The organism is Brevibacterium sp. p3-SID960 (genome assembly GCF_025144725.1).
In the GTDB taxonomy this organism is placed as follows: domain Bacteria; phylum Actinomycetota; class Actinomycetes; order Actinomycetales; family Brevibacteriaceae; genus Brevibacterium.
In genome coordinates this window covers 1-40388 of sequence record NZ_JALXKS010000031.1, presented here as the reverse complement: position 1 = coordinate 40388, position 40388 = coordinate 1, and the positions used below count along the sequence as shown (strand labels likewise).

39 protein-coding genes are annotated in these 40388 nt (G+C 66.8%); 25 read left to right on the top strand and 14 right to left on the bottom strand.

Annotation, left to right across the window (positions count from 1 at the left end; all coding sequences use genetic code 11):
* Positions 1-77 precede the first annotated feature (77 nt).
* The 4 genes from lepB (M3B11_RS09890) (at position 78) to M3B11_RS09875 (ending at position 2468) form a co-directional block, all read left to right on the top strand.
* Positions 78-668, top strand: a complete 591-nt coding sequence (lepB, locus tag M3B11_RS09890) for a signal peptidase I (protein WP_259877317.1) — start codon at positions 78-80, stop codon at positions 666-668.
* Between the two features lie 13 nt (positions 669-681).
* Positions 682-1353, top strand: a complete 672-nt coding sequence (gene lepB / locus M3B11_RS09885; RefSeq protein WP_259877313.1) for a signal peptidase I — start codon at positions 682-684, stop codon at positions 1351-1353.
* Positions 1337-2062 carry a ribonuclease HII gene (locus M3B11_RS09880; protein WP_259877312.1) on the top strand — a complete coding sequence of 242 codons (726 nt, stop codon included), beginning with the start codon at positions 1337-1339 and terminating at the stop codon, positions 2060-2062. The genes lepB (M3B11_RS09885) and M3B11_RS09880 overlap by 17 nt, the downstream gene beginning before the upstream one ends.
* Positions 2063-2147: 85 nt before the next feature.
* Positions 2148-2468, top strand: a complete 321-nt coding sequence (locus tag M3B11_RS09875; protein WP_102162575.1) for a DUF2469 domain-containing protein — start codon at positions 2148-2150, stop codon at positions 2466-2468.
* A gap of 62 nt (positions 2469-2530) precedes the next feature.
* Here the strand turns inward: M3B11_RS09875 and M3B11_RS09870 are convergent, their stop codons facing one another.
* Complete coding sequence (locus M3B11_RS09870; RefSeq protein WP_259877311.1) at positions 2531-3613, bottom strand: Glu/Leu/Phe/Val dehydrogenase dimerization domain-containing protein; 1083 nt, start codon at positions 3611-3613, stop codon at positions 2531-2533.
* Between the two features lie 375 nt (positions 3614-3988).
* Between M3B11_RS09870 and M3B11_RS09865 the strand changes: the two genes are divergently transcribed.
* From M3B11_RS09865 to M3B11_RS09850, 4 genes are all read left to right on the top strand, one after another.
* Positions 3989-4339 (top strand): YraN family protein, encoded by a 351-nt coding sequence (locus M3B11_RS09865; RefSeq protein ID WP_259877310.1) that lies wholly within the window; start codon positions 3989-3991, stop codon positions 4337-4339.
* The gene (locus tag M3B11_RS09860; protein ID WP_259877309.1) at positions 4336-5916 is read left to right on the top strand and encodes a YifB family Mg chelatase-like AAA ATPase; all 1581 of its coding nucleotides are present in this window, start codon (positions 4336-4338) and stop codon (positions 5914-5916) included. Before M3B11_RS09865 ends, M3B11_RS09860 begins: the two co-directional genes overlap by 4 nt.
* On the top strand, positions 5913-7106 hold the full coding sequence (gene dprA / locus M3B11_RS09855) for a DNA-processing protein DprA (RefSeq protein WP_259877308.1): 1194 nt from the start codon (positions 5913-5915) through the stop codon (positions 7104-7106). Before M3B11_RS09860 ends, dprA begins: the two co-directional genes overlap by 4 nt.
* Before the next feature lie 195 nt (positions 7107-7301).
* On the top strand, positions 7302-8309 hold the full coding sequence (locus M3B11_RS09850; RefSeq protein ID WP_259877307.1) for a tyrosine recombinase XerC: 1008 nt from the start codon (positions 7302-7304) through the stop codon (positions 8307-8309).
* A gap of 14 nt (positions 8310-8323) precedes the next feature.
* On the opposite strand, the gene M3B11_RS09845 is transcribed toward M3B11_RS09850, so the two are convergent.
* Both M3B11_RS09845 and M3B11_RS09840 read right to left on the bottom strand, forming a co-directional pair.
* Complete coding sequence (locus M3B11_RS09845) at positions 8324-8992, bottom strand: NAD(P)H-binding protein (RefSeq protein WP_259877306.1); 669 nt, start codon at positions 8990-8992, stop codon at positions 8324-8326.
* Positions 8993-9064: 72 nt separating this feature from the next.
* Entirely contained in the window at positions 9065-10135 is a 1071-nt protein-coding gene (locus M3B11_RS09840; protein WP_259877305.1) for a D-alanyl-D-alanine carboxypeptidase family protein, read from the bottom strand.
* 395 nt (positions 10136-10530) lie between these two features.
* Here M3B11_RS09840 and rpsB point away from each other — a divergent pair, with 395 nt between their 5' ends.
* The 6 genes from rpsB (at position 10531) to M3B11_RS09810 (ending at position 16525) form a co-directional block, all read left to right on the top strand.
* Positions 10531-11445 (top strand): 30S ribosomal protein S2, encoded by a 915-nt coding sequence (gene rpsB, locus M3B11_RS09835; RefSeq protein ID WP_259877304.1) that lies wholly within the window; start codon positions 10531-10533, stop codon positions 11443-11445.
* A 51-nt stretch (positions 11446-11496) separates the two neighbouring features.
* Complete coding sequence (gene tsf, locus M3B11_RS09830) at positions 11497-12324, top strand: translation elongation factor Ts (RefSeq protein ID WP_259877303.1); 828 nt, start codon at positions 11497-11499, stop codon at positions 12322-12324.
* A gap of 198 nt (positions 12325-12522) precedes the next feature.
* The gene (gene pyrH, locus M3B11_RS09825) at positions 12523-13284 is read left to right on the top strand and encodes a UMP kinase (RefSeq protein WP_259877302.1); all 762 of its coding nucleotides are present in this window, start codon (positions 12523-12525) and stop codon (positions 13282-13284) included.
* 117 nt (positions 13285-13401) lie between these two features.
* The gene (frr, locus tag M3B11_RS09820) at positions 13402-13956 is read left to right on the top strand and encodes a ribosome recycling factor (protein WP_259877301.1); all 555 of its coding nucleotides are present in this window, start codon (positions 13402-13404) and stop codon (positions 13954-13956) included.
* 8 nt (positions 13957-13964) lie between these two features.
* The gene (locus M3B11_RS09815; RefSeq protein WP_259877300.1) at positions 13965-15149 is read left to right on the top strand and encodes a phosphatidate cytidylyltransferase; all 1185 of its coding nucleotides are present in this window, start codon (positions 13965-13967) and stop codon (positions 15147-15149) included.
* The gene (locus tag M3B11_RS09810) at positions 15146-16525 is read left to right on the top strand and encodes an FAD-binding oxidoreductase (RefSeq protein WP_259877299.1); all 1380 of its coding nucleotides are present in this window, start codon (positions 15146-15148) and stop codon (positions 16523-16525) included. The genes M3B11_RS09815 and M3B11_RS09810 overlap by 4 nt, the downstream gene beginning before the upstream one ends.
* Before the next feature lie 287 nt (positions 16526-16812).
* Here the strand turns inward: M3B11_RS09810 and M3B11_RS09805 are convergent, their stop codons facing one another.
* On the bottom strand, positions 16813-17058 hold the full coding sequence (locus M3B11_RS09805; RefSeq protein ID WP_259877298.1) for a hypothetical protein: 246 nt from the start codon (positions 17056-17058) through the stop codon (positions 16813-16815).
* A gap of 161 nt (positions 17059-17219) precedes the next feature.
* On the opposite strand from M3B11_RS09805, the gene rlmN reads away from it, so the two are divergent.
* The 4 genes from rlmN to M3B11_RS09785 all read left to right on the top strand — a co-directional run bounded on the left by rlmN (position 17220) and on the right by M3B11_RS09785 (position 21155).
* Positions 17220-18587 carry a 23S rRNA (adenine(2503)-C(2))-methyltransferase RlmN gene (gene rlmN, locus M3B11_RS09800; protein ID WP_259877297.1) on the top strand — a complete coding sequence of 456 codons (1368 nt, stop codon included), beginning with the start codon at positions 17220-17222 and terminating at the stop codon, positions 18585-18587.
* A gap of 44 nt (positions 18588-18631) precedes the next feature.
* The gene (locus M3B11_RS09795; protein ID WP_175292852.1) at positions 18632-19189 is read left to right on the top strand and encodes a DivIVA domain-containing protein; all 558 of its coding nucleotides are present in this window, start codon (positions 18632-18634) and stop codon (positions 19187-19189) included.
* A complete protein-coding gene (locus M3B11_RS09790; protein WP_259877296.1) occupies positions 19179-19868 on the top strand; it encodes a hypothetical protein in 690 nt (229 codons plus the stop codon). Before M3B11_RS09795 ends, M3B11_RS09790 begins: the two co-directional genes overlap by 11 nt.
* Positions 19869-20465: 597 nt before the next feature.
* Positions 20466-21155: a hypothetical protein gene (locus M3B11_RS09785; protein ID WP_259877295.1), complete on the top strand. Its 690-nt coding sequence runs from the start codon at positions 20466-20468 to the stop codon at positions 21153-21155.
* A 531-nt stretch (positions 21156-21686) separates the two neighbouring features.
* Here M3B11_RS09785 and M3B11_RS09780 read toward each other — a convergent pair.
* The gene (locus M3B11_RS09780; protein WP_259877294.1) at positions 21687-22892 is read right to left on the bottom strand and encodes an acyl-CoA dehydrogenase family protein; all 1206 of its coding nucleotides are present in this window, start codon (positions 22890-22892) and stop codon (positions 21687-21689) included.
* Between the two features lie 81 nt (positions 22893-22973).
* Here M3B11_RS09780 and dxr point away from each other — a divergent pair, with 81 nt between their 5' ends.
* The 4 genes from dxr to M3B11_RS09760 all read left to right on the top strand — a co-directional run bounded on the left by dxr (position 22974) and on the right by M3B11_RS09760 (position 28306).
* The gene (dxr, locus tag M3B11_RS09775; RefSeq protein WP_259877293.1) at positions 22974-24212 is read left to right on the top strand and encodes a 1-deoxy-D-xylulose-5-phosphate reductoisomerase; all 1239 of its coding nucleotides are present in this window, start codon (positions 22974-22976) and stop codon (positions 24210-24212) included.
* Positions 24209-25690, top strand: coding sequence for an RIP metalloprotease (locus M3B11_RS09770; RefSeq protein ID WP_259877292.1), 1482 nt, complete (start codon positions 24209-24211; stop codon positions 25688-25690). Before dxr ends, M3B11_RS09770 begins: the two co-directional genes overlap by 4 nt.
* A gap of 159 nt (positions 25691-25849) precedes the next feature.
* Positions 25850-27154, top strand: coding sequence for a diaminopimelate decarboxylase (locus tag M3B11_RS09765; protein WP_259877291.1), 1305 nt, complete (start codon positions 25850-25852; stop codon positions 27152-27154).
* A gap of 138 nt (positions 27155-27292) precedes the next feature.
* Complete coding sequence (locus M3B11_RS09760; RefSeq protein ID WP_170273435.1) at positions 27293-28306, top strand: TAXI family TRAP transporter solute-binding subunit; 1014 nt, start codon at positions 27293-27295, stop codon at positions 28304-28306.
* A 38-nt stretch (positions 28307-28344) separates the two neighbouring features.
* Here M3B11_RS09760 and M3B11_RS09755 read toward each other — a convergent pair whose 3' ends face one another.
* Positions 28345-29856 (bottom strand): ABC transporter substrate-binding protein, encoded by a 1512-nt coding sequence (locus M3B11_RS09755; protein ID WP_259877290.1) that lies wholly within the window; start codon positions 29854-29856, stop codon positions 28345-28347.
* A 501-nt stretch (positions 29857-30357) separates the two neighbouring features.
* On the opposite strand from M3B11_RS09755, the gene M3B11_RS09750 reads away from it, so the two are divergent.
* Entirely contained in the window at positions 30358-30978 is a 621-nt protein-coding gene (locus tag M3B11_RS09750; protein ID WP_259877289.1) for a CPBP family intramembrane glutamic endopeptidase, read from the top strand.
* Here the strand turns inward: M3B11_RS09750 and rdgB are convergent.
* The 5 genes from rdgB to clpS form a co-directional block, all read right to left on the bottom strand.
* Entirely contained in the window at positions 30945-31568 is a 624-nt protein-coding gene (rdgB, locus tag M3B11_RS09745; RefSeq protein ID WP_259877288.1) for an RdgB/HAM1 family non-canonical purine NTP pyrophosphatase, read from the bottom strand. The genes M3B11_RS09750 and rdgB overlap by 34 nt on opposite strands.
* A 72-nt stretch (positions 31569-31640) precedes the next feature.
* Entirely contained in the window at positions 31641-32375 is a 735-nt protein-coding gene (rph, locus tag M3B11_RS09740; protein WP_165883399.1) for a ribonuclease PH, read from the bottom strand.
* Between the two features lie 67 nt (positions 32376-32442).
* On the bottom strand, positions 32443-33276 hold the full coding sequence (locus M3B11_RS09735; RefSeq protein ID WP_311197796.1) for an MBL fold metallo-hydrolase: 834 nt from the start codon (positions 33274-33276) through the stop codon (positions 32443-32445).
* A gap of 19 nt (positions 33277-33295) precedes the next feature.
* Entirely contained in the window at positions 33296-34003 is a 708-nt protein-coding gene (locus M3B11_RS09730) for a DUF2017 family protein (protein ID WP_259877287.1), read from the bottom strand.
* Positions 34004-34019: 16 nt separating this feature from the next.
* Complete coding sequence (gene clpS, locus M3B11_RS09725) at positions 34020-34337, bottom strand: ATP-dependent Clp protease adapter ClpS (protein ID WP_259877315.1); 318 nt, start codon at positions 34335-34337, stop codon at positions 34020-34022.
* 67 nt (positions 34338-34404) lie between these two features.
* Between clpS and M3B11_RS09720 the strand changes: the two genes are divergently transcribed.
* Positions 34405-35754: a nicotinate phosphoribosyltransferase gene (locus M3B11_RS09720; RefSeq protein ID WP_259877286.1), complete on the top strand. Its 1350-nt coding sequence runs from the start codon at positions 34405-34407 to the stop codon at positions 35752-35754.
* Positions 35755-35838: 84 nt separating this feature from the next.
* On the opposite strand, the gene M3B11_RS09715 is transcribed toward M3B11_RS09720, so the two are convergent.
* Positions 35839-37638: a DEAD/DEAH box helicase gene (locus M3B11_RS09715; RefSeq protein ID WP_259877285.1), complete on the bottom strand. Its 1800-nt coding sequence runs from the start codon at positions 37636-37638 to the stop codon at positions 35839-35841.
* The gene (locus tag M3B11_RS09710) at positions 37639-37899 is read right to left on the bottom strand and encodes a DUF3039 domain-containing protein (RefSeq protein WP_165883404.1); all 261 of its coding nucleotides are present in this window, start codon (positions 37897-37899) and stop codon (positions 37639-37641) included.
* Positions 37900-37940: 41 nt separating this feature from the next.
* On the opposite strand from M3B11_RS09710, the gene M3B11_RS09705 reads away from it, so the two are divergent.
* The gene (locus M3B11_RS09705) at positions 37941-38483 is read left to right on the top strand and encodes a flavin reductase family protein (protein ID WP_259877284.1); all 543 of its coding nucleotides are present in this window, start codon (positions 37941-37943) and stop codon (positions 38481-38483) included.
* Positions 38484-38537: 54 nt separating this feature from the next.
* On the opposite strand, the gene gdhA is transcribed toward M3B11_RS09705, so the two are convergent.
* Positions 38538-39875, bottom strand: coding sequence for an NADP-specific glutamate dehydrogenase (gene gdhA / locus M3B11_RS09700; protein WP_259877314.1), 1338 nt, complete (start codon positions 39873-39875; stop codon positions 38538-38540).
* Positions 39876-40388: the final 513 nt, after the last annotated feature.

Below are 40388 nucleotides of genomic sequence, written 5' to 3'. Positions count from 1 at the left end.
GCCCCCCGCCCCTCGTCAGGAGCAGGGGGGGCGCGGACCGCCCCCGCCCCCCCCCCCCCCCGCGCCCGAGGCGGTGGCTGCGAGTCATCGCAATCCTCGCGATCGTCGCCGTGCTCACCGCCGCCGGCATCCGAGCAGTCGGCGTCCAGTCGTTCTCCATCCCCTCGGAGTCGATGGAGCCGACATTCCGGCCCGGCAACCAGGTCACGGTGCTGCGCGCCGACGCGCTGGCCGGCGGCATCGACACCGGTGATGTCGTCGTCATCGACGGCCGCGGCTCTTTCCTGCCGACCAGCCCGCCGAACGCCGCCCAGCAGGTCGGCTCCTGGTTCGGCGTCGGACCCGGCGACGTATTCTTCATCAAACGCGTCATCGCCGGACCCGGTGACACCCTCGAATGCTGCTCGGATGACGGCAGGCTCATCCGCAACGGCGAAGAGCTCGACGAGCCCTATCTCGCCTCTCCGCCGAATGCCGACCACCCGGCCTCGGCCACCCCGTTCGCCGTCGACGTGCCCGACGACCGGTTGTGGCTCATGGGCGACAACCGCGACAACTCGACCGACTCGCGTGCGCTGCTCGGAAGGCCTGGCGGCGGGATGATCCCCACTCGCCGGGTCATCGGCGTCGTCATCGGCCATGGCTCCTCGGTTGACCGGGGCAAGTAGGTAGACTGCCTGGGTGGCCCGAAATAAGTCAGAGAAGAAGAGCTGGCGTTCCTTCCTCGTGGAGGTCGCCGTCATCCTCGTCATCGCACTGGTCGTCTCGACTGCTGTGAAGACGTGGGTGGTGCGCTCCTTCTACATCCCCTCCAGCTCGATGGAGCCGACCCTGCTCGTCAACGACCGGGTGCTGGCCAACCAGCTGCCGGGCAATACGGTCAACCGTGGGGACATCGTCGTCTTCACCGATCCCGGCGGGTGGCTCTCGCCCGGGCTCGTCGCCGACTACAAGCCCAACCCGATCCTCGAGTTCCTCGGCCTCGTTCCCTCCGATGCCGGCACCCAGCTCGTCAAGCGGGCGATCGCCGTCGGCGGCGACCACGTCGAATGCTGCGATGCCGACGGCCGCATCTCCGTCAATGGGCAGTCGCTGGATGAGACCTACCTCGGTGAGGGGACCGAGCCCTCGGAGATCGAGTTCTCCGAAGACGTCCCGGCCGGGCACTACTGGATGATGGGTGACAACCGCACCAACTCACTTGACTCCCGTTACAACGGAGACGCGCCCGGCGGCGCCTTCGTACCTGAGGACAAGGTGGTGGGCACCGTGTTCGTGCGCAACTGGCCGTTTGATCGGATCGGCCGGCTGAAGACTCCGGAGGCGGTCTACGCCGATGTCCCGCAGCCCTGACACCGCCACCTTCGAACGCGCCCCCCGCACCGGCAGCACGGCTCCTGGTCTGCGCGACCTGAGCGTCGAGCGCGAACTCGCCGCCAGCGGTGTCGAGACGATCATCGGCATGGATGAGGTCGGCCGCGGCTGCGTGGCCGGGCCGATCGGCGTCGGCGCCGTCCGCTACCGGCTGGTCGACCTGCTCGCTGGCGACATCCCCGCAGGCATCCACGACTCCAAGCAGCTGAACATCACCGCCAGGCAGTCGATTGCTGCGAGTGTGACCGCCTGGCAGCAGCACACTGCTGTTGCCTTTGCCGAACCGGCCGAGATCGATGCTCTCGGCGTCACCCTGGCCCTGTGCCTGGCTGGCAGGCGGGCCCTGGCCGCGCTGCCGCCGGCCAGCCTCGTGCTGCTGGACGGCAGCCACGACTGGCTGTCCTCCCCGCTCACCCTCGACTGCTTCGACACCTTCGGCTCCGCCGCCGAGGTCGAGCTCCCGGAAGTGCGCACGATCATCAAAGGCGACGGCACCCGCGTGACGATCGCTGCCGCCAGCGTGCTGGCCAAGGTCGCCCGCGATGAGCTCATGCACGCCCTGGCCGCCGAATACCCCGGTTACGCCTGGGACTCCAACGTCGGCTACCTCACCCAGGCCCACCGCGCCGGAGTCGCCGCCCACGGGCTGAGCCCGCATCACCGGCGCAGCTTCCGCATCGACGTCTGAACCCCAGCCGGGCAGACGCTCACTGTCCACACCCTGCCGCCGGTTGAAGATTCTGCAACCGCTGTCAGTGGCATAGGATGACGCCATGAGTGCCGAGGACCTGGAAAACTACGAAGCCGACTTGGAACTGCAGCTGTACCGCGAGTACCGCGATGTCGTCGGACTGTTCTCATACGTCGTCGACACCAACCAGCGGTTCTACCTGGCCAATTCGGTCGATCTCAAGGCCCACCACGAGGGCTCGGACGTCTACTTCGAAGTCACCCTCAAAGATGCCTGGGTGTGGGACACCTACCGCACCGCCCGCTTCGTCAAGCACGTGTCGATCCTGACCTTCAAGGACGTCAACATCGAAGAGATCGCCAAGAACGAGGATTTCGACCCGCCGCAGTCGCTGCGCCCGTGAAAGACGAAGAGCCGTGACCGCACGTCGTTGTGCGGTCACAGCTCTGCGCTGCTGCCTGTAGATCAGCGAGCGTCGGCGATGCGCTGACCGGCCATCTCCTCAGCGACCTCGGCAGCCGGACGGCCCTCCGCCTCGGCCTGTTCGAGGACCTGCGTGGCCCGGTCGTACAGCGAGAGCACGCTGGCACGCGAACCCTCCAGTGACGGCTCGGAGTAGATCATCGTCGCTGCGGCCATGACACCGCCGGCGTTGGCGAGGAAGTCAGGCACGTAGGTGATGCCGCGCTCACGCAGCTGCTGGCCGTGCGCCGGGGTGGCGAGCTGGTTGTTGGCGATGCCGCTAATGAGGCGGGCTCTGATGTCGCCGATCGTGTCATCGTTGATGATGCCGCCGAGAGCACAGGGTGCGAACACGTCGACATCCTGGGCATGGATCTCATCGGCAGGAACAGCGGTGGCGCCGAATGCCTCTACGGCGGAGTCGACAGCCGGCTGGTAGACATCGGAGACGACGAGTTCGGCACCGGCTTCATGCAGCATCCGGCACAGTTCGCGCCCGGTGCCGCCGAGTCCCTGCACGGCCACGCGCAGACCCGACAGGTCAGTCCGGTCTGCTGGGTCCGCGGAGTCGGTCTTGGCGCGTTCCTTCCACACGTGTGCGACACCGGCCTGCAGCGACGTGAATGCGCCGAGGGCGGTGAACTGGGAAGTGCTGACACCTGCGGGGAACTGGCTTGCGCGGGCGAAGATGTAATCGCAGTTCTCTGCCAGCACGTCGGCATCCTCGGGTCCGACGCCGACGTCGATGGCGGTCCAGTAGCGGCCGCCGAGTGTCTGCACGTGCTTGGAGAAGGTGCGCAGCACCTCTGCCTTGTCGGGGCGGTGCGGATCGGCGATGATGACGCACTTGCCGCCGCCCAGCGGCAGGCCGGCGATCGAGTTCTTGTACGTCATGCCGCGAGAGAGGCGCAGCACGTCAGTCAGCGCATCGGTTTCGGACTCGTACGGATACATGCGGCAGCCGCCGGCAGCCGGTCCGAGAGTGGTGTCGTGCACGGCGATGATGGCGCGCAGGTCGAGGTCGCGGTCATGGCAGAAGATGACCTGCTCGTGGTGATCGAATTCGGGGTGCGAGAAGAGGTCCACGGTGACTCCTTCGGTCTCAGGTGCGAGCAGCAGGCGCGGGATGTGCGCCCGTGCAAAAACCGCACGCGGTTCGCGCGAGCGGCCTTTGACCTCACCGTACATCGGTTCTGCCGGACAGAGGTAGCTGGGCCGGATGGCCCGTGGCTGCAATCCTTGCGCTCCGGCTGTCCTTCTCGCCGCGCTTGCGGTCTTGATCAGCCATGACCCGGGATTTCGGCACGAATCCCCTGCGCTTCTGTGCCCTGGAGGCAGCGAATCTGGCTGGCTGTGGACCGGCACGGAGGAGTGAGCCCGGTCGGGTGTGCACGATCAGTCTCCGTCCACACCAGGAGGCCAGGTGTTCGCACCAGCCGCATGGGCCGGTGGGGTGGAGCCATGAAAGCACAGACACTCGGCCGCACCGGTGAGGACTACGCCACCCGCTATCTCGAATGCCTCGGCTGGACGATTCTGCACCGCAATTGGCGCTGCTCCGACGGCGAGATCGACATCATCGCCCGCGACGGTGACACGCTCGTCTTCGTCGAGGTCAAAACCCGTATCGCCTCCTGGGCAGGGCACCCGCTGGAGGCGATCACCCCGATCAAGCTCAGAACTCTGCGGACGCTCGGACTGCGGTTCCTGGCCGAGGGCGATGAGTGGTATCCGCAGTTCAGGTTCGATGCGATCGGCATTCTGTGGAGTGCCCGCCAGCCGGACCTCCAGCACGTCAGGGACGTGCGATGAGCGCAGTCGAAGAGGAGCAGAAGGTTCGCGTCGTCGGTGGGGTGCGCAACCGCCTCGGCCGGGCCCAGGCTGTCGCCCTCTGGGGTACCAGCGGCACAGTGATCAGCATCGAGACAAGCCTGAACCAGGGCATCCCCGGCATCGACATCATCGGCCTGCCCGATGCCTCGGTCAGCGAATCGCGCAAACGGATCCGGGCAGCGCTGTCGAATCTGGGGATCTCGCTCAGTGCTGCGAAGGTGACAGTCAACCTTCAGCCGGGTGCGGTCAGGAAGGTCGGAACATCCTTCGACCTCGGCATCGCGGTGACGATCCTCGCCTGTGAGGAGCTCATCCCGGAGCACTCAGCAGATGGGGTCGTCCACTGCGGTGAGCTCGGTCTCGACGGGCGCATTCTGCCTGTGCGCGGGGTGCTGCCGACGATCCTCGCTGGGCTGGAGGCGGGTTTCACTCGCTTCATCGTGCCCCACGGCAATCGCGCCGAAGCAGCTCTTGTCCCGCAGGCTGAGGTCGTTGCCGCCGGGCACCTGGCTGATGTCGTCCACGCCCACGGCGGGCGAGCCGCACCGTCCAATACCGAACCGGTGCCGGCTGCAACCAGCAGCCGCGAGAACATCATCGAACCCACCGACCTCGCCGACGTCCACGGCCAGCACGACGCCCGGCATGCGCTCGAGCTGGCAGCAGCCGGCGGCCATCACCTGCTCATGAGCGGCGTCCCCGGCGCTGGCAAATCCATGCTCGCCGCCTGCCTCAGCGGCATCGTGCCGCCGCTGAACCACGACGAGCGCATCGAGGTGCTGGCTCTGCAGTCATTGGCCGGCTGCGTTGAAGCCGACGAAATCGATGCCGTCGCCCCACCGTTCGAAGCGCCCCACCACCGGACAACGGCCGCTGCGATGGTCGGAGGATCCCGGCCAGGGGTGATCGGCGTGTTCTCTCGCGCCCATCGCGGGGTGCTCTTCTTGGACGAAGCCCCGGAATTCGACCGCGACGTGCTCGAAGCCCTGCGCCAGCCGCTGGAGAGCGGCTACTGTGACATCCACCGCGCCTGGGGTTCGGTGGTGCTGCCGGCCAAGTTCCAGCTCGTGCTCGCCGCCAATCCGTGTCCCTGCGGTGTCGCCGGCAGCAGCACTCAGACCTGTTCGTGCACCCCGCACCTGCGCCGCCGCTACCGTCAGAAGCTCTCCGGTCCGCTGCTCGACCGCGTCGACATACAGCTCGACGTCCTGCCTGTCACCGCAGCCGATCTGCGCCGGGACGCTCCCGCCGAATCATCCGCCATCGTGGCCGAGCGAGTGGCAGCCGCCCGGGAGAGACAGACCCACCGCTATGCCGACATGCCCTGGAACACGAATGCCCGCGCACCTGGAGCCTATCTGCGAGAAGCGTTCTCATTCCGCGCCAGCGAAACCCACATCCTCGACCAGGCTCTCGAGCGCGGACTGCTGTCGATGCGCGGATACGACCGCGTGCTGAGGATCGCAGCGACCATCGCCGACCTCGCCGGCAGAACTCGGCCCGATGGTGACGATGTGCTTGCCGCGGCACTTATGCGGATGAGGGAGACACAATGACCACCGACACTCAGCGACTGGCCTGCGTCGACCTGCTGCGCCTGGCCGAACCCGGCGACGAGGTCCTCAAGGCCGGCGTGCTCGCCTTCGGAGCGGAGCAGATGCTCGCACTTGTGCGCTCCCGGCAATCCGAGGCCGTGCCGCAGCTGCACGAGGCCTGCGAAGCCGCCGGACTGCAGGTCCCGGGAGACAAGCTGTCGACGGCGCACGAGCGGTGGCGGATGCGCCTGCCCAGCCTCGATGCCGTCCAAGAGCAGCGGATCATGGCCCGGCTCGGTGCCCGCCTCATCCATCCGGAAGACGATGAGTGGCCGACTCAGCTGACTGAGCTCGGCATCCACGAGCCCCTCGCGCTGTGGGTACGCGGACCCGGGGACCTGCAGGAGCTGCTCACCGGTTCGATCGCACTCGTCGGAGCACGTGCCTCAACGCACTACGGTGAGCACGTCGCCGGCAGCATCGCCTACGAACTGGCCATGCGCGGACACACCATCGTCTCCGGCGGCGCCTACGGCATCGACGCAGCCTCCCACCAGGCGGCGCTCGCCGCCGCCGAGACACCCGAGGTTGGGACGGTCGCCTTCATGGCCGGGGGAGTGGATCGCTACTATCCGCGCGGCAACGCCGACATGCTCACCCGCATCGGCACACGGTATGCCGTCGTCTCCGAAACGGCAGCCGGACAGACCGCTATGAGGCACCGGTTCCTGCTGCGCAATCGCCTGATTGCCGCCGCTGCCCAAGCCACCATCGTGGTGGAAGCCGGCTGGCGGTCCGGTGCACTGAATACTGCCAACCGGGCAGCTGAATTGCTGCGCACAGTCGGAGCGGTGCCCGGGCCGATCACCAGCCAGGCATCCGCCGGCTGCCACCGTCTCATTCGCGAGGGCCAGGCTGTGTGCGTCACGTCAGCCGATGACATCGCCGAACTCGTCGAGCCGATCGACACCACCCGCAGCGAGACCGAGCATCAGCCAGCGCTGCGGATCACCGACGATATGACCGCAGAACAGAGCAGAACTTACAACGTCCTGCCGACCTCTCGCGGGATCGAAGCAGCGACCGCCGCCGTCCGCTCAGGTCTCGACAACCCCACCGTCATGGCGGCACTTGCCGCACTCGAACTGTCCGGGCACGTCGAGCGCGAAGCGCACGGCTGGGTGAAGAAGCGCGCAACCGTCACCCGATGAGCGACCGGCTGACGCGGCTCGAATCCGCTGGCACCCGGCAGCAGCCTGCCCGCAGATCAATCGTCGACGCGCAATACCGCTCATACGACGTCATTTGGCCAGCCACTCCACGCTCGACGCTCGCAGCTGAACCAGCTGCTCGTCGCCGGCGAGCCACCGGCTGGCCCAACAGGTGGGCTGGCTACACTGGGATGCATGTCGACTTCCCCCGACACCGCGGCACAGCTGCCCGGAGAGTACGCTGAAGCGCTCGCCGCCTTCGACGAAGAGCTGCGTGTGCACCGCAACGCGTCTGAGCACACCGTGCGCAATTACCTCTCCGACGTGCGCACCCTGCTGACCTTCCTCACCGACGACGATGGGCACCTGCCGCTGGACGCCATCGAGCTGGGCAACCTGCGCCAATGGCTGCTAGCCCAGTCGCGCACGGGAGCCGCACCGGCCACCACCGCCCGGCGGATCGCAGCGGTGCGGGCCTTCTGTGCGTTCTGCACTCGCCACCAGCTCATGCGATCCAACCCCGCGCTGCGCCTGGCAAGCCCCCGCAAAGCCTCACGGCTGCCAGCGGTGCTCCAGCAGCGCCACGTCGATGCCGTCATGCAGCACACGGGAACCGAACCCGGCGATGCGACATCGCAGCCCGATCCAACGGAGCCCAACGAGACCCAACGCTGCCCGAAAGACGATGCGCTGCGGCTGCGTGATGCCGCACTGCTCGAACTGCTCTACGCCACTGGCGCACGCGTCTCAGAGATCGCAGCCCTGGACACCACAAGCATCGACACCGAGCGCAGGCTCGTCACCGTCATGGGCAAGGGCGGCAGGGAACGACGCGTGCCCTTCGGGCTGCCCGCCCAGCGCGCACTGCAGGCCTGGCTGCGAAACGGCCGACCGGTGCTGGAGAACGAGACGACAGCCCGAGATGCCACAGCACTGTTCCTCGGAGCCCGCGGCGGGCGCATCGACGTCCGCCAGATCCGCTCAGTCGTCCACACAGCCACTGCGGGACTGCCGGACTCACCGGAGCTCTCACCGCACGGTCTGCGGCACTCAGCTGCCACCCACATGATCGAAAACGGCGCTGACCTGCGTGAGGTGCAGGAGTTTCTCGGCCACGCGTCGCTGAGTTCGACGCAGATCTACACCCACGTCTCCCTTGGACGGCTGGCCGAAAGCTACCGGCAGGCGCATCCACGCGCCTAACCGGCAGCCGCTCGTCACGAGCCCAGCGTTGCCTTGAGGCTGTCGTGCATCGGAGTCTCACCATCGATGATGTCGAACTCCCGGCCGATCGTGCGACCGTCGTCGAGGATCATCGCGATGAACTCCGCAACATCCTCACGCCGAGACGTAGCACCGCGCTCAGTGCCGGTGGCGATGTCGAGGCAGCCGGTGCCGGGCTCATCGAGCAGCTGGCCCGGCTTGACGATCGTCCAGTCCAGACCGCTGGCACGCAGCGCATTGTCAGCCTCGCGCTTAGCATCCCAGTAGGCGGCGAAGACCTCGTCGGTGCCCTCCGGGGTCGGCCCGCCGGCGCCGATGAACGAGATCTGCACGAAACGCTCGATGCCTGCTGCGGTCGCTGCCTGCATCGCTGCGATCGCGGCCGCAAGGTCGACGGTGTACTTGCGGAAGATGCCGGACCCACCGCCAGCACCGGCGGCGAAGATGACGGCATCGGCATTGCCGAAGGCTTCCACCAGTTCAGTCTGCGACGCCTTCTCCACATCGCAGACGACCGGCAGCGCACCGAGCGCCTCAAGTGCAGCAGCATGCTCCGGATTGCGGATGATCGAGCGGACCTCCATATCCGGGGTGACGATCTCAGTGAGGTGACGGGCGATCTTTCCGTGGCCGCCGACGACGGCGATGCTGTGAATACTCATGCCAGGCTCAACAACACACAGAAGGCAGCTATTCCCGCCGCTCACCGATGGCGCAGTTGCTGCAGCGGCCTGCTATCGGCCCTTGTACTCCCAATGCCATGCCTCCGGCAGTGACCCGGACTGCCGGGCCCAGCCCGGGTGCACCCAGCCGTAGCGCGGGGCGTTGGTGCGCATCCACTGATGCTGCGCGGTGCCGAACCGGTTGATCCCGCCACCGAGGTCGACTGCCAGGCCCCAGCCGTGGTTCGACCTACCGGGAGTGGCAGCCATCCGGCCCTTGCGCCTTTTGAGGATCACCTGCGTCTGGTAGTCCCGATACGAGTCCGTCACCGAGATCGGCTGGCCGAAGCGCTGCCGGTAGGCATCACTGAGCTCATCGAACGCTCTCGCCGCATCACAGCGCAGCCGGTGCCCGGCTGCGCGATCAAGCGGGCACAGTGCGACCGCTGGGATCCGGCCGTTGGAATGCCCGCCCCACGCGCCGGCACCGGAGGATCCGTCATCGCCGGAGGCCTCCGGCATTTCCGCAGGTGCCTGCGCTTCAGGCAGCAGAATCGAGAAGTCCTGGGAGAAGAACGCAGCCGGATTGAGATAGTCCTTCGGCTTGCCGGTCGCCCACACTCCGATGTGCACACACCCGGCATCGCAGTGACTCGGATCAGCAACCGTGCCGACGGGATGACCAGCCCACACCTCGTCACCGGCTCTGAGACCCGTTTCGACCGGCTCGAAGGACACGATGTGCCCGCCGACGTCGAGACTGAGCACCGGACGCCCGGCCACGCTGCCGGCGAAGTGCACATGCCCGGACTGCGGAGCGCGGATCGACTCTCCCGGCAGCACCGCGACATCGATACCGCGGTGGCCTGTCTGCCAGTTCTGCTTCGGCTTGTCGAAGGCGCGCATGACCTCGAACCCGGGCACCGGGGTCACCCAGTCACCGGAGTCAGCTGCAGATTCCGCCGCCTGCGCAACCGCCGGGGCGATGATGACAACGGACCGGCCGAGCCTGCCGGAATCACCGATCTGCCCGGCCGGCAGCCCGGCCGGCACCGCGACGAGACCGGCAAGGATCCCGCACACGGCGATCCATCCCAGCTGCTGCAGCCTGGCCCTGAACCTGGTGCGATCACGTCCACTCATGGACTCCACACTCAGGACACGCATACACGCAGCCCACGCCTCGGCAACGGCTGTGGAGGAAGGCCCGCCATCCCCAGCATTCCCGGCGCAGACGCCGGGACCATCCACACACCTCGGGTCAGGAGGGGTCAGCCACTGCAGGTTTGGTCGCTGGCGGGGAAGATCGTAGACTACACACAGCAGAACTGTGCGCTCTTCAGCCCGCCTGCGTGCGAGGCTGAGCGGCTGCAGATCTGACTACGCGCATCCGAGTACCCGCATCGGGCCACCGGTGCAGATCCCACCTTCCGCAACGACGCACACGTGTGCTGTGCCGCGCGGCTGAGCTGGGACTGTCGGCCCGAGACGGCGGATGCCAGGCATCAACCGAATGACAATGAAAGGAGTGCGCCGGCATGGCCGTCGTCACTATTCGCCAGCTGCTTGACAGCGGCGTCCACTTTGGACACCAGACCCGCCGTTGGAACCCGAAGATGAAACGCTTCATCTTCACCGAGCGCAACGGCATCTACATCATCGACCTGCAGCAGACGCTGGGCTACATCGACACCGCCTTCGAGTTCATCAAGGAGACGGTCGCTCACGGTGGCTCGATCATGTTCGTCGGCACCAAGAAGCAGGCCCAGGAAGCCATCGAAGAGCAGGCCAAGCGTGTCGGCCAGCCGTATGTCAACCAGCGTTGGCTCGGCGGTATGCTGACGAACTTCCAGACCATCTCCGGTCGTCTGCGCCGCCTCAAGGAGCTTGAGGAGATCGACTTCGACGACGTCGCAGGCTCGATGTACACCAAGAAGGAACTCCTCATCCTGCGCCGCGAGAAGGACAAGCTCGAGAAGACCCTCGGTGGCATCCGCGACATGCAGCGCACCCCGTCGGCTGTCTGGATCGTCGACACCAAGAAGGAGCACCTGGCCGTCGACGAGGCGAAGAAGCTGGGCATCCCAGTCATCGGCATCCTCGACACCAACTGCGATCCCGACGAAGTCGACTACCCGATCCCGGGCAACGACGACTCGATCCGCTCGGTCGCCCTGCTCACCCGCGTCGTCGCCGACGCTGTGGCAGAGGGCCTCATCAAGCGCCACTCCTCCGACGAGGGCGGCGAGAAGAACGTCTCGGCCGTCTCCGTCGAACCGATGCCCGAGTGGGAGCGCGAGCTCCTCGAAGGCAAGGGCGAGGCCAAGGCTGAGGACACCGAGGCCAAGGCTGAGGACACCGATGCCAAGGCTGACGAGACTGCTGAGGCTCCAGCTGAGCAGCAGACCGAAGAGACCGCTGAGTCCGGCTCCACCGAGTCGACCGAAGCCTGAGCCGCACCCGCACGTCTGACCCAGACCACCACGTCTCAACAAGGAGATCGCATGGCAAATTACACTGCCGCTGACATCAAGGCACTGCGCGACCGCACCGGTGCCGGCATGATGGCTGTCAAGAAGGCTCTCGACGAAGCACAGGGAGATCAGGCCAAGGCCATTGAGATCCTGCGCCTCAAGGGACTGAAGTCCGCTTCGAAGCGCGAGGACCGCTCGACCTCTGACGGTCTCGTTGCCACCCACGTCGAGAACGGCGTCGGCACGATGATCGAGCTGAACTCGGAGACCGACTTCGTCGCCAAGTCCGACAAGTTCCGTGAGCTCGCCGATGAGGTTCTCCGCCTTGCCGTCGAAGCCCAGGTCGACAATGCCGAGGCGCTGCTGGACTACGAGGCCAACGGCAAGAAGGTCTCGGAGTTCATCGCCGAGCAGGGCGCGGTCCTCGGTGAAAAGGTCGTCCTGCGTCGCGTCGGCCTCATCAAGGGCCAGAAGGTCGACTCGTACCTGCACCGCACCAACCCGGACCTGCCCCCGCAGGTGGGTGTGCTCTTCGCCTACGAAGGCGATGACGATGCAGCTGCGCACGATGTCGCCGTGCACATCGCCGCGATGACCCCGACCTACTTCTCCCGCGAGGACGTCCCCTCCGACGTCGTCGCCAAGGAGGAGAGCATCGCGCTGGAGACCTCGAAGAACGAGGGCAAGCCCGAGCAGGCGATCCCGAAGATCGTCGAGGGCCGCGTCAACGCCTTCTTCAAGGACACCTGCCTGCTCGATCAGCCCTTCGCCAAGGAGCCGAAGAAGAGCGTGCAGACCGTCCTCGACGAGGCCAAGGTCACCCCGCTGGGCTACCTGCGCTTCCGTGTCGGCAGCTGAGCGACGCTCTGATCGCTGACTGAAGGCGGCAGTCCCCGCGCGGGGACTGCCGCCTTCGGCGTATCCGCATCCCGTGCCCGAGGCGGTGGTCGCCTGCCGTGCCGCAGGTGGAACCAGGGGCAGGCGGACACGTTAGACTGATCGGTGGTGTGCCCCCAGAAGGTGCCGCCGGCCTGCCGCCTGACAAGGAAGAGAGCGATGTCGGAATCTCCAGTCCATTCCTCCAAGCACGACCAGATCTCCCCGGTGCGCACCGAGCGCCGGCGCATCCTGCTCAAGCTCTCCGGTGAGGTGTTCGGCGGCGGCACCGTCGGCGTCGATCCCGACGTCGTGGCAGCGGTGGCGAAGGAGATCGCCACGTGTGTGCCGGAGGTCGAGATCAGCATCGTCGTCGGCGGCGGCAACTTCTTCCGCGGTGCCGAGCTCTCCCAGCGCGGCATGGACCGCACGCGTGCCGACTACATGGGCATGCTCGGCACCGTCATGAACTGCCTGGCGCTGCAGGACTTCCTCGAGCAGCAGGCGGTCGACACCCGTGTGCAGTCAGCGATCCCGATGACTCAGGTCGCTGAGACCTACATTCCGCGCCGGGCGATGCGGCACATGGAGAAGGGCCGGGTCGTGATCTTCGGCGCCGGTGCCGGACTGCCGTTCTTCTCCACTGACACGGTCGCCGCCCAGCGCGCTCTGGAGATCCGCGCCGACGAGGTGCTCATCGCCAAGAAGGGCGTCGACGGCGTCTACACCGCCGACCCGAAGACCGATCCGACCGCTGAGCGGATCGACTCGATCACCTATCAGGAGGCGCTGCAGCGCGGACTCAAGGTCGTCGACGCCACCGCATTCAGCCTGTGCATGGACAACGCCCTGCCGATGCGCGTGTTCGGCATGCAGGGCGAACACAACCTGCGCCGGGCGATCGCCGGGGAGCCGATCGGCACGACTGTGCGCGGCGCCTGAGCCGCCACGCCCCTGTCACCCTGCCCGCCTGCCGTGCTGGTGGAGGCGGAGACAATAGAATAGATCTGAGGGACGACCAGCAGTTCCGCAACCGACCGAAGAAAAGAGTGCACCGCGATGCAAGCAACTCTCGCCGAAGCCGCAGAGAAGATGGACAAGACGATCGAGGCGACGAAGGATGACTTCGCCTCGGTGCGCACCGGACGGGCGAACCCCGCACTGTTCGCCCACATCGAAGTCGAGTACTACGGCACCCCGACCCCGCTGCAGCAGCTGGCGTCCTTCCAGGTGCCTGAGGCCCGCACTCTGCTCATCACCCCCTATGACCGCACCGCGCTCGGCAACATCGAGACCGCGCTGCGCAACTCCGACATCGGCGCCAATCCGGCCAACGACGGTAACGTCATCCGCGTGGTGCTCCCGGAGCTGACCGAGGAGCGCCGCAAGGAGTACGTCAAGATCGTCAAGGGATACGCCGAACAGGGCCGTGTGTCGATCCGCAACATCCGCCGCACCGCCAAGGACGCCATCGAGAAGATGCAGAAGGACGGCGACGTCGGTGAGGACGAGGCCAAGCGCGCCACCGGTGAGCTCGACGAGCTGACGAAGAAGAAGGTCGACTCCATCGACCGCCTCCTGACCGCCAAGGAAGAAGAGCTGCTCGAAGTCTGAGCCCAGGGATGGCGCAGCAACCAGTCGACGGCGAGAAGCGGGAACTCTACACTCAGGAGTTCCCGCGTCGTCGTGATGCCATCAGGGCCGAGCAGGAGGCCGCCCGAACCGGTCAGCTGCCGGTCGTGCAACCGGCGTCCGCACCGCCGGCCCACCGGACCGGCAGCAGTGCCGCGGGGGCGAAGGATGAGCCACAGCCAGGCGAGACGCAGCCGCAGGCAGTGGTCGGCTCCCCACCGGCCTCGGCCTACGGACACGGGCTTGTCACCCCGACCCCGGAAGCTGAGAAGGCCGCCGAAGCCAGCAGCGCAGACACCCCAACCGCAGCTGATGCCGCCCCGGGGTCACCGACCGCAGCCGAGCCTCAGCAGAAGGACTACGGGCGGGCGGGGCGCAATCTGCCGGCAGCGATCGCGGTCGGTGCGGTGCTCGGCGGGGGAGTGCTGGCCTCGCTGCTGTTCTATCCGCCGTCGTTCGTCGTCATCGTGCTCATCGGCGTCGTCGTGGCCATGTGGGAGCTGGCGAATGCGCTCTCACGCTCCGGCTCCGTCGTCGCCCGCGTCCCCACGGTCACCGCTGCCGGCCTCATGATCCTGGCGACGTACTTCGCCGGTCGTGAGGCCTTATGGGTGGCCTTCACCGTCGGGGCCGGGGCGATCCTGCTGTTCACACTGCTCGAACGCCGGCCCAACCCTGTCAAGGACGTGTGCCTGAGCCTCTTCGCCCTCACCTATGTGGGGCTGATGGCCTCCGCTGTCGTCTTCATCCTCACCCAGCCTGAGGGCAACCTGCTCGTCATCCTCTTCCTCGCCCTCGTTGTCGCCAGCGACATCGGCGGCTACATCTTCGGCGTGCTGTGGGGCAAGCATCCCATCGCCCCGAAGATCAGTCCGAAGAAGTCCTGGGAGGGCTATGCCGGCTCCGCCGTGTTCTCCACCGCTGTGGGCATCGGCGTGGCGCTGTGGGTCTTCGATGCCCCGATCTGGACCGGCCTCGTCTTCGGCACGGTCATCCCGGCATTCGCCACTCTCGGTGACTTCGCCGAATCGATGATCAAACGTGACCTCGATCTCAAGGACATGGGCACCTTGCTGCCTGGGCACGGGGGAGTGATGGACCGTCTCGACTCGATCCTGCCGACCGCCCCGGTCGCCCTCGTCCTCTTCACCTTCCTACCTGGATTCATCACATGAGCCTTCTTACCTCCCTGTCTCAGGTCCTCCCGGCCGAGACGATCATCACCGATGCCGACATCATGGCCTCCTATCTGCACGACGAAGCCGAATGGGCGCCGTACGGCCAGGCCCTGGCGGTCGTGCGCCCGCGCGAGACCGCCGACGTGGTCGCCGCCGTCCGCTGGGCGATCGAGCATTCCGTGGCTGTCGTCGCCCGCGGGGCCGGCACCGGCCTGTCCGGCGGGGCGAACGCACTTGAGGGCTGCCTGGTCATCAGCTTCGACGCGATGAACCAGATCCTCGACGTCGACCCGGTCGAGCGCACCGCCCGCGTGCAGCCCGGCGTCGTCAACAACGACCTGCGCGCCCGGGTGGCCGAGGACGGCCTGTGGTACCCGCCGGACCCGGCCAGCGCACCCTGGTCGACCATCGGCGGCAATGTCGCGACGAATGCCGGCGGGTTGTGCTGCGTCAAATACGGTGTGACCAGCGAATACGTCCTCAACCTCGAAGTCGTCACCGGCACCGGCAGACTCGTGCGCGTCGGCAAGACGACAGCGAAGAACGCCGCCGGCTACGACCTGCGCGGGCTCATCATCGGCGCTGAGGGCACGTTGGGCATCGTCACCGAGATCACCGTGCGCCTGCTGCCGCTGCCGCAGGACTCCCGGGCGATCGTCGGCTACTTCGACAGCCTCGTCGATGCCGGCCGGGCCGTCGCCAACGTCACAGCTGCCGGCATCATCCCCTCCGCTCTCGAACTCGTCGACTCCTACTGCCTCAAGGCTGTTGACGAATGGAAGAACATGGGGCTTTCGGCTGAGGCCGAGGTGCTGCTGCTGGCCGCCACCGACGTCCCGGGCGCTGCCGGGCAGACCGAGGCCGAGGGCATTGTCGCAGCCTTCGAATCCGCTGGTGCCACGTTCGCCGCGATCAGCGAGGACGCCGAGGAGGCCGATGCGTTCTTCGCCGCCCGGAGGCTTGCCTACCCGGCTCTCGAACGGCTCGGCCCGGTGCTGACCGAGGATATCTGCGTGGCCCGCTCGAAGGTGCCCGAGGTGCTGGCGCAGATTCAGGAGATCGGCCGCAGGCACGACACGGTGCTTGCTCAGATCGCCCACGCCGGCGACGGCAACCTGCACCCGCTGCTCGTCACCCCGATCGGCGACGATGCCGCCCGCGAGCGCGCTCAGGCGGCATTCGAGGAGATCATCACCGTCGCCTTGGAAGCAGGCGGCACCGTCTCCGGTGAGCACGGCATCGGGCTGCTGAAGAAGCCGGGCCTGTCACGAGAGCTCAGCGAGGATGTCCTCGATATGCACCGGGCGATCAAGACCGCACTCGACCCGTACTGCATCATGAACCCCGGTAAGGTCTTCAGCCTCGAGGCCTGAGCGGATCGCACTCACCGGAGGTTGCTCCGAGCCGGGTGACAGCGCAGATGGCTGCCCACAGTCGCCGTGACGCGGATGGCGGGCACAATCGCTGCGCCGCAGATGGCGGTGCTCACTCGCCGCGCCCATGATGCGTGACCATGATGGCAGTACCGAAGACCATGTCCATGCCGATCGCGGGCTGAGAACCCATGAAGCAGTTGGCCACTGTCATCATCTGCAGTGCGGCAGGGAAGAGGAAGGCAGCAGGGAAGCGGACGACGTCGCGGACCCGTCTGGGGTCTCACTCAAGCCTCGTAGTTGCCCGGTGTGCCGGGCTCGTGAGCAGGAGCGGACCGGACCTGCACGTCTGCTCGGCCTTCACGCCCGCGCCGGCGGGCGTGTACGAGGATGTCGACGGCCATGATGATGCCGATGAGGATCTGCAGCGCAGCAACGAGCTGATCCCAGCCGTCGAAAGAGAACAGCAGATAGACGCCGGCGCCGATCATGACGAGGGCAGCGACCAGACGGACGATCTCATGACCCGTCATGGAGATCACGTCTTTCGTGTGAGATGCGGATCACACCTTGCGTGTGAGGGAACCTCCATCGTGCCAGACGAGACGACCTGCCACCAGCATCCGAGGCTTCTGGGCGCAGAGCAGGCCGCTCTCACACATCGCCCAGCCCGCACATGCGATACTGGGAGGACATGACTGAGAAGACCTCCTCCACACCGACCAACAGGCCGCCCCGCCGCCAGGTGCGGCCCATCGTCGAGCACGCAGACGGCACCACCTCGCGCACCCCGACGCGAGACGGTCGGCCGCTGCTGAACTTCAAATCCCCGCGCGTCACCCAGCCGCCGACCCACCTGGCCGACATGTCGATGGACGAGCGGATCGCCGCCGTCATCGAGATGGGCCTGCCGGCGTTTCGCGCCAAGCAGCTCTCAACCCACTACTTCGTCCACCACACCACCGATCCCGAGGCGATGACCGACCTGCCGAAGGACCGGCGGGCCGAGCTGTCCGAGAGGTTCTTCCCACCACTGCTGAGCGAGGTGCGCCGGCTGCGCACCTCCAACGGCGACACCATCAAGTTCCTGTGGCGGCTGTTCGACGGCGCACTCGTCGAATCGGTGCTCATGCGCTACCGCAACCGCATCACCCTGTGCGTGTCCTCGCAGTGCGGCTGCGGCATGAACTGCCCGTTCTGCGCCACCGGCCAGCAGGGCCTGACGAGGAACATGTCGACCGCGGAGATCGTCGAGCAGGTCATCCGCGCCAACCAGGTCATCGCCGCAGGCGAACTGGCCGAGGACACCTCAGCCGATACCGACATGCTCGGCAATCCAGCCGCCGCCGTCGGGTCTGAAGCCGACGAGGAGCAGGGCGAGGCCCCGGACCAGGTGAGTGGGACCGCCGGCGACGCCACCGCCTCGGGTGCGGGTCCCACCCGCGCCTCAGGCCAGGCTGAACGCGTGACCAACATCGTGTTCATGGGCATGGGCGAGCCGCTGGCCAACTACAAGCGCGTCATGAACGCCGTGCGCCGCTTCGTCGACCCGGCCCCGGCCGGCCTGGGCATGGGCGCACGCCGCATCACCGTCTCGACCGTCGGGCTGGTGCCCGGCATCAACAAGCTCGCCGCCGAGGACATCCCGGTCACCTTCGCACTCAGCCTCCACGCCCCTGACGACGGGCTGCGCGATGAGATGATCCCGGTCAACACCCGCTGGAAGGTCGATGAGGCCATCGACGCGGCCTACAACTACTACCAGGTCACCGGCCGGCGCGTGAGCATCGAATACGCGCTGATCAAGGACATGAACGACCACGGCTGGCGCGCCGAGCTGCTGGGCAAGAAGCTCAACGCACGCGGCCGCGGCTGGGTGCACGTCAACCCGATCCCGCTCAACCCGACCCCCGGTTCGGTGTGGACGGCATCCGAGCCCGAGGTGGCCGCTGAGTTCGTGCGCCGCCTCCAGGACGCCGGGATCCCGACGACGATCCGCGACACCCGAGGTCAGGACATCGACGGGGCGTGCGGCCAGCTTGCCACGGCCGAAGAGGACTGAGCGCTACACTTTAAGCACCGCACAGCATTCACAAGGAGAGCGACGTGGAGACGAACTTCCCCAGGATGTCGGGTTGGAAGAACGGGTACGACCCCGCACAGGTCGACAGCTTCTTCAAGCGGGCCCGCGAATCCTTCGAATCCGACACGCCGCAGCCCGGCGATCTCGATGCGCGTGCGGTGCGCACCGTCGGCTTCGACCTGGTGCGCAACGGCTACCACGTCGGCGTCGTCGACGCCGCCCTCGACCGGCTCGAAGACGCCTTCGCCAAACGCAGCCGCGACCGGCTCATCTCCAGCTCCGGTGAGGACGCCTGGGTCAAGGAGCTCACCCGCGCCGCCAGCTCGCTGCGCGGCCGGCTCGCCCGTGAGTACGGAGAGCGGTTCAACCACCCGGAGAAGGGCCAGATCGGCTACGACGTCGAAGAGGTCGACGACCTGTGCGACCGCATCAACGGCTACTTCACCCAGGGCAAGCCGATGAGTGTTGACGAGGTCCGCCGCGTGCTCTTCCGCACCCGCAAGGGCACCCGCGCCTACGACGAGGACCAGGTCGACGCGTTCATCGACCGGGTCGTCGAGGTCATGGCCAGTGTCGACTGAACAGCTGCACTGGTTCCGCAAGCCGGGCACGAACTCGCCGAAGGACAAGGGCACCTTCAACCCCGTCTTCGAGCTGCTCGACTACCCGATCGTCGCAGGGCGGGCTGACGAGATCTTCTTCGCCGACGCCGAGGTGTCGCTGACGTATGAGGACGCCCTCGACCGGGTGGCGAAGTTCGCCGGCATCCTGCGCGCCGTCCACGAACCGGCCCCGCCGTTCCTCGTCATCGACGACGGACTGCGCCCGGTCACCCTCATCCTCGCGATGCTCGCCGCCCTCAGGCTGGGCAGCTGCGTGGTCCTCGGGTCCAAGGGCCTGAAGCCGGGGGAGAAGAAGACCGCTCCCGTGCTCCGGCCGGCTGACGGCGTCGACCAGCCAGACCAGCCGGCAGCCGAGGATGAGCCCAGCGGCAACGGCGACGCCGCCGCTCAGACTGCAGCGAAGGCCGGCATGCACACCGGGACCCGCAAGATCTGGTCGCACTTCGAAGGCACCGAGCTGCTCGCCGACGGACCGGAGAGCAAACCGCTTGACGCCGGGGGGCTGATGAAGGAATCAGCGTTCAAGCATGCCGCCGCCGCAGAGATCGGACCCGGCCGCGAAGTGCTGCGGCTTGACGGGGTGAGCCTGAGTGCCGCGGAGAGCCTCAATGCGGTGGAGATGTTCCTCAGCCGCTGAGCGATACCCGGCCCGGCAGCCGGCGGCAAGACCGTCGGTGTAAAGGGCCGCGATCGGCTCTGTGCCGCCGATCACAGGCGTCCGGAACGGCCTTGATCCCGGTGTTACCGTAAGCCATATGGCGATCGACAGACGGAAGCTGGCGCGACGAGCGCGCCGCTATTGGGCGATCGTCATCGTCATCTGCACCTACTTCGGCTTCCACTCCTTCATGCTCACCGGCCTGGCCGTCATGGCACCGAACCTCGGGCTGGCCTCGCTGACGGTGACCATCTACATGGGCCTGGGCATCCTGCTCGACTCACCGGCCGCCTCGGCGATCGAGCGCTACGGACTCCGGCAGGTCATCGGCACCTCCGGTGTCCTCATCCTGCTCATCACCATCGGGCTGCTCATCGCCGGCTCCGGCTGGTGGATCGTCATCTTCGGCACGCTGTATGCCTGCTGCTCCAGCCTCATCTACATTCCCGCTCTCGCCCACTACGCGTCGATGCTCGGGGAGCGGCAGGCCGACGGTCAGCGCATCAACGTCTTCATCCAGCGCGGCGGAGCACTGGCCTGTTCATCACGTGGGCGCTGGCTGCTGAACAGCCGCGGGTGCTGTTCATCATCGTCGCCACCACCGGGCTCGGCATCCTCATCGCCTCCTGGTGGTTGCCCGGGCCCAGCCGCGACCGGCACGTCACCCAGCGGGTGCCGCTGCTGCGCACCATCGTGTATTCGGTCGCAGCGATCGGCCGGTCATCGATCATGGCCCGCGGGGCGCTGTCGGCCTCAGCACTGCCGGTCATCTTCATCACGACGAGTTCGATCTTCCCGCTCGCCCTGCCGGAGTTCGGTGCCGCGATCGGCGTCGGTCTCGTCGTGCGCGAACTCATCGCCATGGCAACGGCGACCGCCTTCGGCCACGGCTCGATGCGCCGGACCAACCGCGAGTTCGCCGCCGCGGTGCTGCTCGCCCTGATCGGGATCTCCGGGGCACTATGGATCGAGCAGAACTGGGCCGTCATCACCGGCATCATCCTCACCGGACCGCTCATCAGCTCCGCGATCGTCACCTCATCCCTCAACACGCGCATGGCCAGTCTCAGCGCAGTGCACCCGTGGGCCTGCTTCGCAGGCATGGGCATCGCCTCTCGGACCAGCGGACTGCTCATCCCGCTCGTCCTCTCCGCCGCGCTCTCAACCAGCCGGCAGGCGCTGGAGATCGTGCTCGTCATCGTGCTCATGCTCATCGCCTGCGGCATGGCCGTCGGCAGGCAGCGCCAGGACGGCGCGCCGGGTTGAGCGGAAACGCCGGGTACGGCCTTCGATCCTCATAACGAAGCCGCCCGCGGTAAGCAGGCATCAGCCGTCGAACCAAGCCGACGGTATGGCACATGAGCTGGGTGGTGCCAACCCGGCGGTCACGATGTGATCGGCGGACCACCAGCTGATAGGCACCCGGCTCACGCGTATATCGGAACGTGGATGAGCAGTCGCGAGTTGCTTCGCCCTCTGGTAGATCGAGCTGCTCAGCGTAGAGGTTGGCATTCTTGGAACGGCTCAACGCCCGCACCGTACCTCCGCAAGTCGGCGTGTCGCGTTCAACTGACACAACCCACATATGCCTGACGCGCGGCCAGAACTTCATGGCGCGCAGGTCTTCGTCACTGACATCGTGGAAACTCCCTCTTCCGATCTCTCCCTCCCGCAATACGCGGAACAATGCGCATCCCTGCGGTGTCAGTTCGCGAGAACCTCACCCGCTCCTGTCGAAACGACAACGGCCCCGGTAACTCGCGCGGAGTAACCGGGGCCGTGAAGCCAGTCAGCTGATCAGCCCTCGTAGTTGGCGAAGGCGTTGATGCCGGTCAGCGCACGGCCGAGGGTGAGCTGGTGCACCTCGTGGGTGCCCTCGTAGGTGAGGACGGTTTCGAGGTTGATGGCGTGGCGCAGCGGCGAGTATTCGCTCGTGATGCCCGAACCGCCGAAGGTGGCGCGCAGGTCGCGGGCGATGTTCATCGCGGTGTCGACGTTGACCATCTTGCCCAGGGAGATCTGCTCCGGCCGCACACCGACGGTGTCCTTGAGCTTGCCCAGGTGAGCAGCCAGCAGCGTGATCGACGAGTACTGGCCGAAGGCCTTCGCCAGCTTCTGCTGAGTGATCTGGAACGACGACAGCGGACGGTTGAACTGGATGCGGGTGCCGGTGTACTCCAGTGCGGAGAGGATCGAGTCACGGGCAGCACCGGTGACGCCGAAGACGATGCCGTAGCGGGCCTCGGACAGGCAGGACAGCGGTCCCTTGAGCCCCTTGGCCTTCGGCAGCATCGCCGATTCCGGCAGGCGGACGTTGTCGAGGACGATCTCACCGGTGATCGAGGCGCGCAGCGACAGCTTGCGCTTGACCTCGGGCACCTCGACACCCGGGGTGTCGGTGGGGACGACGAAACCGCGGACAACCGGGCGGCCCTTCTCATCCTCTTCTTCGGTCTTGGCCCACACGACGCAGACATCGGAGACCGGGGAGTTGGTGATCCACATCTTCGCGCCGTTGAGGATCCAATCGGAGCCGTCCTTGGTCGCGCGGGTCTTCATGCCAGCCGGGTCCGAACCGACATCCGGTTCGGTCAGGCCGAAGCAGCCGAGCTTCTTGCCCTCGGCCATCTGCGGCAGCCATTCTTCCTTCTGCTCTTCAGAACCCCAGTTGTGGATGGCGAACATCGCCAGCGAGCCCTGCACGCTCACCAGCGAACGCAGACCCGAATCGACGGCTTCGAGCTCACGGCAGGCCAGACCGTACTGGGTGGCGGTCGCACCACCGCAGCCGTAGCCCTCCAGGTGCATGCCGAGGACACCGAGCTCACCGAGACCCTCAGCCAGCTCACGGGCCGGGATCGTGCCTTCGAGGTACCAGTCGCCGATCTTCTCCCGGACGTTCTCATCCAGCCACTTGCGGACGATGCCCGCCCACTCGAGGTCCTCCTTCTCGAAGACCGAATCGATCGCCAGAATCTCGTCAGGGGTCATGGTTGTGCTCATCGTCGAGTTCCTCTCCTCGTGGGGCATCAGTAAGCGCACGTGTCATCGCGTTCTAAGAAAACAATGAGATGATCTGTCACCGTGAAGGTACGTAACGTCATTGTACTGGGGGCCACTGGCTCGGTCGGCACCCAGGCCCTCGAAGTCATCGCCGCCAACCCCGCCAGATTCGCCGTCACCGGCATCGGAGCCGGAGCCAATATCGACGCCGCAGTCGACCAGGCGATCCGCACCGAGGCCCGCGCACTGGCCATCGCCACCCCGCCTCCCGGGGGAGAAGCCCAGGTCAGTCGGCTGCTGGAGGAACGCGCTGAGCAGCTCGGCGCGCAGGTGGCAGTCGAGACGATCTTCACCGGTCCCGAGGCGTCGGCCCGGTTGGCATCCGAACCCGCCGATGTCGTGCTCAACGCTGTCACCGGTGCTGCCGGTCTGACGTCGACGCTGGCTGCCCTCCAAGCCGGCACCGATGTCGCGCTGGCGAACAAGGAGTCCCTTATCATCGGCGGTGAGCTCGTGCTGCGCACCGCTGAGGAGAACGCAGCCCAGCTCATCCCCGTCGACAGCGAGCACTCGGCGATCGCGCAGGCGCTGCGCGCCGGCCGCCGCGAGGAGGTCGCCCGGCTCATCATCACCGCCTCCGGAGGTCCCTTCCGCGGGATGAGCGCTGACGAGCTGGCAGCCGTCACCCCCGAACAGGCGCTCGCCCATCCGACGTGGAACATGGGCACCGTCATCACGACGAACTCCGCGACCCTGGTGAACAAGGGTCTGGAGGTCATCGAAGCTCATCTGCTCTTCGGCATCGACTACGACCGCATCACTGCCGTCGTGCACCCGCAGAGCCGCATCCACTCGATGGTCGAGTTCGTCGACGGCTCGACCATCGCCCAGGTCTCACCGCCGGATATGAAGCTGCCGATCGCCTACGCACTCGGCACCGAGCCTGATGGCACCACCATCCGCATCAAAGGAGCCACCGCACCCGAGCCATTCGATGCTGCAAGCTCCTGGACCTTCGAACCGGTCGATGACGCGAACTTCCCGGCACTCCGATTGGCGGTCCGGGCCGGCCGGGCCGGCGGGACCACACCGGCGGTCTACAATGCCGCCAACGAAGAGCTCGTCGCCGCCTTCCACGCAGGCACGATCACCTTCCCGCAGATCTCCAGGGGCATCGCTGCAGCCCTCGACCAGCACCTCGGGAGCGGGGGAGAGGCCACCGAGCTGACCCTGGAGACGGTGCTGGCAGCAGACCGGAGTGCACGCGCGTTCATCGCCAGCTGGCTGCACTCCACCGCTGCCCAGGAGGCCCGCGCATGACCGGACTGCTCTACGCCCTGGGCATCGTCCTCATCCTCATCGGGGTGTCCATCTCGATCGCCCTGCACGAACTCGGCCACCTCATCCCGGCCAAGAAGTTCGGCGTCAAGGTCACCCACTACATGGTCGGCTTCGGCCCGACCCTGTTCTCCCGCCGCCGCGGGGAGACCGAATACGGCATCAAGGCGCTGCCGCTGGGCGGATTCATCGCGATGCCGGGCATGTACCCGCCGAAGCACGCCACTCACGCCACCGTCGACCAGGCGCATGGAGCCACCGACGCCTCGGGCATCGTCACCGAGGCGATCGAAGGCCACGAGGACCGGGAGCTGGCCGGAATCGGCGCGCACGCCGATTCCGCCGGCGGGTCGGCTTCCGCCCGGAGGGCAACCCGGAAGCCGCGGATGTTCGAACGCACGATGGACGATGCCCGCGACTACTCCAACCAGTTCATCGAACCCGGCGAGGAGCACCGGACCTTCTACGCCCTCTCAGTGCCCAAGCGGCTCGCCGTTATGTTCGGAGGCCCGCTCGTCAATCTGCTGCTGGGCATCCTCATCCTCGGCATCATGCTGCTCGGCGTCGGCGTGCCGACTCTCGGCACCACCGTGTCGACCGTGTCCGAATGCGCGGTGCCGGCCAGCGAGATGGCTAAGCGCGCGCCGGCCGACCAGGAGCGCTGCCTGCCCGGCGACCAGTCGACCCCTGCCGCCGAGGTCGGCATCGCCCCCGGCGACACGGTCCTGTCGATCGGCGGCAAGCCGATGGACACCTGGGACGACATCACCACTGAGGTCCGCGGGCTGGCCGGGAAGGAAGTCGAGATCGTCGTCGAACGCGACGGCGCGCAGGTGTCGATCCCCACAAGGATCATCGCCGCCGAACGGCCCGTCTACACCGACAGCGGCGAACTCCAGCGCGACGGCGGCGGCGAACTCGTCACCGAGACCGTCGGCTTCCTCGGCATCGGCCCCAACCGGGAGTACCGGCCGATCCCGCTGACGGAATTCCCCGGCCAGATCGGTCAGGCGCTCGGCCGGACGTTCACCGCGCTGGCGACCCTGCCGGTCAAGCTCGTCGATATCGTCCAGGTCGCCACTACCGACCAGGAGCGCGACCCTGAGGGCATCATGGGCATGGTCGGCGTCGGCCGGGTCGCCGGCGAGATCGTCTCAACCGATCAGATCGACGTGACCGGAAAGGTCGTCACCGGCCTCGGGCTGCTCGGCTCGCTCAACCTGTTCCTCTTCGCGTTCAACATGATCCCGCTGCTGCCGCTTGACGGCGGGCACATCGCCGTCGCGCTCTACGAAGGAGCCCGCCGGCGCATCAACCTGGCCCGCGGCCGCGGGATCATCGGACCTTTCGACACCGCGCGGCTGCTGCCGCTGACCTACGTCGTCATCGGGCTCATGCTGTGCATGACGGTGCTGCTCGTCTACGTCGACATCGTCAAACCCGTCATGCTGTTCCAATAGGGACGGCAATCGTCTCCCTCAGGGGCGCCAATCGTTAGCGAACTGTAGCCACCGGAATTCCTGAACCGCAGCTGGCAGCTGCCCGAGAGGTTACGATGATTCCACCAGCGGCCGGTCACCGGCCGCCGGGATCACCACCTCCGACGTACAAGGAGCCCAGTGCACCACGCTCAGCGGCGCGCGACCGCGATCTCCGACGCCTTGGCCCGGGAGATGCTCCCGGCCGACTACCCGATCATCGGCATGGTCGACCTCGACACCCTCGATGAGCTGTTCCACGCCGCCGAGGCGGCCTTCGACTCCCCATCACCGGTTACCCACGCGGTCGCTGCGAAGGCCGTGACGCTCGTGCCGATGATGCGCCACCTCGCCGAGCTCGGCGCCGGCTGCGAGGTGGCCAGCCCCGGTGAGCTCAAGATGGCGCAGCTGGCCGGGTTCACCCCCGACCGGATCGTCTTCGACTCCCCGGCCAAGACCCGCCATGACATCGACACCGCCTTAGACCTCGGCGTGGCGATGAACCTCGACAACTTCACCGAACTCGCCCGCATCGACGAACACTTAGGCGGCGCAGCCCCCAAAGGCCGGATCGGTGTGCGCATCAACCCGCAGCTGGGTGCTGGCAAGATCGAGGAGATGTCGACCGCGACCCCGACCTCGAAGTTCGGCATCCCGCTGCGCGACGAAGGCTCCCGGCAGGCGATCATCGATGCCTATACCGCTCGCCCATGGCTCAACCAGGTCCACGTACACTCCGGCTCCCAGGGCATGGCCCTGTCCTCGATGGCCGCCGGTGTGCGCGCCGTCGTCGACCTCGTCGCCGACATCCACGCAGCGATCGGCCACCAGCAGATCACCCACATCGACATCGGCGGAGGGCTGCCGGTCAACTTCGACTCCGACGCCCACACCCCGAGCTTCGCCGACTACCGGGCCGCGCTCGAGGCCGAGGTCCCCGAGCTCTTCGACGGCACCTACGGCATCATCACCGAGTTCGGCCGCTCCCTGCTGGCCAAGTCGGGCACGATGCTCACCCGTGTCGAATCGACCAAGGTCGTCGGCGGCCGGCCGATCGCCGTCTGCCACGCCGGCGCGCAGGTCGCCGCCCGCACGATCTTCATGCCCAACGCCTGGCCGCTGCGCGTCACCGTCCTCGACCCGACAGGCGAGGAGCGCGAAGACGACATCTGCGTCCAGGACGTTGCAGGACCCTGCTGCTTCTCCGGCGACATCATCGCCCACCAGCGCACGCTGCCGCTCATCCACGAAGGCGATGTCATCGCCATCCACGACGTCGGCGCGTATTACTTTTCCAACTCATTTTCCTACAACGCCTTGCCACGGCCTGCCGTCTACGGATACAGAGAGAAGGACGGCGCAGTGGCCTGGGTCACCCTCAGGCGACAGCAGACCATCGACGAGGTGGTCGCTGAGGCAGGAGGCGACGTTGACTCCAGCTGGTAGCAGCCGGTCCGGCAGCCACTGGCATCCGGCGGACGCAGCACAGGGCTGCACCGCCGCCTGACAGCTCATGCGGCCCACCGGCCGCAGCGGTAACCACCGCAGGTGAGAAACGGAAACCACAGAAGGAGCGAACCCGGTATGAAGATCGGACTCGTAGGACGCGCGGCGGCAATCATGTCCGCTGCAGCACTTGTACTGAGCGCATGCGGCGGCGGCACCGGCGGCGGTGGCGGCAACGGCGGCGGCGAACCGGCAGAGGACTTCACGCAGGACCTCACCTTCGCCACCGGCGGCACTGCAGGCGTGTACTACCCGCTGGGCAATGAGTACTCCCGCATCTTCCAGAACGAAGTCGACGGCCTCACGGTCAACGCTGTGGAGACCGACGGCTCGGTGGACAACCTCGGCCGCATCGCCAAGGGCGAAGCCCAGCTGGCATTCACCCAGAACAACACCGCCCACGATGCTGTGAGCGGCTCCGGCGAGTTCGAAGAGCTCGGACAGCCGCTGGAGAACATCGGCTGGATCGGCCAGCTGTACCCCGAGGCCGCACAGGTCATCACGCTGGAGGACAGCGGCTTCGAGTCGATCGAAGACCTCAAGGGCAAGAAGATCGCCGTCGGCGCCCCCGGTTCGGGCACTGCGGCCGTCGCCAAGCTCATCCTCGACGCCTACGGTTTCGAAGATGGCGACTACGAGCCCTTCGAAGAGAGCTTCGCCGATGCCCGCTCGAAGCTCCAGGACGGCAACATCGACGCGTCGATCGAGATCCTCGGCGTCCCGGCAGCATCGCTGTCGGAGCTGGCAGCCAACGCTGACGTCAAGCTGTTGCCGCTGGACAAGGACAAGGCCGACCAGATCGCCGGCGAATCGCAGTACGAAAGCTACGTCATCCCGGGCGGCTCGTACGACTTCGCTCCTGACGACGTGCAGACCGTGACCGTGTTCGCCACGATCGTCGCCTCGACCAACCAGGTCAGCGAAGAGGATGCCTACGGCATCACGAAGGCGATCTACGAGAAGGCCGGAGACATCTCCCTGGCACAGGGCAAGCTCATCAAGACCGAGGACGCTCTGCTCGGCCGCGGTGATGTCGAGCTGCACCCGGGTGCTAAGAAGTACTTCGACGAACAGGGCATCAGCACCGAGTGATGACAGGGCCCGGGGGGGGCCCCCCCCCCCCGGGGGCGTCACTTCCAGGCCAGGGTGGCGATCGGGAAGGAGTCGGAGACGAAGTTCTCCGGCAGTCCCTCGACCCCGGCGTCGGCGACGATGAGGTTGGGGAACAGGAACAGGAACCCGGCCGCGGCGTCCTCGGTGATCGTGCGGGCGACGTCCTTCATGCCTGCGACGTACTCCTCCTCGGTGCCGGTGTCGGCCTTCTTCGCGGCGTCTTCGATCTGGGAGTAGTCATAGCCGGTGTAGTAGCCGTCGCTGAACACGGTGAGCATGTCGTTGGCCTCGACGTGGTTGATGACCGACATGTCGTAGTCGTGATTGGTGAAGGTCTTCTCCAGCCACACCGCCGGGAATTCTTGGGTCTCGATCGTCGGCTTGAGCCCTGCCTCTTCGAGCTGGGAGACGACGATGTCGGCCACGGCGGTGGCATACGGCAGGTTGGGGACGGTGTAGGTGAAGGATTCGCCTTCGATGCCGGCTTCCTTGACGAGCTCCTTGGCCTTGTCGAGGTCGTGCGGGTACACGTCGGTGAGGTCCTCATAGTACGGGGCGGTCGGCGGGACCATCCCGCCGATGAGGGTGCCGTAGCCACCCCAGGCGGTGTCGAGGATGGCCTGCTCGTCGATGGCGTAGAGGACGGCCTCGCGGGCCTTCTTATCGGCGAAGATGCCCTCGGCGTTGTTCATCGACAGCACGACTTCGCCGTTCGTGGTGCCCTCGACGACCTGGTAGTCATCGGGTGATTCGAAGTCGCCGGCCAGTTCGGGGGCCTGCAGGCTGGCGAGCACGTCGACTTCGCCAGACTTCACGGCGTTGACGGCTGCGACGGGGTCTTTGTAGTACTTGAAGGTCACCGTCTCCAGATTCGGCGCACCACCCCAGTAGTCGTCGCGAGCCGCGTAGACGATCTCCTGGCCGCGAGTGAAGGACTCCACCTCATACGGGCCGGTGCCGACAGCCGTGTTCGCCAGGTCGTCGACGGCATCTTCGCTGAACACCGCGCCCACGGCGCTGGCCAGATCGTACAGCCACCCGTTCGAGGGGTCGCTCAGCGTGATCTCGACGGTCGCGTCGTCGGGGGTGTCGATCGAGTCGATGACGGCCATCTTGGCTTTGAGTCCGTTGGTCCAGGCATCGGAGTTGACGCGCTCATAAGAGAACTTCACATCTGCGGAGGTCAGCTCGTCGCCGTTGGAGAACGTCACACCGTCCTGCAGGTGGAAGGTGTAGGTCTTGCGGTCCTCGGAGACGTCCCACGATTCGGCGAGCGCGGGCTTGAGCTCGCCGTCCTGGTCGATGCGCACGAGCGATTCGTAGACGTTCTCCATCAGCGCCTGCGGAATCGCCGCACCACCGGTGGTGGTGAAGTCGAGATTGACCGGCTCGGCAGTGTGCGCGACGACCATGTCGGTGCGCTTCTCCTCCCCGCCTGAGCCGTTGGTGCCGGCTCCTGCGCTGCAGCCGGCGGCGGTGAGCACGACAGCGGCAAGTGCTGCCGCCCATGCAGTGAGTCGTCGCGTCATTTTTCCCTCGAGTCTTGTGTCCAGTGGTGACCGGCCTCCGCGGGCCTGGATTCACCTTAACGGACGCTCAGCGCCGGCTGAGAGATCGTCTCGCAATGTGTCCTGCTCCACACCCCGCGCTCGAGGCGGCGGTCGCCTGACACCCCACCGTTGCGAATGCAGATGCGGGATATGATCGACTCACACTGCTCAACGTCGACAGGCCCCCGTGATGTCAGCCTGGATTCGCTCGTCCCCGCTCCTGGCGTTCGCGGTGCTGGCCTATGCCGGTTCATGGATTGCGTGGAGCCCATGGTGGCTGGCCCGCAATGGTGTGGGCGCGCTTTCCTATGAGCTGCCGTTTCCTGCCGTGACCGGCATGAATCAGCTCGGCCTCTTCGCAGCCCGTTCGCCGCAGCCCTCGTCGTCACCGGCGTGCGGTCCGGTCGTGCTGGGATTTCTCGCCTGCTGGCCTCACTTGTGCAGTTCCGGGCGCGCGGCCGCTGGTACGCCCTTGTCCTCGTGGCGATTCCGCTGGCTGCCGGGATCGGCTACGCGCTCGTCTCCGGTGTGGATCCGGAGGCGGGCTCAAGCGTCGGGTTCCTCTTCGTGTTCCTCCTCAGCAGCTATCTCATGTTCCTGCTCGGCGGGCCGCTGCAGGAGGAGCCGGGCCGGCGCGGCGTCGCACTGCCGCTGCTGCAGCACCGGCATCATCCGCTCACCGCCGCGATCATCCTCGGGCTCATCCACTGCTTCTGGCATGCCCCGCTGTTCGCGACCGCCGAGTGGGACACCGCCCGCGCCGGATTCGGCGACGACATCGCCTACCTGATGTTCAGCCTCGCCCTGTCAGTCGTCATCTCCTGGGTGTTCAACGGCTCGCGCGGTTCACTGCTGCTGGCGATCCTGGCGCACAACGGACTGAACTGGGCGATCCTCTCAGCCGGCGGGCTGACCGCAGCCGCGGCCACGACCTGGCCGGCGGCACTCGGCACGAGCGTGCTTGCGCTCATCGCGATCGCGCTCACCCGCGGCCGGCTCGCCTATGATCCGGCAGATCCTGCTGACCCGGCCGGGATGGTCGGCCCAGCCGGAGGGCGTGCCGATGCTCAGCTGCCGTCAGACCGTGCGGCGAGCAGCTGAGCCAGGCTGCGCAGCGCCTTGCCCCGGTGGGAGATCGCGTTCTTCTCACCTGCGCTGAGCTGGGCTGCGGTGATGTCGTGACCGTCGGGGTAGAAGATCGGGTCGTAGCCGAAGCCCTGCTCACCGATCGGCTCCCGGCCGAGCCGCCCGGTCATCCGGCCCTCGGCGACCACGGCCTCGGGCGCGGGACCTTCGGTCGGGTCGATGAACACGGCGGCACAGCAGAATGCGGCCTGCCGGTGCTCATCGGGCACATCGGCCAGCTGGGCGAGCAGCAGCTCGTAGTTGGCGACGTCGTCGCCGTGCCGGCCGGACCAGCGGGCTGAGAAAATCCCCGGCGCGCCCCCGAGCACGTTGACGGCCAGCCCGGAGTCATCGGCGATCGCCGGCAGCCCGGTGTACTCAGCTGCCGAGCGGGCCTTGAGCTCGGCGTTGGCGGCGAAGGTCACCCCGTCCTCGACGACCTTGGGCAGGTCGACGTCAGCGGCGGTGAGCACGGTGACCGGCCGATCGAGGACGTCACGCAGGATCTCTTCGAGTTCCTTCCGCTTGCCCTCATTGCCGGTGGCGATGACGATTCGCTCGAACATGCTCGCTCCTGTCGGTCAGTGGGTCGATCGATCGGTCGGCCGGCCGACCGATCAGTCGGTCAGCAGCGGCTGTCAGCTGCGCGGGCGTGCGAGGGCTTCGCGCTGCAGCTCGGTCAGCTTCGCGCAGCCGGTCTCTGCCAGGCTCAGCAGGGTGTCGAGTTCGGTGCGGTCGAAGGCCTGCTGTTCGGCCGTGCCCTGGATCTCGACGAACCGGCCGGAGCCGGTCATGACGACGTTCATATCGGTGTCTGCTGCTGAGTCCTCGACATACGGCAGGTCGAGCGCCGGCTTTCCGTCGACGATGCCGACGCTGATCGCCGCGATCGAGTCGGTCAGCGGTTCGGCAGCGGCCGGGATCCAGCCGCGGGAGCGTCCGGTGTCGATCGCATCGGCCAGTGCGACGTAGGCGCCGGTGATGGCTGCGGTGCGGGTGCCGCCGTCTGCTTGGAGGACGTCGCAGTCGAGCTGGATGGTGTTCTCCCCCAGTTTGTCCATATCGACAACCGCGCGCAGGGCGCGGCCGATGAGGCGGGAGATCTCGTGGGTGCGTCCGCCGATCTTGCCCTTGACGGATTCGCGCGGGCTGCGGTCGTGGGTGGCCCGGGGCAGCATCGCGTATTCGCCGGTGACCCAGCCGCGGCCGGAGCCCTTGAGCCAGCGGGGCACGCCCTCGGTCAGGGAGGCCGCGCACAGCACGCGGGTGTCGCCGAACTCGATGAGCACGCTGCCCTCGGCATGGGTGAGCCAGTCGCGGGTGATGCGCACCTCGCGCAGCTCGTCATGGGCGCGGCCGTCAGGACGGGTCATGGGATCTCCTTGTGCGAGGCGGTTCGGGGCGGCCGCCGCTTCGGCAGGGCGGCCGTGTGTCTTCAGGCTACAGCTGCCAGGTGTTGCCGGGTCGGGCGAGTTCGATCGGCCCGGAGAATTCGGCGGCGGCTTCGGCGCGGACCATGCAGGCATCGGTCCACGGCGGGATGTGGGTGAGCACGAGGTTCTTCGCCTCGGCGGCATCGGCGACCCGGCCGGCGCGCAGGCCGGTGAGGTGGATGCCGCGGGCGGCGTCGCGGTCCTCCTGGAACGCGGCTTCGCAGACGAACACGTCGGCACCGCGGGCGGCTTCGACGAGACTGTCGCACTCATCGGAGTCACCGGAGTAGGTGATGACGTGACCGGCCTGGTCTTCGATCCGCAGCGCATAGGCCTCGACGGGGTGCTCGACGAGGAACGCGGTGATCGTCAGCGGCCCGATCGTGAACGCAGCGCCGGGGGTCAGGTCGTGGAAGGCGAAGATCGTTGACAGGTCGGTCGGGTGCGACTGCCCTGCCACCGGGCTCAGTCCCGGCTCGGTGTGGTAGGCCGCAGCGAGCCGCTCGTCTGTGCCGGCCGGTCCCCAGACGGGCAGGGAGGCCCGGATCGCGCCGGTGTCGGTGTGGGCGTCGCCGCAGTTGAAGTACTTCGGGTCGTAACTGCGGTAGACGTACAGGCCGGTGACATCGAGGCAGTGGTCCGGGTGCAGGTGGGACAGCACGACGGCATCGAGGCTGCTGGGGTCGACGTAGTTCTGCAACGCGCCGAGCGCCCCGGATCCCAGGTCGATGACGACCCGGTACTCCCGGTGGTCGACGGCTGCCTCCAGCAGGTAGCAGCTGGCAGCCGAGGCGGGCCCGGCAAAGGAGCCCGAGGTGCCGATTGCGGTCAGTCGCATCATGCCTGTTGTTCCTTCTCCATCAGGCGTCCTCCTCGTCCTCTGCGCCGGTGCCGAGGCCCGAGAGCAGGATCGTCGTCAGGCGTTCCTGCGCCCAGGTGAGGAAGTCGTAGACGGTGAGCATCGTGGCCTGCTGGTCATCGAGCTCATCGGCGGCCTCGCGGGCATAGAGGTCTTCGACATCGGATTCGCTGGCCATGCTCATCCGGGTGGCGAGCACGAGCCTGACGTCGTTGAGCGCCATCGACCAGGCTCTGGTGTGTGCTTCGTCGAGTTCGATCCGGCCGGTCAGCGACAGGTCGTACAGGGCGATGCGGATGTTGGCGAGCTTCGATTCGCGCAGGTCGTGTTCGGTCAGCCGGCGGAACTCCGCAGATCGTTTGGCATCATCGCCGTCGACGTCGGGCAGCAGCCGCAGCACGGCCGGATCCTCGGGCCGTTCGGCGCTCGAGATGCCGACCAGCCGGGCGAGGTCATCGGCGGTGACTTCCTGCTCGCCGGTCTCCCCCGCCTCGGGCGCTGAGTCATCCGGTTCACCCACCTCGGGCGCGGAGTCATCCGGTTCACCCGCCTCGGGCGCGGAGTCATCCGGTTCACCGGAGGGCGCATCGAGTTCGTCCTCGCCGCCGAGCATGACGGCGACGTCGGAGAGCAGGGAGCGGAAGATGTGCTTCTCGCCGGGTTCCAGGTCGAGCACGGCGAAGGCGCGCGCAGTCGAGTGGATCTTCATCAGCGGCCCTCCGGGCTCACACCTCGCCACTGGTCGGGGCGGGCCGGCAGGTCGCCCACAGGCCGAAACCGTGCATGGCGGCGGTGTCGCGCTCCATCTGCTCGCGGCTGCCGGTAGCCACAACGCTGCGGCCGAGTTCGTGGACTTCGAGCATGAGCTTCTCGGACTTCGCACGCGAGTAGCCGAAGTAGCTCTGGAAGACGTATGTCACGTAGCTCATGAGGTTGACCGGGTCGTTCATGACGATGCATGCCCACGGCGAATCCGGCCGAGCCTCATGCAGAGTCTCAGCCTGGGGATCGATCACCGCTTGGGATGAGTCGCCGGTTGACATCACGCCTTTCACTGTAGGCGAATTCATGGTTCACCCAGTAATCCTGCAGTGGCCTATCATCGTTCCTATGAGTGATCTCACACCGGCTTCTCCGCGGGGTTCTGCCCCATTCCGCCCGTCGACAGCCCTGCTGACCGACCATTATGAACTCACCATGCTGCAGGCCACGCTCGATTCGGGCCGTGCTGAGCGCCGCAGCATCTTCGAAGCCTTCGGACGCCGGCTGCCGGCCGGCCGCCGCTACGGCATCGTCGCCGGCACCGGCCGGATCTTGGAGATGCTCGCCGACTTCACGTTCACGTCCGAGGAGCTCACGTTCCTCGAATCGACGAAGGTGGTCGACTCGATGACCCTGGACTGGCTGGCTGATTTCCGGTTCTCCGGCGACATCCGCGGCTATGCCGAGGGCGAGGTGTACTTCCCCGGTTCGCCGCTGTTGAGCGTCGAGGCGACCTTCGCCGAGGCGGTGGTGCTGGAGACGATGATCCTCTCGGCTCTCAACTACGATTCCGCAGTCGCCTCGGCAGCCTCCCGGATGAGCCGGGTCGCCGGCTCCCGGCCATGTGTCGACATGGGCTCACGGCGCACACACGAGCAGTCGGCCGTCGCCGCGGCGCGGGCGACCGTGGTCGCAGGCTTCGCCTCGACATCGAACCTGGAGGCCGGGCGCCGCTACGGGCTGACGACGGTCGGCACCGCCGCGCACTCCTTCACCCTCATCCACGACTCCGAGCGCGAGGCCTTCGAAGCCCAGGTGCGGTCGCTGGGCTCAGACACGATCCTGCTGCTCGACACCTATGACGTCGACGAGGCGCTCACGACCGCCATCGAGGTCGCCGGCACCGAACTCGGCGGAGTCCGGCTCGACTCCGGTGACCTCGGCATCCAGGCCGCCGAGGTGCGCGAGAAGCTCGACGCCCTCGGTGCGATCAACACCCGCATCACCGTGACGAGCGATCTCGATGAGTATGCGATCGCCGGCCTGGCCGCCGCCCCGGTCGACGCCTATGGTGTCGGCACCCGGGTCGTCACCGGCTCCGGCGCCCCGACGGCAAGCCTGGTGTACAAGCTCGTCGCCCACAGCGATGACGCCGGTGAGTGGGTGTCGGTGCAGAAGAAGGCGACCGGCAAATCCTCGACCGGTGGGATGAAGGAGGCCGCGCGGATCATCGATGGCACGATCGCTGTCGAGGAGGCCATCGGCATCCCGCGCCTGGAGCTGCCCGATGATCTTCAGGCCCGCCCGCTGCAGGTGCCGCTGGTCACCGATGGAGAGATCGACCATTCCTACACCGGCCCCGAGGGGGTGCAGCGTGCCCGTGAGCGTCACGCCGCCTCGATGGCTGAGCTGCCGCGCACCGCGCACCGGCTGCAGGCCGGCGAGCCGGCGATCCCGACTGTCTTCTACAGCGCCTGAGACGAGGTACCGGTCTGCTGCGCTGCCCCTGGCCGCGCAGCAGCGGCCCGACTCAGCGCCGGCCCGACTCAGCGGCGGCCCGTTTCAGCGGCGGCCGACGAACCAGGCCTGCAGCTTGGTGATGCGGGCCTGGATCTCCTTCCGGCTCGCCTCAGCGACCGGCGGCCCCCCGCAGGCCTTGCGGAGGTCGACGTGGATGGCGGCATGGGGTTTGCCCGTGCGCCTGGCCCACGCGCCGACCATCGTCTGCAGCTTGCTGCGTTCCTCCTTCAGCAGCCGGTGATCGTGCTCGGCCAGCTCCGCGGCCGGCACCGCGGTCTGGTCCGTCGTCCCTGAGCGGGCGCGCCGCTTCGTCTGCTCGGCTTGCCGGGTGCGCAGCAGTTCGGTGACCTGTTCGGGTTCGAGCAAACCGGGGATGCCGATGAAGTCGAGTTCGTCCTCAGAGCCGATCATGCCGCCGGAGCCGAACTCACCACCGTCGAAGAGCACCCGGTCGAACGAGGCCTGCGAGTCAAGGGCTTCATAGGAGCCGAGCAGATCATCGGAGGCAGATTCGCTGGCATTGGCCTCAGCGAGCGCCTCATCGTCGAACACCACCTCGTCCTCGGCACCGGGATCCGGCCGGCGGTCGAGTGCGTGGTCGCGCTGGAGCTCGAGCTGATTGGCCAAAGCCAGCAGGATCGGCACCGAGGGCAGGAAGATCGAGGCGGTCTCACCGCGGCGGCGGGCCCGCACGAAGCGGCCGATCGCCTGGGCGAAGAACAGCGGCGTCGACGACGAGGTCGCATACACGCCTACGGCCAGGCGCGGGACATCGACGCCTTCAGAGACCATGCGCACGGCGACCATCCACCGGCGTTCGGAGTTCTGGAACTCCTCGATCCGCTTCGAAGCGCCCTCTTCATCGGAGAGGACGACGGTGACCGGTTCGCCGCAGATCTCGCGCAGCTGCTTGGCATAGGCGCGGGCGACCTCCTGGTCGGTGGCGATGACGAGCCCGCCGGCGTCGGGGACGCTCCGGCGGACCTCGGACAGCCGCAGATCGGCGGCCTTGAGCACGGCAGGAACCCACTCGCCCTTCGGGTTGAGCGCGGTGCGCCAGGCCTGGGCGTGGATGTCCTTCGTCGCCTCAGCGCCAAGCACGGCAGACATCTCATCGCCGGCCTTGGTGCGCCAGCGCATCTCACCGGAGTAGGTCATGAACAGGACCGGACGCACGACGCCGTCCTTGAGCGCCTGCGCGTACCCGTAGGTGTAGTCGGCCTTCGAGGTGCGGATGCCCTCCTCGTCTGGGACGTATTCGACGAACGGGATCGCAGCGGTATCGGACCTGAACGGCGTGCCGGTCAGGGCGAGCCTGCGCCGGGCCGGGCCGAACGCCTCGCGCACGGCATCGCCCCAGGACAGGGCGTCACCGGCGTGGTGGATCTCATCGAGGATGACGAGCGTCCGGGCAGCCGCCGTGCGGTTGTGGTGCAGCACCGGTTTCGCCGCGACCTGCGCGTAGGTGACGGCCACGCCGTGGAATTCCTTGCCGTGGCGGCCCTGCGAGTTCTTGAAATTCGGGTCGATGCGGATGCCGACACGCGAGGCGGCGTCGGCCCACTGGGTCTTGAGGTGCTCGGTGGGGGCGACGACGGTGATCCGGTCGACTTTGCGCTGGGCGAGCAGCTCGGCGGCCAGTCGGAGGGCGAAGGTCGTCTTTCCGGCTCCCGGGGTCGCGACGGTGAGGAAGTCGCGCGGCTCTGTATCGAAGTAGCGTTCCAGGGCTTCGGCCTGCCAGGCACGCAGTTTGCCCGCCGTTCCCCACGCGGCACGTTCGGGAAAGGCTGGTGAGAGGTGTTCTGCTGCTGAAGTTCCTGGGATCCGTGTCGGACCCGACATTTACTCCTGCGGTCCTTCAGGCATCGATTCGTAGATCTCCTTGCACTTCGGGCAGACCGGGAAGCGCTCAGGATCGCGGGTGGGGATCCACACTTTTCCGCACAGCGCGATCAGCGGAGTGCCGGTGACCATGGATTCCATGATCTTGGCCTTCGGCGCGTAGTGCGAGAACCGCTCGTGATCGCCGGGCTCAGCAAGCTGGTCCTGTGTCTGGCGCTCGATCGTGGCGGCGCCACCTGTTGCGGGCATCGTGTCGGACATAGCCACCATTCTAGCGCTGGTCGCTGACTAGACTAATCGGCATGGCCGACAGTGACGCACCCCTCTCGTTCTTCCCCGCGCCCGAGGCGCCGGCTGACGAGGACCTCATCCGCACCTACCGGCAGGTCGCCGGGCAGATGGTCCGACCGGTGGCGGTGGTGGCGTGTCTGCGGGGTCGGCAGCCGCATGCGGTCACCGTCGATTCGTTCCTCGATGTCTCCTATGATCCGCCGACGATGGCGGTGAGCATCTACTCGGGTTCCCGGATGATGGAGTCCCTGGAGATCGCTGAGGCGATGACGATCAGCGTGCTGGCAGCTGAGCAGAAGAATGTCGCCCAGTGGCTCGGTGAGCCCGGTCAGCCGCTGTATGGGGTGCTCGATACGGTGCCGACGCATGCGGCTCCTTCCGGTGTGCCCTACATCGCCGGTGCTGCTGCGGTGTTCGACTGCCGGATCACCAACCGTCTGGAGATTGCCACGCACACGCTCGTCGTCGGCGAGGCGCGCAGCTGTGCTGAGACGGTCGGCGTGCGGCCGCTGGCGCGCTGGCAGGACGACTACGGGACCGTCACCGGGCGCTGAGATGTACAAAGCGCCGGTGCCTCTCAGGGCACCGGCGCTTCGCGCTGCGCAGCATCAGACGACGCCGAGGCTGTGCATCGCGTCGGCGACGCGGACGAAGCCTGCGATGTTGGCTCCGGTGACGAGGTCGCCGGGCTGGCCGTATTCGTCTGCGGCTGAGGCGCAGCGTTCGTGGATGCCGGTCATGATCTCATCGAGCTTGTGCTCGGTGTAGTCGAAGTCCCAGCTGTCCCGTGAAGCGTTCTGCTGCATCTCCAGGGCGCTGGTGGCCACGCCGCCGGCGTTGGCGGCTTTGCCGGGGCCGAAGAGCACCTTGTTGTCGCGGAAGATCCGCACAGCCTCGGGCGTGCAGGGCATGTTCGCGCCTTCGGCGACGACGCGCACGCCGTTGTCGACGAGCATCTGCGCGGATTCGCCGTTGAGCTCGTTCTGGGTGGCGCACGGCAGGGCCACGTCGGTTTTGATCGACCAGACGTTGCCGCCTTCTTCGAAGCGTGCGCTCTCACGTCGCTTGGCGTATTCGCCGACGCGTTCGCCTTCGACGAGCTTGACTTGCTTCAGCAGCGCGATGTCCATGCCCTTGGGGTCGTGGACGAAGCCGGAGGAGTCGGAGACGCCGATTACGGTGGCGCCGAGCTCCTGGGCCTTCTGCGCGGCGTGGATGGCGACGTTGCCGGAGCCGGATACGACAACGGACTTGCCTTCGATCGTCCGGTTGGTCTCCTTGAGCATTTCACGCACGAAGAACACGGTGCCGAAGCCCGTGGCTTCGGTGCGGACCATCGAGCCGCCGTAACCGAGGCCCTTGCCGGTGAGCACGCCTGCTTCGTAGCGGTTGGTGATGCGCTTGAACTGTCCGAAGAGGAAGCCGATCTCCTGTTCACCGACGCCGATGTCGCCGGCCGGCACGTCGGTGTATTCGCCGATGTGACGGTAGAGCTCGGTCATCATGGACTGGCAGAACCGCATGATCTCCAGCCGCGACTTTCCCTTGGGGTCGAAGTCGGAGCCGCCCTTGCCGCCGCCGATCGGCATGCCGGTCAGCGCGTTCTTGAAGGTCTGCTCGAAGCCGAGGAACTTGATGATGCCCGAGCTCACCGTCGGGTGGAACCGCAAGCCGCCCTTGTACGGGCCGAGGGCGGAGTTGAACTCAACGCGGTAGGCGCGATTGATCTGGACTTCACCATTGTCATCGACCCATGGAACGCGGAAGATGATCTGCCGTTCGGGCTCGCAGAGGCGCTCGACGGCTGCAAGGGCGAGGAACTCGGGATGCTTGTCGACGACAGCACCGAGCGAATGCAGGACTTCGTGGACAGCCTGGTGGAACTCGGACTCGCCGGGATTGCGGCGCAGCACAGTGTCGAACAGAGGCTGTAGGTTCGGGTGCAATGACATGAATCGATTGTAAGTGTTGCACGCGATGTTCCGTACAGTGGGCCGGGTTGCGGATACGCGATGACCATCAGCACGTTCCGCCGACCGCACACAAATGAGATAAACCTACCGGTCACAGCTCTATCGGGCGCGCAGCTAAGCCGGCCAGCGGAGCACATGAAGTGCGGAAAAGACGATCCGAACTCCGGACACCGTCTGCATAGACCCTCATGCACATGGGAAATCATGCACCCCATGAGCGTCCTCCACGGTGTGCAGAAAGCCGGCAGAAGAGAGTGTGCGCAGCACCGAAAGCTGCGTCAGCAGGAGCTCATGAAGCAGACTCATCCAAGGGCGGCTCACCCGCGGAAGAGACAAAAGGGAGCATGGGCCTGTCTGACAGACGGGCAATGGCACTGGCTGTTCATGCGCGGCGTCGGTTCGGTCTCGACTGCCGGCGGATCTGCCGTGAATAGGAGCGAGCCCGGGGAGCAGTGCTCAACCCGGGCTCGACTTTCTCTATGAGTG

Coding starts and splice junctions, on each gene's coding strand:
- M3B11_RS09880 (WP_259877312.1), top strand. CDS start 1,337: ATGTCCCGCAGCCCTGACACCGCCACCTTCGAACGCGCCCCCCGCACC.
- M3B11_RS09875 (WP_102162575.1), top strand. CDS start 2,148: ATGAGTGCCGAGGACCTGGAAAACTACGAAGCCGACTTGGAACTGCAG.
- M3B11_RS09865 (WP_259877310.1), top strand. CDS start 3,989: ATGAAAGCACAGACACTCGGCCGCACCGGTGAGGACTACGCCACCCGC.
- M3B11_RS09860 (WP_259877309.1), top strand. CDS start 4,336: ATGAGCGCAGTCGAAGAGGAGCAGAAGGTTCGCGTCGTCGGTGGGGTG.
- dprA (WP_259877308.1), top strand. CDS start 5,913: ATGACCACCGACACTCAGCGACTGGCCTGCGTCGACCTGCTGCGCCTG.
- M3B11_RS09850 (WP_259877307.1), top strand. CDS start 7,302: ATGTCGACTTCCCCCGACACCGCGGCACAGCTGCCCGGAGAGTACGCT.
- M3B11_RS09845 (WP_259877306.1), bottom strand. CDS start 8,992: ATGAGTATTCACAGCATCGCCGTCGTCGGCGGCCACGGAAAGATCGCC.
- M3B11_RS09840 (WP_259877305.1), bottom strand. CDS start 10,135: ATGAGTGGACGTGATCGCACCAGGTTCAGGGCCAGGCTGCAGCAGCTG.
- rpsB (WP_259877304.1), top strand. CDS start 10,531: ATGGCCGTCGTCACTATTCGCCAGCTGCTTGACAGCGGCGTCCACTTT.
- tsf (WP_259877303.1), top strand. CDS start 11,497: ATGGCAAATTACACTGCCGCTGACATCAAGGCACTGCGCGACCGCACC.
- pyrH (WP_259877302.1), top strand. CDS start 12,523: ATGTCGGAATCTCCAGTCCATTCCTCCAAGCACGACCAGATCTCCCCG.
- frr (WP_259877301.1), top strand. CDS start 13,402: ATGCAAGCAACTCTCGCCGAAGCCGCAGAGAAGATGGACAAGACGATC.
- M3B11_RS09815 (WP_259877300.1), top strand. CDS start 13,965: ATGGCGCAGCAACCAGTCGACGGCGAGAAGCGGGAACTCTACACTCAG.
- M3B11_RS09810 (WP_259877299.1), top strand. CDS start 15,146: ATGAGCCTTCTTACCTCCCTGTCTCAGGTCCTCCCGGCCGAGACGATC.
- M3B11_RS09805 (WP_259877298.1), bottom strand. CDS start 17,058: ATGACGGGTCATGAGATCGTCCGTCTGGTCGCTGCCCTCGTCATGATC.
- rlmN (WP_259877297.1), top strand. CDS start 17,220: ATGACTGAGAAGACCTCCTCCACACCGACCAACAGGCCGCCCCGCCGC.
- M3B11_RS09780 (WP_259877294.1), bottom strand. CDS start 22,892: ATGAGCACAACCATGACCCCTGACGAGATTCTGGCGATCGATTCGGTC.
- M3B11_RS09770 (WP_259877292.1), top strand. CDS start 24,209: ATGACCGGACTGCTCTACGCCCTGGGCATCGTCCTCATCCTCATCGGG.
- M3B11_RS09760 (WP_170273435.1), top strand. CDS start 27,293: ATGAAGATCGGACTCGTAGGACGCGCGGCGGCAATCATGTCCGCTGCA.
- M3B11_RS09755 (WP_259877290.1), bottom strand. CDS start 29,856: ATGACGCGACGACTCACTGCATGGGCGGCAGCACTTGCCGCTGTCGTG.
- rdgB (WP_259877288.1), bottom strand. CDS start 31,568: ATGTTCGAGCGAATCGTCATCGCCACCGGCAATGAGGGCAAGCGGAAG.
- rph (WP_165883399.1), bottom strand. CDS start 32,375: ATGACCCGTCCTGACGGCCGCGCCCATGACGAGCTGCGCGAGGTGCGC.
- M3B11_RS09735 (WP_311197796.1), bottom strand. CDS start 33,276: ATGATGCGACTGACCGCAATCGGCACCTCGGGCTCCTTTGCCGGGCCC.
- M3B11_RS09730 (WP_259877287.1), bottom strand. CDS start 34,003: ATGAAGATCCACTCGACTGCGCGCGCCTTCGCCGTGCTCGACCTGGAA.
- clpS (WP_259877315.1), bottom strand. CDS start 34,337: ATGTCAACCGGCGACTCATCCCAAGCGGTGATCGATCCCCAGGCTGAG.
- M3B11_RS09720 (WP_259877286.1), top strand. CDS start 34,405: ATGAGTGATCTCACACCGGCTTCTCCGCGGGGTTCTGCCCCATTCCGC.
- M3B11_RS09715 (WP_259877285.1), bottom strand. CDS start 37,638: ATGTCGGGTCCGACACGGATCCCAGGAACTTCAGCAGCAGAACACCTC.
- M3B11_RS09710 (WP_165883404.1), bottom strand. CDS start 37,899: ATGTCCGACACGATGCCCGCAACAGGTGGCGCCGCCACGATCGAGCGC.
- M3B11_RS09705 (WP_259877284.1), top strand. CDS start 37,941: ATGGCCGACAGTGACGCACCCCTCTCGTTCTTCCCCGCGCCCGAGGCG.